The sequence below is a fragment of the Limnoraphis robusta BA-68 BA1 genome (assembly GCF_034932365.1).
Classification (GTDB): Bacteria; Cyanobacteriota; Cyanobacteriia; order Cyanobacteriales; family Microcoleaceae; genus Capilliphycus; species Capilliphycus robustus.
The window spans coordinates 1-40,508 of sequence record NZ_JAYGHR010000100.1; the positions used below are offsets into that span (position 1 = coordinate 1).

38 protein-coding genes, 1 tRNA gene and 2 pseudogenes are annotated in these 40,508 nt (G+C 42.0%); 20 read left to right on the forward strand and 21 right to left on the reverse strand.

All coding sequences use genetic code 11. The annotated features are described in order from the left end of the window. A pseudogene (locus VB836_RS28265) lies at window positions 1-113 on the reverse strand (transposase); the annotation flags it as partial. A gap of 137 nt (window positions 114-250) precedes the next feature. Continuing rightward, window positions 251-520 (reverse strand): FmdB family zinc ribbon protein, encoded by a 270-nt coding sequence (locus tag VB836_RS28270; protein WP_046280519.1) that lies wholly within the window; start codon window positions 518-520, stop codon window positions 251-253. Window positions 521-864: 344 nt separating this feature from the next. Between VB836_RS28270 and VB836_RS28275 the strand changes: the two genes are divergently transcribed. Both VB836_RS28275 and VB836_RS28280 read left to right on the forward strand, forming a co-directional pair. After that, window positions 865-1,524, forward strand: a complete 660-nt coding sequence (locus VB836_RS28275) for a hypothetical protein (RefSeq protein WP_323224606.1) — start codon at window positions 865-867, stop codon at window positions 1,522-1,524. A 152-nt stretch (window positions 1,525-1,676) separates the two neighbouring features. Beyond that, window positions 1,677-2,153, forward strand: coding sequence for a TspO/MBR family protein (locus VB836_RS28280; RefSeq protein ID WP_323224608.1), 477 nt, complete (start codon window positions 1,677-1,679; stop codon window positions 2,151-2,153). On the opposite strand, the gene VB836_RS28285 is transcribed toward VB836_RS28280, so the two are convergent. Together VB836_RS28285 and VB836_RS28290 are read right to left on the reverse strand one after the other, a co-directional pair. Next, window positions 2,129-2,401 (reverse strand): hypothetical protein, encoded by a 273-nt coding sequence (locus VB836_RS28285; RefSeq protein WP_323224610.1) that lies wholly within the window; start codon window positions 2,399-2,401, stop codon window positions 2,129-2,131. The genes VB836_RS28280 and VB836_RS28285 overlap by 25 nt on opposite strands. Window positions 2,402-2,669: 268 nt before the next feature. Further along, window positions 2,670-4,055, reverse strand: coding sequence for an aminopeptidase P family protein (locus VB836_RS28290; protein WP_323224612.1), 1,386 nt, complete (start codon window positions 4,053-4,055; stop codon window positions 2,670-2,672). Window positions 4,056-4,396: 341 nt separating this feature from the next. On the opposite strand from VB836_RS28290, the gene VB836_RS28295 reads away from it, so the two are divergent. Next, complete coding sequence (locus tag VB836_RS28295; RefSeq protein ID WP_323224614.1) at window positions 4,397-5,683, forward strand: S-layer homology domain-containing protein; 1,287 nt, start codon at window positions 4,397-4,399, stop codon at window positions 5,681-5,683. Window positions 5,684-5,895: 212 nt separating this feature from the next. On the opposite strand, the gene VB836_RS28300 is transcribed toward VB836_RS28295, so the two are convergent. From VB836_RS28300 to VB836_RS28310, 3 genes are all read right to left on the reverse strand, one after another. After that, window positions 5,896-6,891 carry a patatin-like phospholipase family protein gene (locus tag VB836_RS28300; RefSeq protein WP_323224616.1) on the reverse strand — a complete coding sequence of 332 codons (996 nt, stop codon included), beginning with the start codon at window positions 6,889-6,891 and terminating at the stop codon, window positions 5,896-5,898. 82 nt (window positions 6,892-6,973) lie between these two features. Continuing rightward, window positions 6,974-7,966, reverse strand: a complete 993-nt coding sequence (locus tag VB836_RS28305; RefSeq protein WP_323224618.1) for a diguanylate cyclase regulator RdcB family protein — start codon at window positions 7,964-7,966, stop codon at window positions 6,974-6,976. Between the two features lie 636 nt (window positions 7,967-8,602). Then, window positions 8,603-10,984, reverse strand: a complete 2,382-nt coding sequence (locus tag VB836_RS28310) for a dynamin family protein (RefSeq protein WP_323224620.1) — start codon at window positions 10,982-10,984, stop codon at window positions 8,603-8,605. Window positions 10,985-11,307: 323 nt separating this feature from the next. On the opposite strand from VB836_RS28310, the gene VB836_RS28315 reads away from it, so the two are divergent. After that, window positions 11,308-11,565 carry a TIGR03643 family protein gene (locus VB836_RS28315; protein ID WP_323224622.1) on the forward strand — a complete coding sequence of 86 codons (258 nt, stop codon included), beginning with the start codon at window positions 11,308-11,310 and terminating at the stop codon, window positions 11,563-11,565. Window positions 11,566-11,926: 361 nt separating this feature from the next. On the opposite strand, the gene VB836_RS28320 is transcribed toward VB836_RS28315, so the two are convergent. Together VB836_RS28320 and VB836_RS28325 are read right to left on the reverse strand one after the other, a co-directional pair. Beyond that, on the reverse strand, window positions 11,927-12,310 hold the full coding sequence (locus VB836_RS28320) for a thioredoxin family protein (RefSeq protein WP_046280368.1): 384 nt from the start codon (window positions 12,308-12,310) through the stop codon (window positions 11,927-11,929). A gap of 48 nt (window positions 12,311-12,358) precedes the next feature. Then, window positions 12,359-13,072: an NnrU family protein gene (locus tag VB836_RS28325; RefSeq protein WP_046280369.1), complete on the reverse strand. Its 714-nt coding sequence runs from the start codon at window positions 13,070-13,072 to the stop codon at window positions 12,359-12,361. A 122-nt stretch (window positions 13,073-13,194) separates the two neighbouring features. Between VB836_RS28325 and VB836_RS28330 the strand changes: the two genes are divergently transcribed. The 6 genes from VB836_RS28330 to VB836_RS28355 all read left to right on the forward strand — a co-directional run bounded on the left by VB836_RS28330 (window position 13,195) and on the right by VB836_RS28355 (window position 19,381). After that, the gene (locus VB836_RS28330; protein ID WP_323224624.1) at window positions 13,195-14,217 is read left to right on the forward strand and encodes a LysR family transcriptional regulator; all 1,023 of its coding nucleotides are present in this window, start codon (window positions 13,195-13,197) and stop codon (window positions 14,215-14,217) included. 174 nt (window positions 14,218-14,391) lie between these two features. Next, window positions 14,392-15,354, forward strand: a complete 963-nt coding sequence (locus tag VB836_RS28335) for a LysR family transcriptional regulator (protein ID WP_323224626.1) — start codon at window positions 14,392-14,394, stop codon at window positions 15,352-15,354. A 206-nt stretch (window positions 15,355-15,560) separates the two neighbouring features. After that, window positions 15,561-16,943 (forward strand): serine/threonine-protein kinase, encoded by a 1,383-nt coding sequence (locus VB836_RS28340; protein WP_323224628.1) that lies wholly within the window; start codon window positions 15,561-15,563, stop codon window positions 16,941-16,943. Between the two features lie 37 nt (window positions 16,944-16,980). Beyond that, on the forward strand, window positions 16,981-18,393 hold the full coding sequence (locus tag VB836_RS28345) for an ABC transporter substrate-binding protein (protein ID WP_323224630.1): 1,413 nt from the start codon (window positions 16,981-16,983) through the stop codon (window positions 18,391-18,393). An 81-nt stretch (window positions 18,394-18,474) separates the two neighbouring features. Next, a tRNA-Leu gene (locus VB836_RS28350) sits at window positions 18,475-18,558 on the forward strand. Window positions 18,559-18,598: 40 nt separating this feature from the next. Continuing rightward, complete coding sequence (locus tag VB836_RS28355) at window positions 18,599-19,381, forward strand: TrmH family RNA methyltransferase (RefSeq protein WP_323224632.1); 783 nt, start codon at window positions 18,599-18,601, stop codon at window positions 19,379-19,381. A gap of 13 nt (window positions 19,382-19,394) precedes the next feature. Here VB836_RS28355 and VB836_RS28360 read toward each other — a convergent pair whose 3' ends face one another. The 6 genes from VB836_RS28360 to glgA form a co-directional block, all read right to left on the reverse strand. Continuing rightward, window positions 19,395-19,652: a hypothetical protein gene (locus VB836_RS28360; RefSeq protein WP_046280375.1), complete on the reverse strand. Its 258-nt coding sequence runs from the start codon at window positions 19,650-19,652 to the stop codon at window positions 19,395-19,397. A 329-nt stretch (window positions 19,653-19,981) separates the two neighbouring features. Next, window positions 19,982-20,761: an amino acid ABC transporter ATP-binding protein gene (locus VB836_RS28365; protein ID WP_323224633.1), complete on the reverse strand. Its 780-nt coding sequence runs from the start codon at window positions 20,759-20,761 to the stop codon at window positions 19,982-19,984. A 518-nt stretch (window positions 20,762-21,279) separates the two neighbouring features. After that, window positions 21,280-21,852 carry a TerD family protein gene (locus VB836_RS28370; RefSeq protein ID WP_323224635.1) on the reverse strand — a complete coding sequence of 191 codons (573 nt, stop codon included), beginning with the start codon at window positions 21,850-21,852 and terminating at the stop codon, window positions 21,280-21,282. A 260-nt stretch (window positions 21,853-22,112) separates the two neighbouring features. Further along, the gene (locus VB836_RS28375; protein WP_323224637.1) at window positions 22,113-23,465 is read right to left on the reverse strand and encodes an FAD-binding oxidoreductase; all 1,353 of its coding nucleotides are present in this window, start codon (window positions 23,463-23,465) and stop codon (window positions 22,113-22,115) included. 66 nt (window positions 23,466-23,531) lie between these two features. Next, entirely contained in the window at window positions 23,532-26,138 is a 2,607-nt protein-coding gene (cphA, locus tag VB836_RS28380; protein ID WP_323224639.1) for a cyanophycin synthetase, read from the reverse strand. A 264-nt stretch (window positions 26,139-26,402) separates the two neighbouring features. Then, complete coding sequence (gene glgA / locus VB836_RS28385) at window positions 26,403-27,827, reverse strand: glycogen synthase GlgA (RefSeq protein ID WP_046278589.1); 1,425 nt, start codon at window positions 27,825-27,827, stop codon at window positions 26,403-26,405. 561 nt (window positions 27,828-28,388) lie between these two features. Between glgA and VB836_RS28390 the strand changes: the two genes are divergently transcribed. Continuing rightward, the gene (locus VB836_RS28390) at window positions 28,389-28,958 is read left to right on the forward strand and encodes a hypothetical protein (protein WP_323224641.1); all 570 of its coding nucleotides are present in this window, start codon (window positions 28,389-28,391) and stop codon (window positions 28,956-28,958) included. Between the two features lie 113 nt (window positions 28,959-29,071). On the opposite strand, the gene VB836_RS28395 is transcribed toward VB836_RS28390, so the two are convergent. Together VB836_RS28395 and tnpA (VB836_RS28400) are read right to left on the reverse strand one after the other, a co-directional pair. Continuing rightward, window positions 29,072-29,764, reverse strand: a complete 693-nt coding sequence (locus VB836_RS28395) for a glycoside hydrolase family 108 protein (protein WP_323224643.1) — start codon at window positions 29,762-29,764, stop codon at window positions 29,072-29,074. Between the two features lie 255 nt (window positions 29,765-30,019). Further along, window positions 30,020-30,423 (reverse strand): annotated as a pseudogene (tnpA, locus tag VB836_RS28400) (IS200/IS605 family transposase). Between the two features lie 46 nt (window positions 30,424-30,469). On the opposite strand from tnpA (VB836_RS28400), the gene VB836_RS28405 reads away from it, so the two are divergent. Further along, complete coding sequence (locus VB836_RS28405; protein ID WP_323224645.1) at window positions 30,470-31,594, forward strand: RNA-guided endonuclease InsQ/TnpB family protein; 1,125 nt, start codon at window positions 30,470-30,472, stop codon at window positions 31,592-31,594. 36 nt (window positions 31,595-31,630) lie between these two features. On the opposite strand, the gene hemC is transcribed toward VB836_RS28405, so the two are convergent. Continuing rightward, the gene (gene hemC / locus VB836_RS28410) at window positions 31,631-32,596 is read right to left on the reverse strand and encodes a hydroxymethylbilane synthase (RefSeq protein WP_323224648.1); all 966 of its coding nucleotides are present in this window, start codon (window positions 32,594-32,596) and stop codon (window positions 31,631-31,633) included. Between the two features lie 182 nt (window positions 32,597-32,778). Between hemC and VB836_RS28415 the strand changes: the two genes are divergently transcribed. The 6 genes from VB836_RS28415 (at window position 32,779) to VB836_RS28435 (ending at window position 36,001) form a co-directional block, all read left to right on the forward strand. Next, window positions 32,779-33,681 carry a hypothetical protein gene (locus VB836_RS28415; RefSeq protein ID WP_046278592.1) on the forward strand — a complete coding sequence of 301 codons (903 nt, stop codon included), beginning with the start codon at window positions 32,779-32,781 and terminating at the stop codon, window positions 33,679-33,681. 93 nt (window positions 33,682-33,774) lie between these two features. Beyond that, complete coding sequence (locus tag VB836_RS28420) at window positions 33,775-34,077, forward strand: hypothetical protein (RefSeq protein ID WP_323224650.1); 303 nt, start codon at window positions 33,775-33,777, stop codon at window positions 34,075-34,077. A 125-nt stretch (window positions 34,078-34,202) separates the two neighbouring features. Next, window positions 34,203-34,352 (forward strand): type II toxin-antitoxin system HicB family antitoxin, encoded by a 150-nt coding sequence (locus tag VB836_RS28425; RefSeq protein WP_323224651.1) that lies wholly within the window; start codon window positions 34,203-34,205, stop codon window positions 34,350-34,352. A 3-nt stretch (window positions 34,353-34,355) separates the two neighbouring features. Beyond that, window positions 34,356-34,469, forward strand: coding sequence for a type II toxin-antitoxin system HicB family antitoxin (locus VB836_RS30445; RefSeq protein WP_407659782.1), 114 nt, complete (start codon window positions 34,356-34,358; stop codon window positions 34,467-34,469). Between the two features lie 570 nt (window positions 34,470-35,039). Next, window positions 35,040-35,606, forward strand: coding sequence for a lysophospholipid acyltransferase family protein (locus VB836_RS28430; protein ID WP_323224653.1), 567 nt, complete (start codon window positions 35,040-35,042; stop codon window positions 35,604-35,606). A gap of 95 nt (window positions 35,607-35,701) precedes the next feature. After that, window positions 35,702-36,001 carry a DUF2288 domain-containing protein gene (locus tag VB836_RS28435; protein ID WP_046277452.1) on the forward strand — a complete coding sequence of 100 codons (300 nt, stop codon included), beginning with the start codon at window positions 35,702-35,704 and terminating at the stop codon, window positions 35,999-36,001. A gap of 66 nt (window positions 36,002-36,067) precedes the next feature. On the opposite strand, the gene VB836_RS28440 is transcribed toward VB836_RS28435, so the two are convergent. Together VB836_RS28440 and tnpA (VB836_RS28445) are read right to left on the reverse strand one after the other, a co-directional pair. Beyond that, window positions 36,068-36,445, reverse strand: coding sequence for a hypothetical protein (locus VB836_RS28440; RefSeq protein ID WP_323224656.1), 378 nt, complete (start codon window positions 36,443-36,445; stop codon window positions 36,068-36,070). Window positions 36,446-36,502: 57 nt separating this feature from the next. Then, the gene (tnpA, locus tag VB836_RS28445) at window positions 36,503-36,937 is read right to left on the reverse strand and encodes an IS200/IS605 family transposase (RefSeq protein WP_323224658.1); all 435 of its coding nucleotides are present in this window, start codon (window positions 36,935-36,937) and stop codon (window positions 36,503-36,505) included. A 52-nt stretch (window positions 36,938-36,989) separates the two neighbouring features. On the opposite strand from tnpA (VB836_RS28445), the gene VB836_RS28450 reads away from it, so the two are divergent. After that, the gene (locus tag VB836_RS28450) at window positions 36,990-38,171 is read left to right on the forward strand and encodes an RNA-guided endonuclease InsQ/TnpB family protein (RefSeq protein WP_323224660.1); all 1,182 of its coding nucleotides are present in this window, start codon (window positions 36,990-36,992) and stop codon (window positions 38,169-38,171) included. A 560-nt stretch (window positions 38,172-38,731) separates the two neighbouring features. Beyond that, window positions 38,732-39,472 carry a DUF1997 domain-containing protein gene (locus tag VB836_RS28455; protein ID WP_323224662.1) on the forward strand — a complete coding sequence of 247 codons (741 nt, stop codon included), beginning with the start codon at window positions 38,732-38,734 and terminating at the stop codon, window positions 39,470-39,472. 133 nt (window positions 39,473-39,605) lie between these two features. Here VB836_RS28455 and VB836_RS28460 read toward each other — a convergent pair whose 3' ends face one another. Next, entirely contained in the window at window positions 39,606-40,076 is a 471-nt protein-coding gene (locus VB836_RS28460) for a DUF4079 domain-containing protein (protein ID WP_323224664.1), read from the reverse strand. Window positions 40,077-40,508 lie beyond the last annotated feature (432 nt).

The window sequence follows — 40,508 nt, forward strand, 5'->3', positions numbered from 1 at the left end:
TCTATCCATGCTTTAATGATGCTGTTGCGAACAAACCTACCAGTACGGATAGCTTCGTCTAACTTTCTGTACTGGTATTGCGTTCCTTGCAGCTTCATTTCATACACAAGCATAGATTATCGGCATCGAGCCACGATAAACTTATGTTAGCATAAAATAATCCGTCGTGAACGACGGGGCTTTAAACCTGCTTCTCTTGGTAAGCCCCACGTCGAGAGTGTTAAGTGTTAACGTGGGGTGAATGAGTTTGTTAATCTGTTGCGGTTACGTTTTCATAGACTCCTTGATCCCGTTTTACCAGTTTAGTAAATCCGGCGTTGCGATAATCGCTATTAGTCGTCGGAACAGACAACATCGGCGCACTCAAGACACGACGCACAGGCGCATCTTCTGGAGTCTGTCCTAACTCACATTGGGCTAACTGACAGACTTCACCCCAGGTTTTGATTTCCTGGTGAATGCTGTGCATCACTTCGACTTTCCGGTTATTGCTTGGACAGAAATAGTCGTAGATCGGCATGGTACGGTTAAGGATAGGGTAATTGAGGTGAACGATGATTGTATGGGCTACATGATTGTTAATTTTAGCTTGAGTTGTCTGAAATTGGCAGCTTTTGCAATTTGATCAACAAGATTTAACGCACATTTAATCGGAAGATCGGGCATAATACAAAAGCTGAAACTTTCCTTTCACATGACAGCTTTTTCAGTGATCCGTTCAGCACAAGGTAATTGGCTTTTTGAGTAAACGATGAACACCCGCGCAGTGACTTCTAACAACGGACAACCCCAACTAGAGAACGGATCACTGATCACTGAGAACTGTGTTTGGGAGCAATCTACTATTGAGATGAGGATGTTCTAATGAGTGATTTTAAACCAACACCTGACACGAATTTAACGATGGCTCAATTGTTGGAACGCTATCGGATTGGTGATGAAGCGACGCTAAGAACTTGGGCGCAACTGCACGGTTTGAATGGAAATCACGGGATTTATTCTCCGAATGAAGTGGAGTTAATTGATCATGTTCATCATCATTTACACAATTTGGGAATGAGCATTGATGAATACAAAAAGCTCGTGAATCGGCGGCTGCATCGTCCTTCCTATGAGTCGTCTGGGTGGAATTCTGCTGCAAACGCTCAACCGATTTCTCAACCGAATCCATCGGTTTCTAACTCGGTTTATAGTTCTTCTGAGAATCATTCATCTGATCAAACAGAAAAAGTGGTTCAAGAAGCATCAGGAGCGATTGAGATGCTGATGGAACAATATTCAGAAGCCATTGATTACATGGGAGAACAAATCGCTGATCAATTTATTGATGAGTTGGATGTTTCTGTGATGCGACATCTCAGTAGAAAGGTACAACAACGGTTAGCCCTTAATGGTCAAGCTAGGTCGAATCGTTTAATGAAAGCTATTCAAGGAGTGTTTCAATCTAAAAACAAGAGCTTGCTGATGGGTTCTCCTTCGGAAGATTCCAGTTTACACATGGAAAATACTCATCGTTTGGGTTAGGTAAATCTGTCTCAAGGAAGAACTAGGGAGAAGTCTAAACCCATTAAAATGAGTCAGTCGGATAATTTGAAATAAACTCTCAATTGAGAACTTACTCCCTAGTTCTGAGTTTACCCGTTCCGGCTCAACTATTCGGCTCGGAGTGATAATGAATGATTAAGTCTTGGATGGTGATTGCAGGGGTTGCTTTCGCGGTTGCTTTAGGCGGAAATCTCTTTCTTCAATCTGATGATCTACGATGGTTTCAACGGTTACGGCGTCCGAGTTGGTTGGTGTTTGAACGGTTAATCCCTCTGATTTGGACGATAGTTTTTATTGGGTTGGGTTGGTCTGCGGTGATTGTTTGGGAACAAGAACCGGGAACGGTTAGAACTTGGTTATTGATGGGGTTATATTTGTTAGTTGAAGTCGTGACGATGGCTTATACTTCGGTCACGTGTAAAACCAGAAGTCTACAAGTCGGGACGATTATTGGCGGTACAGGGGCGATTTTATGTGTGATGCTAGCCATTAGTATTTTACCGATTTCTCAAGCAGCGACTCTTCTTTTACTTCCCTATATTCTCTGGAGTCCTATCGGAACTTTTGTCACTTGGCGGATGGCTCATCTTAATCCCGCAGATGCGTAAATCGGTTTAAAAGATTCCCGGATCACTGACTTTTTAGGACTAATGGGTTTGGGTTCAAAAAAGTTCAACGGAATAAATAGAGATGTTCCTTGTAATCTTGCTGAACCTGCTACATATTGATGGGTTTCTAGCCAATTTTTATCGGCGAAAGATTGCCGTGTAAAACTTTGATAGAGAATTCCCTGACAAAGTGAACCATCAGGGTTAGACTGTCCGTTTGGTTTGAAGGCATAAAATCGATAAGCCACAGATTCAAAGTTGGGGTAGAGGTAGACGCTCGTTTAATAAAAAATTCAACCGTTTTGTTTGAGGGAATCTGTCTGCTTAATCTTACAATCTTTTTGAGAATTTGTAAATCACTATCTTCAACCTTTACAATTTTGTTAGAAGATTCAACCCAAACCCAGGAAACTCACCCCGATTAAAATAGAGAAAAAACCACCAAGACACTAAGAACACCAAGGGAAAATCTTCGTGTCTTTGTATCTTTGTGGTCAATTTTTCTTGGAAAGTTCATCATTGACTCTGAACTAACGCTTCAACTTGACTGGCTTGATTGGGTAAATCAGCCGTTAACACTTCGGTTCCCGTTTCTGTAATTAAGACGTCATCTTCGATGCGAATTCCTCGCACATCTGCAAATTGTTTTAACTTCTCCCAATTTACTACTTCTTGATATTTTTCCCGATTTTCTTCATCCTGCAAAATCGCCGGAACTTGATAAAAACCCGGTTCTATTGTGACTAACATTCCCGCCTGTAAGGGACGATTTAATCGCAAATATCCTAGCCCGAACCGTTCACTTCTAATTCTTCCTTCTGTGTATCCGGCTAAATCTCCTAAATCTTCCATATCATGGACGTCTAAACCCAATAAATGACCAATTCCATGAGGGAAAAATAAGGCATGAGCATCTTGTTCGACTAAATGGCTGGGTTGACCTTTTAATATGCCTAGATTAACTAATCCTTCCGCAATTTTTAAAGCGGCTAACAGATGAATTTCTCGGTATTCTACCCCCGGTTTCATCTTTTCAATACAAGTATCATGGGCGTCTAAAACGATTTCATAAATATCCCGTTGTGTTGAGGAAAATTTACCGGAAACAGGCCAAGTTCGAGTGATATCGGCCGCCCATCCCATTGCCGTCTCCGCACCGACATCTACTAATAGCAAATCCCCCGTTTGTAGAGGGTTAAAATACTTTTCGTGGTGCAGCACTTGACCGTGAACCGTGACAATGCTATTGTAAGAACACACTGTATTGTGGGAAGTTATGACTTTTTCCATCTCGGCTCTGACCTCCCCTTCGGTTTTCGCTTTGGAAGTGACTGCCATACCTGCTTTGTGAGCTTCAACGGTAATTTGGGCGGCTTGGCGAAGTTCAGTTAACGCCGCTTGATCGTGAGACAAGCGTAACGCAATAATCGCTTTTATCAGTTCTAAATCAATGCCTGTTGCGGTTTTGGGAGGATGAACTGCACGGTTAAGGTGTTGAAACTGTTGGGTTTGAGTGATCGGATCTTGAATTAAAATCGTCGCTGCACCTGCCACCCGAGACGCTAACTCAGCCAGGGGAAACGCCGCATCCGCCCCGATAGATTCTGCGATAGTCTCCCGTTTGGGCATTTCTCCGTGCCAGAGGGCGTAACTGGGGGGCGGCTCATCGATGAACAACTCCATTTTACCTCCCTCCAGGCGAATTACAGCATTTTCTAACGGAAGTCCGGCGAAGTAGAGAAAATGACTGCTAGCGCGAAACGGGTAAGTATTGGCGGGAAAATTACGGGAACGATACCCTCCTGACCAGAGAATAGCCGGAAAATCGATGAATTTTGCCAGTTGTTCTCGCCGGGAACGTAAAGCGTCAGGCAGTTGTTGGGAATTAGTGGGCAGTTGCATTATTTTCAAGGGAGAATTTGAGCGTTTAATTGATCATTTTAATCTACCCAAATCATCAATAGTGTGTTATATTAACTTATCTGAAAATTTGGAAAGTGATAATGTTTAAGGTGTATAAGTACAGGATATACCCAATAGCGATCAACAGATAGCGAAGCGCGAAGAACTTGGGCTGCTGTAGATAGTTTTGGAACTCTTCTCTAAAGTTGTGTCAGCAGACTGATATTGAGACGGGGAAAGGATAAGATGTTTTTAGCAGTACCCGAAAAATTCACTCAAACGAGATTGAGACAGCCGGGAACGACTGAAAACCTATTCTTTAGTTTGCTCTAAAATGCAACATGAACCGCAAAAAAGGGGATGAAAAGTTAGCTGTATTGGTGGCGCTGGGAATTACGCTTGTTCATCCAGTCGGGGTGAGTTTCGCTCAAACTCAGCCGGAAACCGCCACCCTGTTTTCTGATATTCAAGGACATTGGGCGCAGGGATGTATTCAAACCTTGGCGCAACGAAAAATCGTTGGGGGAAACCGTGAAGATGATCGATTTCGCCCGGATGAACCGATGAAACGGGTGGAGTTAGCGATTATTTTTAGTCAAGCGTTTCCTGATGCTGAATCCGTTCGCAAACCCACAAATTTTGCCGATATTCCGACGAATTATTGGGCTTATGATGCGATTCGAGATGCTGATCGGAAAGGCTTTCTTTCGGGCTATATTGCAGGTGCTTTTAATCCGATGGTAACGGTATCACGGGTGCAGGTTTTAACCGCATTAACTCAGGGATTAGGTTATCAACCCCGTTTTTTATCGACTGAACAATTAGAGCGGATTTTTACCGATGCAAATCAAATTCCTGAAGCGTCAAAAAATGCGATCGCTGCGGCGACTGAAAATGGCTTAGTGGTGAATTATCCGAATGTTCAAAAATTAAATCCTAATCAACCCGCCACTCGGGCTGAAGTTGCAACATTTATCTGTCAAGTGATTGTTGATTCTCGCCAAACGCCTTTTGTTCCGACTGAATATATCGCTCGAATTCCAGCAGATGAGTTATCAAAGTTAACGCCTCAACCTATTGTTTTAAACGCCAAAGAAGTCGAAGATAAACCCGAAATTGTTCCAGATAAACCCGAGGAAAATCCACCCACACAGACAACATCTGAACCCTCTGAACCCTCTGCGACTTCTTCTGAAGAAATCCCCCCATCTGAGTCTTTACCGCTTATCCCGGAGATTCCTGAGTCTTTAGAAGCCAGCGCTCGTTTAGAAGATGTCGAAGCGTTATTGTTTTATCAACCGGAAGATCAGCCGTCAACGAACAAAATATTACGTTTACAAATTGTTCGCCGAGGACAGTTAAGATTTAGTGAATCAATTTTATTAGTCGCTCGGGGAAATAATCAGCCTTTTGATGAATTTTTAGGGGTGGAAATTGCCGATATTAATGGAGATAAAGAACCGGAAATTATGCTTGACTTCCGAACAAATAGTTCAAATTCTCCGGTTTACTATTCTCTGATTTATCGTTATAATCCGATTCGAGGTCAATATGTTCCGATTCGTCAAGATTGGGGAAATACTCCTCCAGAACGTTTACAAAATCAGAATAATCCTGAAGGGGTTTAATATTAACTTATACCCCGTTAAACTGAAGCCTGAGTGATATCATGTCCGGTTGAACAGTTATAAATAAACGACAGAGGAGTCAGGAGTCAGGAGTCAGGAGTCAGGAGGAAATCAAGAAGAAGAAAGAGGAGGATTATGAGAAAGTTTTTTATCACTAATTATCCGGACATGATATGATTTTCAAAGCGGGATATTTAAGCTCATCTTCTATCCTAGAATAACGGCTCATCCTCTAATAACTCAACTGTCGAACTGATTAAATAATCTTGAGTTTGAGACAACCGAGAAAGACTTCTAAATCCTTTGAAAATCGGTTCAAGCTGAGATTTTGCATCCTCATAACCCTGTTGTTTCAACTCAGAAATTCTGTCAGCATCAAAGTTGAGCAAACTTTGTAAATCTGAATTGAGTAGTTTTTGCGGGCGAATTTCAATAATCGTTTGATGGGGAAAATCATGGCGGTTCCAAACCCGACCACTTCCCAAGTGTATCACAATTACATGAGTACAACCTCTAGCCGCTAATGCACCCAACGGAACGTTATCAACTAAACCGCCATCAACGTAGTTTTTCCCGTTAACACTTCGACAGGGAAAAGCTAGAGGAATAGCGACACTCGCCAACAGTAAATTATAAACAGTTTCGTGATCTCGGCAATCTTGAATGCACAACCATTCTGCACCCGTTCCCATTTTAGCGCGAATAAAATCGATTAACCAATCATAACCCAAACCGGGTATTTTTAACGAAGGAAATACTGTCACCCAGAGTTCAATTCCTCGCCGCAACTCAACGGGATTAATCGTTTCTCGTACCAGATATTCTATCGGTGTTGGATCGTAAAAAGCGGTTCTATCTTTCAAGATTCCACTTTCAACTAAAAAATGTAACATCCACTCTCGAAAAGTGGGGATAAAAGTTTGGGCGGCGTAACTAAGAAGATGATAAATTTGTTCAGTATTGGCTTTAAGAATTTCAACTTCTCCGAGATTTGTCCAGAGTTCATTTAGCTGTTGAACGGCGTTAGAAAACGGGCGATAAGAGGCTAAAACCGCCCCGTTAAGAGCGCCTACACTGGTTCCAGCGATAATTTTGGGTTGAAAGTTCAATTCGGCTAAATAACGCAGTGCGCCCGCTTGATAAGCGCCTTTTGCACCGCCTCCGGTTAATACTAATCCCCATTGAGAATTGAGAAAATTTTCAATCATTTTATTCAAAAAAATAAAGTTTGTAGTAGCGCTTTAGCGCATTCATTAGAATTGGGCTGAAGCCGTACAACGAACTGACTATTCACCGAATTAAATTAACACAATCATTAGCAATTTCTTCGACAATAGCGGTAACAAATTCTCGCGCATCGGTGGTTTGAGAAATTCGATCTATTTGTTGGCGACAAAGGGCGATCGCACATTTTCCAATTTGTTTCGGTTGGGCGTCTGCGGGTAAAATTGCGAGTTCTAAAGTGGTACCCAAGGTAAATAATAATGGTGTGGTTTGTAGCCGCGAAAAAGTCAGCGATCGCACTTCTAATAACGCCGCAGTTAGTTCTCGATCATCTGCGGGTATTTCTTTACAGGTTTGATTGAGTAAATTTGCGAGTCCAAAAAATTGTTTAGAAGGGGGTTGACTGTGGGCTAGTATTTTATTTACCACAAGGGGACGAAATCTTTTAGTGTCGCCCGTTACTCGTTCATAAATTGCAACGGAACTGCTGAATATTTCCCGTGTTAACAATGCTATTTGTATCGCCCAAGGTAAGTTTGTATAGGTTTGTTCCGCCATCCAAGCGGTAAGAATTCGATCCAAATCTTCCGATGCGGCGATTCTAATTTCTAGCTGATAAATTCGGTTTTCTAATTCATTGAGTCGCTGGTTAATTGCGTTGATTGAGTTTTCTAGATGTTCACTCAGAGATAATATTGCTTGTTTTTGACGGCGAATGGCTTCCCGTGCTTCCAATAATGATTGTTGGGTAACTTTTAGGGCGACTTGGCTAATACTTAGAGAATCGGTTAATTCTAATACCCAATTATACAACGCTTCTTGACCTGCGATCAGGTTGCCATCGAGTAATAGTTGACGTTGGCGATCGCTTCCGGTTAAGCTGTCAAAGAGTTGTCCGAAATATCCTCTACTTTTGCGATAACGAATTAAGTCTTTATTGATGTCTATTCCGTTAACCAAATCGACTAATGCTTTATCGCTAACTAGGGGAATTCGTTGTTGGAGTTGTTGAAGGCGATCGCTTAATTCTGTTTGGGGTTGTCGGTGAGTTGAGAACATTTTAACTCGGTAAATGGGATTAAGTTGGTTAGTCAGTTAGTTGGTTGGTTAACCAGGGATTGAAATCCCTGTCTAATAATTGAAGTCCTCTCAAGAGGACTGGGTTTTTCAATTTGATCATTTCAACCCTTAGTCAGTTTTAACTGACTTTATCTATTAGACGGGGAATTAATTCCCTGGCGGAGTGATTGACTATTTTTTAGAGGACTAGGTTTTTTCGTTTGATCATATCAACCCTTAGTCAGTTTTAACTGACTTCATCTATTAGACAGGGAATTAATTCCCTGGCGGAGTGATTGACTATTTGTTAGAAGAATCAGTTGGTTAGTTGGTTAGTTTGTTAGCCTGTTTGTTAGCCTGTTTGTTGGTTTGTTGGTTTGTTGGTTAACCAGGGATTGAAATCCCTGTCTAATAATTGAAGTCCTCTCAAGAGGACTGAGTTTTTTCGTTTGATCATTTCAACCTTTAGTCAGTTAAAACTGACTTCATCTATTAGACAGGGAATTAATTCCCTGGCGGAGTGATTGACTATTTGTTAGAGGACTGGGTTGTTAAATTTGATCATTTCAACCTTTAGTCAGTTAAAACTGACTTGATCTATTAGACAGGGAATTAATTCCCAGGCGGAGTAATTGACTATTTGTTAGGGGACATTAATTGCTCGTTTCGCTCCTTGTATGACTTTACTTTTTCAATGTTTTTGCTTGCCTCTTGATCGATAAATTTAAGCTCATCAATCAGGCGTTTTTGCTGTTCTTTAGAAAGTTTTTGATCTTTCTGAGCTTGTTTCAAACTGTCTCTATAATTCCCAAGATAAGCATCAAGGTTCTCAAAGAAAGTATCAATTCGTTCTTCAAAGTCTTCTTTAAGATATCGAAAAATCTCCTGCTTGATCTTACCAATACCTGCTTCGAGAGAAGAATTAATTTGAGCAACTAAATCTTTCAAAGAAACAACATAGTAGTCTTCTCGGATATCGGGTTTCTTGTAAGTTTCTTCCTCTTCATAAGGGACTATCCAAACCCAATGCCAAAAATTACGCTTTTTAACTGTTCGCGTACCATGTCCTCCGTCTCGCAGGCGAGTTTGAGATTTCACATCAGGCTGTATTGTTATCAAACTATCATCATAGTCTAACGTAGGTAAGGGTAAATCCAAGTCAATATCGAAGGTTTTTTTCAGGTATTCTTTGGCTTTTTCGAGGATCGGCTTTACTTCTTTTTCTAAAAAGTCTGCCAACTTTTTTCGAGCTTGTTTAACCTCTTTTTCAACGTCTTTACGAACACTTGAGATTTTCTCTTCCGCTCTCTGTCTTGACCAAGCAACCGCTTGTTCAGAAAAATATTGTGCTTCTGTCTCAGTTTTGAATTCAATAACTCCCGATGTTTTATATTCTAGAGCCGATTGGATTAATTGTACGGGAATCCGCTTTGAAAATTTATCGATTCCGATCCTTGCTTTTTTTCTGAAATTCCCCCGTTCATACTCTTCTTCAAGGAAAAAATTCTCTATACTGACTTTAGCCTCCTTTTTTAGTTGTTCAAGAATCCGATTCAAATCGTTCTCAAGTGATGTTCTGATCGAATCAACATCTTTTAATTTATTTCGACATTTTTCAAGACTATGTAAATCGTTTTCGAGCGCACCAATTGCTCGTCTCAAGTTGTCCTCATCTTGTGCGATCGCATTACTGCGAAATACAACATCATTTCGTAATTGTAAGAGACAAGAACCAGTGAGACTAAGCGAAGACTTTATACAGCGAGGTGCTGCACTTTCCATCAGTGCATTAATTGCTTGATCAAGAAAGGGTGTAAATCCTGAATTTTCCCAAAGATCATCTGCTTCTTTTTTTAATTCTTCTACACTTGATGTTTGCAGTTTAGATTCCCATCTGTTACCCAACGCTTCTTGAGCCAGTGATTCTGCTGTGACTAATTTTGTTAATTCAGCGTTGGGATTTTGTTGTAACTCCAATAAAAATTTACTCGCACAAAAAGCTCGAATCGCTGCTATTTCAAACACTTGTTCTGTATCGCTGGACTTACCAAGTTCCAAGTCAGAAGCAACAAACTTTTTAACATCTTCAGTCGTCATATCTCCTTGACGACGTTGATCGACTTTATTGACTAGAACATAAAGGTTTTCTTTTCCGAGTAAATCAATAATCGGCTGAACCTGTTTTTTAACACCTTCTGCGGCTTGGTTATTTAGCTGTGTAAAATCGAGAACAATCAACACAATAGAACTTTTTCGTAATTGATCTTCTACTACATCACTCAGCCGAAGGTTTTCTCCCGCTTCATTGGGTCCCGGAGTATCAACAATCACTAAATTACCAAGTTTTTTGGATTGTTCACCTTCCTGAGAATGCCAAAAAGGTGTTTCAATACGAGGAACATCTGGGAGTTTGAACAGTGGATCGTTTATTGGATCTAAAACGCTACACAGACGAACAATATCATTAAGAACACTGAGGATTTTGTGAATTTCTTTTCGTCCTTTATTTTCAGTTTTTAGCAGCGAAACACCATTACTTTGAATATCCTGTACCAAATCATCTAAGTGGGGATATTGAGCAATTCTTTTTTCAGTTTCTTCCGAACCTAATTCGTTAATTTTTCGCTGCAAACTCTCAAGAGTGTCTTGAAAAATAGATAAAACTTCATCATCTAGCGTGAGAATGGGTTCATTTAAGTTGGCGTTGAAAAAAATCTCTGTGGGTAGTGTCGTCATTGCAGCGTTACGACTGGGAAGCAAATCTTGACCGATAATTGCGTTAATAATTGTAGATTTACCTGCTTTCATCGGCGCAACAATTGCCATTCTTAACTCCAAGTTCTCAACCTTTCGAGTCTCGTTTTCAACTTGCTTTTGAAAATCTCCGTATTTTTGACCGAAATCTTCTGAACTCAAAGCAAAATTAGCTCGACCCATTAATTGACTGACTTCTTTTAACAGATCAATCACATCCTGTTGCAGATCTTGAACACTGGGTTTAAATTCGGTCCCATTCATAACGTTAAATCCCTCGAAGGTGAATAAAGGCTTCTCCCGAGAATTTTCTCTAGGCGTTGGCTCTGTTTGTAACGGAAAACTGTTCAACAGAACTTTGAAGGCTTTATATTCAAGAATAAGCGATTAAAACTTAGATATCAATGTGGGAATTACTGAACTTTCAGAACTTTCTATGAATCAAAATGAACCTCGATCTCCGTAGAAACACTGATTCTATGAAAGTCGTTTGTTCAGCAAAACCTATTGCGTTGTATTGTCTACAGTTTCTGAAACTGTTGTAAGATTAGAGAATAGGCGGGTATAGCGAGTAGGAGAAACCCTCAATGACTCAAGAGATTAATCTAGACGAACAGATGATTGATCGCGTTGTCGAAATGGCTTGGGAAGATCGAACTCCTTTTGAGGCGATAGAAATCCAATTTGGTTTAAAAGAAAAAGATGTGATTGCGTTAATGCGACGAGAAATGAAACCCTCTAGCTTTAGGATGTGGCGTAAACGAGTCAGTGGACGCAACACTAAACATTTACAAAAACGCGACTTTGACAAAGGTCGGTTTAAGTCAGCAAATCAAAAAACATAATAACAGGAAATCGGGAAATAAATTTCAGGTGTTGATGTAGGGGCGGGTTCTGTAAAAATGTATGTTTTCCTAGAGATAACTGAGATCAACCCGCCCCGATGTCTGGTGTTGGTGTAGCGACGGGAACAAAATAGATTGATTCATCTGACAGACAACCTGAATGAACCCGCCCCGACTTAACCCTTAACTGATCACTGATGCCGGAGTAACTGTCAAGTTTCAGGGGGCGGGTTTATTAAGTTATTGATCACAGACAGACATCAAGGCTGAACCCGCCCCTACAAGGCTGTTTCCTATTAACTGTAAAAAAAGCACCCTGAATATTTGGGTGCAATTTTATTGGGAATGAAATTTAAGGGAATTAGGCTTCTAAAGTGAGATACTCAGGGGTAGACAGGGAGAGAGAACGACATCGATTTTGGTAATTTTGCATAAACTCATCGAGAGTCCGTCGCAAATCTTCCCGTCCGTGAAACTGTTCCAGCCGATTTAACTCTCGGCCGTTGTCGAATAAAATCAGGGTGGGTAGAGTCTGGAGGCGATAGGTACTGGCTAGTTTGAGACTTTGATCAGCATTGACACCAACGACTTTCACCTGATCTTGCCAGTTAGCTTGAAATTGGTGCAACTGAGGAACAATCAGCCGACACAACCCGCACCAGGGCGCCCAAAAATGAACGAGAACCGGGACAGAGGCACCCAAGACCTCTTTAGCAAAATTTTGCTCACGAATTGAAAGCAGCATAATTTGGAAGTTTTTTATTAATGGACGTTTAATATCACTGGGATCATGCTACCAGGCTATGTTACTTGTGGCACCAATCAAAAGAGGATGAACTTGCCACAAGAGAATGATGAAAACAGCAACACCCAGATAAGACCAACGGACAAACTCTTGCCACTCCAAAGTTTGACGACCCTGAACAATTGCCAAAAAGGGTATCACAGAAGTGCGATCCCGAACAGCATCAAATGCTTCACCATAACGCGCTCTTAAGCGTCTGTCGCCGTGCCAAACCGCAAATAGGTGATGAGCTACCAAACCGATAGAAGTGACCAGCGTGAAGCTTGTACCGAGCCAGAGCGTATGAGCGATGCACCAAATCACCTGTCCAACCATCTGAGGATGACGGGTAATGCGAATGATCCCCGTTTCGTAGAGATGAACTTGGGGTTTTTCAATGGCTGCGATTTCGAGCAGGTTAAACGTGGCAGGATAGAGAAACACAAACGAGAATGCAGAGAGTCCCCAGACAAGCGGAATCACAAAAGGATACTGTTGAACTTGCCACAGTTGTACCCCGTCATAACGATGATTGAAAAAGTAAATAACCAGCACAACCGCCAGAGGTAAACTAACCAAAGCAAACAAAATCCGATAGAGTCGAGCGCCGATTTTTGTTTCACCCCAAGGACGCAAAGCCGCTAAACCACTATGAGCGACAGCAAAGCCCAAGAGCAACCCCAACATCACAAAATGGCTGGGTATTAGCCATTTATCCACCATTGTCACCTCTTCAGTCGATAATAAAGTTAACTTCAATACAAATCATCCCGCAGTATGCTGAAAGAACTTGATCCCCTCCTATTTTGTCTTAAAGCTCCTCTGGCTTGTTGAGGTGAAGTCTTATGTCAGATGTTCCATTCACACTAGACCAATTACGCATTATCAAAGCCATCGCGGCTGAGGGAAGCTTCAAGCGGGCGGCTGATAGCTTGTATGTCTCCCAACCGGCTATCAGTCTTCAGGTGCAGAACTTAGAACGACAGTTAGATGTGCCGTTGTTTGATCGGGCTGGACGTCGCGCTCAACTCACTGAAGCGGGTCATCTCCTCCTGACTTACGGAGAGAAAGTTCTCTCACTGTGTCAGGAAACCTGCCAAGCCATTGAAGATCTCAGAAATCTCAAGGGAGGTACGTTGATTGTCGGCGCTTCTCAAACTACAGGGACTTATCTACTTCCCCGGATGATCGGATTATTTCGGCAGAAATATCCCGATGTTGCGGTGCAGTTACACGTTCATTCGACTCGCCGTACCGCTTGGAGTGTCGTTAATGGACAACTGGATTTAGCGATTGTGGGGGGAGAAGTTTCGGCAGAACTCGCGCAATCTCTGGAAATTGTCCCTTATGCTCAAGATGAACTGGCTTTAGTTGTTCCGATTTCTCATCCTTTTGCTGAACGGGAAACGATTGCTCAAGAAGATTTATATCAGCTTCAGTTCATCAGTCTAGACCATCAATCCACTATTCGTCGTGTGATTGATCAAGTTCTCTCTCGCACGGGAATTGATACGACTCGTTTGAAAATCGAGATGGAGTTAAGTTCAATTGAAGCCATTAAAAATGCAGTTCAGTCTGGCTTAGGTGTGGCGTTTATTTCGACCTCAGCGATTGAAAAGGAACTCAACATGGGGCTGATGCGAACACTGAAGATTGAGCGAGTGATCATTACCCGAGTTCTCACGGCGATTTCTAATCCCCATCGCTATCAATCGAAAGCCGCAGAAGCTTTTGTCAATGAGATTTTACCTGGGTTTTCTACTCCCGGTTTAGGTAAATACAGTTTAGGTTATCAAAAACCGGAAGGGGTAGACATATTACCCAATCGCTCTATCATGCAGTCGGAGTTGAGTGAAGAAACAGTCTAGGTTGACTGTAGTCCTGATTACTGTTCCTATTCACAAAGGCTTACAAGCTATTGGCATGAAATTGAAAAAAATCAACTCCAAACGTGAACTTGCAGTGGTTCGTTTCTCATTGTACATGAGCAGTAATTTGGGTATTGTTGAATTTGAAGATTAAACCATTAGCTCTAAAAAATTATGTCAGATGTTCCGTTCACCTTAGATCAATTACGCATTCTGAAAGCGATCGCGGCTGAGGGAAGCTTTAAGCGGGCGGCTGATAGTTTGTATGTTTCTCAACCTGCTATCAGTTTGCAAATTCAAAACCTAGAACGTCAATTAGATGTACCTCTTTTTGATCGCGGGGGACGTCGGGCAAAATTAACCGAAGCTGGACATCTCCTTCTCAGTTATGGTGAAAAAATCCTCAGTTTGTGCCAAGAAACTTGTCGGGCCATTGAAGATCTGCAAAACTTACAAGGGGGGACGCTCATTGTTGGGGCGTCTCAAACGACGGGAACTTACCTTCTACCCCGAATGATTGGACTGTTTCGTAAACAATATCCCGATGTGGCGGTGCAGTTACACGTTCATTCGACTCGACGCACGGCTTGGAGTGTTGCTAATGGTCAAATTGATTTGGCAATTATTGGGGGCGAGGTACCAACAGAACTTCATGATTCTTTGATGATTCAGCCCTATATTGAAGATGAACTGGCTTTGATTTTACCTGTTTTTCATCGGTTTTCTAAACAAGAAACGATTTACAAAGAAGATCTTTACAAGTTGCAGTTTATTGCCCTAGACTCTCAATCAACGATTCGGAAAGTGATTGATCAAGTTCTAACTCGCTCTAATATTGATCCCCGTCGTCTGCAAGTTGAGATGGAACTTAACTCTATAGAAGCGATTAAAAATACGGTTCAGGCTGGCTTGGGTGCGGCGTTTGTCTCGACGTCTGCGATTGAAAAGGAATTGCAAATGGGGGTTCTTCATCAAGCTAAAATAGAAGATGTGGTTGTTCGACGAATGCTTTCGGTTATTATCAATCCTAATCGCTATCAATCGAAGGCAGCAGAAGCTTTTATTCGAGATATTTTACCTCGGTTTTCAACTCATGACTTGAATTTCACCCCAAAAGAATCGGTCTCGACAGAGTAAATATCCCAAGGACTCTTACAACATTTTAGACATCGGTAAAGTTAAATTTTTCTTAAAAATGATTGAGAAATGGATACTCCAAACGCTCCTCAAAACCATGATTTCCAAGCTTCCATCGTAAAATGTCAGGTTAACATGGAGATGAAATTGTAGATGTTACTGTTAAAAGTGACAATGAGCGATGCTCAAAAAGCATCATTACCTCTATGAAAATTCATTGTACTCGTCCAGGTTGTCCCCGTCCCGAAAATATTTTTGCTGACCTTGATGAGAAGACTACTCTCAAAACTGTACAACAAAAATATTGTACAACTTGCGGAATGCCTTTGATTTTAGATGGTCGCTATCTCCCTCAATCCTTACTCGGTAAAGGTGGATTTGGAGCCGCTTTTTTAGCCTATGATCGCCGTTCTCCCGCCTTAAGAAGCTGTGTCGTTAAACAATTTCAACCTCCAAGTGATTTTACTCCCCCTCAACTCGAATTAGCACAGCAACTCTTTGAACGAGAAGCGATTGTTTTGGATCGTTTGGGTAATCAACATCCGCAAATTCCGAATCTTCTTGCCTATTTTCCCCTAGAAGCCCCGATTTGGCAATCCTTAAAATCTCAGCAATTTTTCTATATTGTTCAAGACTATATCAAGGGTCAAGATTTAGAAGCTGAACTGGTCAATAAAGGTTCATTTTCTGAGGAAAATGTGCGAGAAATTTTACAAGAAATTTTGAACGTTCTGCAATTTATTCACGAACAAGATGTCATTCATCGAGATATTAAACCTTCTAATATTATCCGCGATTTCAATGGTCGTCTTTATTTAATCGATTTTGGTGCGGTTAAACAAGTGACTCAGCAAGCTAATAATTTGGGGAAATCGACTGGAATTTATTCGATGGGATATGCTCCCCCCGAACAGATGCGGGGTCATAATGTTTTCCCTTCAACGGATTTATATGCTTTGGCGGTGACTTGTATTGTACTGTTAACGGGAAAAGACCCTCAAGAACTTTATGATAGTCATAATGATCGCTGGAATTGGAAAAATCAGGTTCAAGTTTCTGACTCTCTTGCGGATATTTTAGATCGAATGTTACAATCTACGCCAAGCGATCGCTATGCTTCGGCTGAACAAGTTCTCAAAGCGTTAAATCCTTCACTAACAACAACTTCCGTTTCTTCTATTCCTCAAACACCGCCCATTCAACCCTCAACTCAACTTCAATCTACGGCTTCTCCCCCTAAGTTTTCAACGATAAAATTGCTAACAGGAGCGGCTTTTACAGGATTTGAAATCGCTTTGTTACGAATTGCGGTGAATGGTTTATTAGGTGGCTCACTTCATCTTCTGGTTTTAATTCTTGGCGGTACATTTTCCGGATTGATTTTTGCTCAATATCGCCGTTGGATCGAAACAAAAGAGAAAATTATTTTAGCAGTCATCTCACTAGCATTGGTTCTATTTATTCCCACGCTTGGAAAAGGTATTCCCTTATCAGCTATCATTATTTTTCCTACGTTAACTGCTTTCGCTTGTGTCGCTGTTACTGCTTTATTTCGGTTAATATATCTGATTCTTTATCGTTTCTTCTAACTCTAACTCCCGAAAATACTATTTTGGTGATGATCTTATGTCTCAGAAAAATGAAACCGCTATTTTAATTCTAGCTTTATTAATTACAGGAGGTTTACTGGGTGCGGGTTATTGGGTATTCCTTCGACCTCAATCTCCTTCGGAAAACCTCAGTCCTTCTCCAAATTCTGTTGATAATTCCTCTCAAAATTCTACCTCTAGTCAATCCGTTCAGAATTTAATCAGTCAGGGTGAACGAAGTTTGATGACTAATTCTTCCCCAGAAAAACAAGCGGGATTAACAGCTTTTTCGAGTGGAAAATATGATGATGCGATTGCACAGTTAGAAGCCTCACTTCAAAAAAATTATAACGATCCAGAAACATTAATTTATTTGAATAATGCTCGGATTGGTAATGAAAAAGCGCATACAATTGCAGTAGCGGTTCCCATCGAAAATGTAGAGAATGTTGCTCAAGAGATTTTGCGAGGTGTCGCTCAAGTCCAAAATAAAGTTAATCAAACAGGAGGAATCAATGGAGTTCCTCTCAAGGTGATTATAGCCGATGATAAAAACAACTCAGAAACCGCTCAAAAAATAGCTGAAAAATTGGTTCAAAATAATGATATTCTAGGCGTTGTAGGTCACTTTTCGAGTGGTGTTACTTTAGCAACAGCACCAATTTATGAACAGGGTAAATTGGTTTTGATCTCGCCAACGAGTACCTCGGTTCGCCTGTCAACGGCTGGAGATTATCTATTTCGTACCGTACCCAGTGATCGCTTTGCAGGAAATCGATTAGCTCAATATTTGCGACAAAAACTTAACCGTCAAAAAGCAGTGGTTTTTGATAACAGTCAGAGTGAATATAGTCAGTCATTGAAAGAAGAATTTACAACAGCTCTTTATGGCGATGGCGGAGAAGTTCTGGATGTATTTGACCTCTCTGATTCTAACTTTAATGCGTTCAAAAGTATAGATGCAGCTTCTCAACAGGGAGTAGAAGTCATTGTACTCTTTCCTGATTCTGCTACCGTGGAAAAAGCATTACAAGTCGTGCGAGTCAACCGTAAACAACTGCCAATTTTAGCGGGAGATGCTCTTTATCAACTTGACACCTTGAAAGTTGGAGGCGATAGTGAAGGGGTAATCGTTGCAGTAGCTTGGCATATTCTTGCTAATCCCGATTCGGCTTTTAGACAAGAAGCGACTCAGCTTTGGAGAGGCGATGTCAACTGGCGGACAGCAATGGCTTATGATGCGACACAAGCGTTAATTGTGGCTATCCAACAGCAACCGGACCGTACAGGAGTAAAACTTGCGCTGTCGGAGTCAGGGTTCTCCGCAGAAGGCGCAACGGGTACGATCAAGTTCTTGCCTTCTGGCGATCGCAATCAAGCGGTACAATTAATCCAGGTGCAACCCGGAACTCGTTCAGGAGTTGGCTACGATTTTGTACCTCTGCCTTGAGGGATTGAGAAAATTCTTCGCTCAGGGGGTTGACAAAACAAGAAAATCATATAACAATAGAACATTGTGCAATTGAATAAAGCGGAACTGGCGGAATTGGTAGACGCGCTAGATTCAGGTTCTAGTGTTCGCAAGGACTTCCGGGTTCAAGTCCCGGGTTCCGCATTTAACTGTATTTTTTGTTCTGAGTCAGAAAATTGCTGATATGTTAAGCAGTGTTCAAAATCCTTTGATCAAAGCGCTTCGTCAATTGCAGCGAACAAAGGGACGACGAGAGCAACAATTATTTTTGTTAGAAGGAACGCATTTAATCGAAGAAGCGGTAGCGACGCAATATCCCCTAGAAACGGTTTGTTATACTCCCCAATGGCAAGATCGCTATCCTCTTCTATTGGAGAGTGTTTGTAAAATAGCAACTCGCATCGAACAAGTCAACGAACGAGTCTTACAAGCGATCGCCACAACTGTTAACCCTGATGGGATTATTGCCAGCGCTCCTCGCCTTCAACCCCGTTCTGTAGGGATTCAGCAGATTGGACTCGCACTAGAAACAGTACAAGATCCGGGTAATTTGGGAACAATGATTCGCACGGCGGCGGCGGCGGGAGCAGATGGGTTGTGGTTGAGTGATGATAGTGTTGATCTCGATCATCCGAAGGTGTTACGAGCCTCAGCAGGTGCCTGGTTTCGACTACCGATGGCAGTTTGTTCAGATTTAAGCACTCAACTGTCTAGCGCTCAACAACAGGGCGTTCAGATCGTCGCGACTTTACCCGATGCAGATTTAAGCTACTGGGAACTCGACTTTCAACAACCCACTTTGATTGTACTGGGAAACGAAGGCGCAGGTTTATCAGAAGCTTTGATTGCACAGGCGGATCAGCACGTTCAAATTCCTTTATCTCGAGGAGTCGAATCATTAAACGTGGGGATTTGTGCGGCTTTGATGTTGTACGAAGCTCAACGACAGCACAACAACCGAACTTGAGATCCGCTTGTTGTTAAGAATCTGGGGATTGAGGAGATTTGTTTTGCAAATACTGATCAATATCTGCGATCGCATCCTCTAATGCAGACAGATCAATGGGTTCAGACGGTTGAGGTTGAGCTTTTTTCAACTTCTCTAAACGGGAGACAGGCGGGGGAGCGGGAGGTTCAGGAACAGGCTCTTTAAAGGCTTCTAGCAGTTGTTGTTCCAGCGAGTTCAAAAAGTTCTCAGCCGCATGACGGCGTAAATCTCGCTGCTTTTTCTCATCCATAATGGGGTGACTCCTATTCAACAAGGGTTAATTGACTGTGAGCTTAGGGATAACAATGTACAACTCAACCGAAAATTAGAGTTGAATGTACGCCTGTCAATGGTACGATGACATGAGCCATCAGATTTCAGCTTCACCTGGGTTAAGGTATCCCCATACACTAACACTTACACCCCATTGATGATAGACGAACCATGCCGCCATTTTGTGCAGTTTGACACATCAAAACTCTCAACTCTTTCAAGATGTCGCTAGAATTAACTTCCCTTTTTTACAAGCTTGAACGCCACTTTTCCGCATCCAGACCTTGTATTCTCAGTTTCTAGCTTTTAGAGAATTTGAGATAAGAATTTTTTCGTGCGTTCCTCTTTCGGATTGCTGAAAAAGGCTTCAGGAGTTCCTTCTTCAACCAACACCCCATCTGACATTAACACAACTCGATCGGCAACTTCCCGCGCAAACCCAACTTCATGGGTGACACAAACCATCGTCATTCCCTCACTCGCTAGGGTTCGCATGACATCCAAAACTTCTCGCACCATTTCCGGATCTAAAGCGGATGTCGGTTCATCAAATAACATAATTTTCGGCTGCATCGCTAACGCTCGTGCGATCGCCACCCGTTGCTGTTGACCGCCTGATAACTGTCCGGGAAACTTTTTCGCCTGTTCTAGAATACCTACCCGTTCTAATAATTGTAAAGCAACTTCTTCGGCTTTTGCTTTCGGCCAGCGACGCACCCAGATCGGTGCAAGGGTGACATTTTGTAAAATACTCAGATGGGGAAATAAGTTAAACTGTTGAAACACCATCCCCACTTCTCGACGAATTTCTTCTATATTTTTCAAGTCGTGGGAGAGACTAATTCCATCGATGATAATACTTCCCTGCTGAAATTCTTCGAGGGCGTTAAACGTGCGAATAAAGGTTGATTTCCCTGAACCACTTGGCCCCATGATCACGACGACTTCCCCCCGTTTAACGGTGAGACTGACTCCTCGTAACGCATGAAAATGGTTTCCATACCATTTGTGAACGTCTGTTGCTACGATGGCGACTTCATCAAGGGAGGATGGAGTAGAAGTTGTGTTTGTATAGGTTTTTGTCATGTCTAGTTTGGTTGATTTTTCAGAGTTGACGTTCAGTTGTTAATATTATCAAGGGTCTGTCCTGATCGGTCACAAACGACGAACAACCGCGTTGATCAAAATCTTTTTAACATTTTGGATAGTCAAATTAGGTTCTGCTTTCTCCTTTTAATTGTATGCGCTTTTTTGTCTTTTCTGTCTAACGGATCACTCAGCCGGATCGATCATCTCAAACGGGGAAAGAGAATCAGAAGCCACAAGATATAATATCACTGTAGCCGAGTCGATGAACAGTCAACAGTCACCCTTCGGGTTCACTGGTCACTGGTTACTGTTAACTGTTCACTGTCTAAACCCGCCCCTACATTTAATACTGATAACTGATAACTGTATAACTGTAAACTGTAAAAACCAGCCCCTACGAAGAGGATTATTGATGAGTCGGATATCATATAAATTCCCGTCTGTTTAGGTAAAAGAGAAGCTCATTCGTTTTTATAAGCTCCTCTTTTATGCAAGTTTATTTTCTTAGATAAAATCTAAGAAGCGTATTTATCTACAAAGCTTTGTAAGCCGGAGTTATAGCCTTCTCCTACGGCTTGAAATCTCCACTCTCCATCTTTTTTATAAAGCCTCCCAAACTCAATCGCAGTCTCTCTGGAAAAATCTTCTTCTAGTTCATATTTGGCAATTTCTTGTTGGGTAGTTTCATCGTAAATTCTGATAAAAGAATTGCGAACTTGTCCAAAGTTTTGACGTCGGGTGTCGGCTTCGTGTATCGTCACAATAAAGATGATTTCTTGAACCGCAGCTTCGACTTTTGTTAAATCAATTTGAACGGTTTCGTCATCGCCTGCGCCCTCTCCTGTTCGACTATCTCCGAGATGTTTGACTGAACCATCGGGGGACTCTAAGTTATTGTAGAAGACAAAGTATTTTTCGTTGGGAATTTTCCCATTTCCTCCTAACATAAAGACGGAAGTATCCAAGTCAAAGGCTGCACCTGTGTCGGTGGCGTTTGTATCCCATCCTAAACCAATCCCGGCTGTTTTTAATCCGGGCGCTTCTTTGGAGAGATTGATTCTTTCACCCTTGCTTAAATTAATCGCCATAATTGGATGTTAACTCTACTTGTTCATATTGTGACATATTGAATGACTTAATAGAGCAATTATTAATTTTTCTAATCAGATTTTTGACTGAAATAGGTTTTGAATAATCAACAGAAGTATCACAGGTTGGATTCCTCCAATATATTGAATTAATTTGATTTCATAAAATTCACTCCATTGTAGGATGTGTTACCTGGAACTAACCCATCCTACTGTTTAAAAATTGATGCGTTACGCGATCGCAATAACGTATTTTACGTTTAATGTTCAAGCCACGCTTTCATTTTTCCGGGGTTTAATAAACCGTGCGGATCGACTTGTTTTTTAAACTCTAATTGTTCAATATTAATCGTTTTCATTCCCCCATCTTCTAAAATATAGGTGTGAGGATTAAAAATCAAAATTCCTTTTTCTTCGTGATAGCGAATAATCTCATTTAACCGTTCTTCTGTTGTAAACCGAACCACTTGTAATGCAGCCGGAAGCATTTGTCCTTGAGTTCTTAAATACTCTAAATGCAGCATCACTTCATCCCCAAAATGATGATAACAATGTTCGATGAGTTTTAACTCAGGATCGAAGGGAAATAACGCCTGTAAATAGCTTAAAGACGGGTCCGCACTACGAGCGTGTAATGTGGTATGATTCCAAGTATATTCGATAACGGTTGTGCCTTTATTGGCTTCTTGGGCTGATTTTTGATAGCAGATTTCACCGTTAAATTCTCTTACTAAATCTAGAAAGGCTTCTAAACTGGGTTCAGCAACGATTAATAATGCACAATGTTTTCCTTGAGGAATTTCTTCTCGAAAGGCTGCAAAATAAGAGGGAATGGGAGACGCACAAATACAGATTAATTTTTTGATAATTCCATCCGAATATCCTAACGCTTGACCAAAACGTGCCGAGTTCATAAAATCATCAAAAATCACAATGAATTCAGCCCAAGGATAAGCAGGGGCGAGGGGAATTTCTAAGGCGGTAATAATCCCATTGGTGCCATAAGCATGATTAACTTTTTGTACATCATCCCCTCTTAATTCTAGCACACGGGGTTCATTTTCCATCGTAACAACCCGCACCGCTTGCAGATTTCCGCGATCGCGTAATTGTCCATAATTAATCGAACCAATTCCACCACTTCCACCCCCAATAAACCCGCCTATTGTTGCGGTTCGATAAGTTGAAGGAACCATGCGTAATTCCCAACCTTGTTCACGGGCTTGTTTATCAAAGGCGGCTAATTTTACTCCCGGTTCAACGGAAGCTAACCCCGGTTTTATCCAGTTAATTTGATTCATTTTGGATAAGTCTAAAACAATTCCGCCTTCTAGGGGAATACATTGCCCATAATTTCCTGTTCCCGCCCCTCGAACCGTGAGGGGAATTTGGTATTGAACGCAAATTTTAGCGACTTTTAAGACTTCGGTTTCGTTGAGGGGACGAACAACTAAATCAGCGATTTTATCCTGTAATAAGGGCTGTAAAATCGGGCTAAAGTGATAATAATCTTGGGAGAGTTTAGTCAGTTGGTTGCGATCGCGAATGATCTCTAGTCCCGAGAGTTCGTTACAAATTCCATCCCAGTTAATCGTTTGATTGGTTGGACTCATTGTATTTTGTCTAAAATTTTAATTCTTTGAAAAAATCATTGAGGGTAAAAACCCCCATTAAACAGATTACTGCAACAACGCGATCGCTCGTTTAACACTCTCTGGAAAAATCACGACTAAACTACCTTCTGAAGCTTCTGCTAAAGCGGCTTGAATGGCTTCCGTTTCATCCAAAATTTCCTCATATTTAAACTGAGGTTTTTCTTGGCAAATTCCCTCCCGAATTAAACGGGCTGCTTCTCCGCGAGGGCGATCGCGGGTATCATCATCTTCTTTGATAATCACCCAATCAAACATCTGGGTAGCTAACCGTCCTAATTCTTTTAAATCTTGATCACGGCGATTGCCAGGACCTCCAATCACCCCAATTCGTTCACCCTCTGACCACTGACGAATAAATTCACCAATCGCTTGATAACCCGCCGGATTGTGAGCATAATCAATTAAAACATGAAACTTGCCCAATTCAATCAAATTCATCCGCCCAGGAGTTTGGTCTAAAGAGACTTGAAACGTTCGTAATCCTGTACTAATATTTTCAACACTCACCCCCTGAACATAAGCCGCCAAACTCGCCGCTAACACATTGGAAATCATAAAAGAAACCAAACCCCGCAAAGTTGAAGGAACATTCACCATTTGTTCAACTTGGATGGTATCTTGTCCGTTGCAAAACGTTAGAAAACCCCCGTCATAAATCGCCGCAATTACTCCTTTTCGCAGATGTTCTTGAATGATTGGATTTTCAGGATTCATGGAAAAATAAGCCACCTTTCCTTTGACCCATTTTGCCATATTTGCGACTAAGGGATCATCAGCATTCAACACCGCATAACCGTTTTCATCGGTGGCTTCAGCGACGACACTTTTCACCAGTGCCATCTCTTCGAGGGTGTTAATATCTTCTAACCCCAAATGATCGGCTGCCACATTTAAAACCACGCCCACATCCGAGCGATCAAACCCTAACCCCGACCTTAAAATTCCGCCTCTTGCTGTTTCTAATACTGCCACTTCAACGGTTGGATCATTGAGAATAATTTGAGCGCTTTGACGTCCGGTATTATCACCGGAATCTAACAAATATTCTCCGATATAAGTCCCGTCTGTTGTCGTATAACCAATCACTTTTTTAGTCTGTTTAAAAATATGAGCAATTAGACGAGTAGTGGTGGTTTTTCCATTGGTTCCGGTGATCGCAATAATGGGAATTCGATAAGCAGATCCCGGCGGATAAAGCATCTCTAAAATCGGAGACGTGACATCACGCGGTTTTCCTTGACTGGGTTGTAAGTGCATTCGCAAACCCGGTGCAGCATTCACCTCAATAATCACCCCATCAACCTCTTTAAGAGGGCGACTAATATCTGTACAAGTGATATCAATTCCGGCAATATCTAACCCCACAATTTTAGCCGCTCGTTCAGCCATCCAAACGGTTTCCGGGTGAATTTCATCAGTGCGATCAATGGCAATTCCACCTGTACTGAGGTTCGCTGTCGCTTTGAGATAACAGATTTCATCTTCTTCTAAAATGCTATCAAGAACATAGCCTTGTTGGGCAAGAACATCATCGGTATGACCATCTATTTCAATGCGAGTTAGAATATTTTCGTGACCATTTCCCCGATGAGGATGACGGTTTATGTCTTCGACTAATTCCTGAATCGTTGAGTGACCATCGCCAATTACATGAGCCGGAACTCGTTCAGCAACCGCTTCTACTTTACCATTAATCACTAAAACCCGATAATCTTGACCGCGATAAAATCGTTCAACTAAAATCCCGCCTGCTTTTGATTCTTCTTTGGCTAAATCATAGGCATTTTCTGCATCTTCCCAACTGTTAATATTTAAAGTAATTCCCCGTCCATGATTTCCATCAAGGGGTTTAATCACAATCGGAAAACCCCCAACCCGATCAATGGCATCTTCGAGTTCATCAAAATAATAAATCACTTCTCCGAGAGGTGTGGGTAAACAAGCTTCTCGCAGCAGGATTTTGGTGGCTTGTTTATCTCCTGCAAATTCAATTCCGAGAATGTGAGTTTGGTCAGTTTGAGCGGCTTGAATGCGACGCTGATATTTACCATAACCCAGTTGTACAACATGACGAACGGGTAATTCTTGCCAAGGAATCCCACGTTTTTGGGCTTGATTAACAATCGCTTCTGTTGTCGGGCCGAGGGCATCTTCGACTTGAATTTCTTGTAAATCTTCGAGATCAATTTCCAGTTCAACTTGCGGATAATAGCTTTGATCGATTAAACTCTGACACAGACGCAAAGCCGCCCTAGCCGCATAGCGTCCCGCCCGAGGATTTTTATACTCAAAAGCCACCCGATAAATTTCAGGCGTAGCGCTGGGGCGAGTCCGACCAAAAGAAACAGGCATTTGTGCTAAAATTTGCAACTCAAGGGCAACGTGTTGAATCACCTGTGCGATGGAGATTCCCTCTTGCATCTGTTGCAAAAAGCCGCCCCGATACCCCCGAGATCCGTGATGTTCGATCAAACCGGGAAGCGTCTTAACGAGTTGATTGTAGAAGTCGGGGATCTGGTTGGAGAGGCGATCGCTGAGGTCTTCTACATCGAGTTGAATGACGATCAGATGAGGATGATTGATACTCCAGAAGTTTGGGCCGTAAAGGGTTTGTGTTTTGAGGATTTTCATAGTTGCCGCCTGCTATGCCTTGAAATGAATATAAGCTATTGTTATTTTTGCTAATGCTTCTACTGTCTCACACTTAGAGGATCTTCTACTTCCACTCTGAGAAACATAAAACAATCAATAGGGTGATCTGATTATCTGTTCGGCTTGGTGCGAGCGAGGGTGGAAGTATCGGCACTTTCGAGTTCACAGACACTTTACGGGCAAAGCGTTCAAAATTCAAGTTAAATCATCGACTTAAAAGCTTGAACTTTGAACGCTTGAAAACTAAACCGTTACACTAGAAGTTGGGCTTTGTTCGGCGGGTTGTCCATCGTATTGAGTTCCCAGAACTCGGTTATAGATTTTGATGTACTCGTAAGCTGACTTTTCCCAACTAAAGTTTTGCCACATTCCCCGTTGTTGCAGCTTTTTCCATTGGTCTTTATGACGATAGGCTTCTAACGCACGAATCATCGCTGTGAGGAAGTCCATCGGTTCATAACGATCAAAACAGTAACCCGTACCCGTATCATTCGTAGGGTCATTGTAGGAAACCGTATCAACGAGTCCACCTGTACGCCGGACAATGGGAACACAGCCATAACGCATCGCTAACATTTGGCTAATTCCGCAAGGTTCAAAGCGACTGGGCATGATCAAGGCATCGCAACCCGAATAAATCCGCCGAGATAAGGCTTCATTAAACAGAATATGACTCGCCATCCGACCCGGATAACGAGACGCCATCTGCCACATTTGGGTTTCATAATAGCGATCGCCTGTTCCCAAAACCACAAGCTGGGCATCGGTATAAGACAAGAACTGATCCATAATTTGAATCACCAGATCAAGTCCTTTTTGTTCAACCAGTCGGCTGACCATCCCGATCAAAAATACGCCGGAGTCTACGACTAACCCCAGTTCTTCTTGCAATGCGATCTTATTGGCTTTACGTCGATCAATGGTATCGGCGTTATAGTTTTCGACAATAAAGCGATCGGTTTCCGGGTTATAGGTTTCGACATCGATACCGTTGAGAACACCTGAGAGTTTACCACTGACAAAAGAGAGTAAACCTTCAAGAGTTTCACCGTAAGCAGCCGTTTGAATTTGTTCGGCATAGGTGGGAGAAACGGTTGTCACTTCATCAGCAAACTGTACCGCCGCCGCCATGACGTTATGACCTTCCATGTACCAAGGACACCAGGTAATCCGTTCCAGGAACCACCGCCAAGGCCCTTGATAGGCTAAATTGTGAATGGTGAAAATGGTTTTAACGTCTGGGGTTTCGTTCATCCAGACTGGAATCATGGCTGTGTGCCAGTCGTGGCAGTGAATAATCTCCGGTTTCCAGTAATTCCAGGTAAATTCAGCCGCACCATTGGCAAATAAGGTGAAACGCCACTCTTCGTCTTCTCCGTAGTAGACACGACGAGGCATAAAGGAAGGATGCCCAAACAGGTAGAGTGGTACGTCTGATTTTGGCAGTCTCGTTTCATAGACTGCAAATTTTTGATACATGGCATTTCCCCACCAAATGGGTTCGGTGGGAATTTCCAGTTTATCGGGGAGGAAACCGTAATAGGGCATGAATACCCTGACATCGTGTCCCATTGCCCGCAGCACTTTTGGTAAAGCGCCGACGACATCTCCCATGCCACCCACTTTAGCCAAAGGTGAGGCTTCAGCAGCTACAAATAGAATTCGCATGATTGACTTTGCGTTCCGGTACTATGCTTCGTAAGTCACCATAGTTCCAAGTTTGATCAACAAGTGAGACAAAGACTTGGTTTGGATAGAGTTTTGATTTCTATCTGGGCGAACTACACACCCTAATCATCTCCTGACACAAGCGGTTTGCTTCTTCGTGTGTCGGCTAACTCTATTGAGTTTATCGCCTACTCACGGTTGTCTTTCAACAGCAGCAGTCAAACTGAGAGGCTAGATCAAAATTTGGCCCTAACAGCAGTCACCTGTGAGAAGACAGACTCTACCCCTCAATCGACGATTGGTCGGTTTGAGATTCTCAACGATTCTACCGTATTTCTTAACATTTCTATTGATGGGTTTTGATCTCGTCAGAAAGCCGACTGTTTGAATATTTTGATACAGTAGAGGCCTATTCAACTCAGTTAGGCTAGACGGATTATAGCAGCCCTCTATTTCTTATTGTATGTTGGAAATAGGGTCGATTACTTTTGGGTCAAGACAAACTCACACCAATCTTGTTTCTTTTGCCCTATTTACCATCATGTTTGAGGATTATCAAAAATGCAACGAGATCAATTGCTTGATTCTGGGTGTCAAGGGGAGCCTCATAGCAATTTCTTAAATCACTGCAATCCTATCACTTTTTTCTTTGTCTTAATAATTAGCCTATTTAATACTCCCTTGCAGGTGCAGATGGCGCTCGCTCATCCCATCAATCAGTCCAAATCTGATGAGGTTATTGCTCAGTCTTTTCAACCGGGAACACCTTTTCTGGCCAATGGCACTTATCTCTATGGCCAATCTCCCCAACGGGATCAACTGGGTCAGGCTTACATGGTGTTTGAGGTTAACCAGGGTCGGATGGTGGGTGCTTTCTATATGCCGCATTCTTCGTTTGATTGTTTTTGGGGTACGCCTCAAGGCAATGGGTTAGCTTTAACCGTGATCGATAGTTACACTCAAGAAACGCACCCCTACGCGATTGGTTTTAATCCCTCATTTGTGGCAGCCTCCACTTCAGGGGGCGCAGATCAGAGCGTTTCTCTAGAGGGATTTTACCCGATTGAGTCTATAAGTCAAGCGGATCGCAAAATTTTGGAGGTTTGTAAGTCGGATTTGAATCAAAGATAAGCGGGAAGCAAAAGGCTAGATTCATTACTAGACAAGGGTTGTGCTAATTGGGAACCCTTTTTAATCAAGCCGCAGAATTTTTAAAGATTTCTGACATTTGCTGCTTTTTCTCCTCAATTCTCTGATTTCCCTTCTACGACTTTGGACTGCTTGAGTTCATCTAAGACGTCTTGGAGTAAGTTGATCGCTTGCTCTAATTTGTCTACAATATTTGGGGAATTGCGATCGCCTGAAATGGTTTCCATCGGAGCCGGAGTTTGAGTTTGTGAATCTTCTTGCAGTTGCGAGAGATAACGCAATAAATCCCGATCCCGTTTTAGCCATCCTTCGAGAAAAATTTCCTGAGAAGCGTTCACTTGAACTCGTTGATAGCGATAATTAATCCGCGCTTGACAATAGCGTTGAGCCGTTTCAAAGGTGTTATTCTGTTCTAAAGCGGCTTGGGTTTTCGGGCCGAAACTCCCATCTATTGTTAATCCCCCAATGGCTTCTTGTAGAAATTCAACACTTCCTTTAACGTTAAAATTCACAGCCGTATCAAAATGAGCAACAGCCAAAGGTAACACCATCAAGTCTGCTTTTGAGGGTTTCCAATACATCTCTAAGTAAACTTGTTCAACTTCTGAGGGAGTAATATCAACCACTGATTTTAACGGTAAACCTTGACGACGGCGATAAGTGTCAAACGTCGCCTGTGTAATGCCATATTGAATCACACCGCCTAAATCTTGGGGATGTCCGCCGCCGCCTTCCCATTTGAGGGTAAACTTCAAAGCCGTTAGAAAAGGATCAAGTTTTTCAGTCATAGGGGTGAGGAGTTAGAAAAGATATTGTTATCGTTCTTTCTAATTCCTCATTTCTCACACCTAATCCTTATAAAAACAGTTGACTGTAAGGGGCGGGTTTATCAAAGTTTTCCAGGGGAAGATCTAGATTTGTTCGGAACCCGCCCCTACATCAGTGATCCGGTGTTCACTGAATTACGGGGGCGAAGCGTAAAGCCCCCGCGATTTATCCGGGGGATATAAGCGAGGGAGACGAATTTATTCGTCGGTGAAATGTTATCCATGATGAGGAGCATTGATGTATTCAAGTATTTTTTTTTCTACTTATTTTTCCGGTAGTATCAAACAGATAAGAATGCGTCCACAAGCTAGGAAGTTTTAACAATTCTGGAAACTCTTTCCTGAGAAATCGAGACGTTCTACCTTGAAAAGCTTTAACAACTTGAGCAATAGAATGATGCGGGTCATATTCCACTAAAAGATGAACATGATCTGAGGCGACCTCCATTGCTTTAATTATCCACTTGTTGTCATTAGCTACCGACTGAAAAACCTCTATACATCTTAGCTTTAAGGCTTCGTTTCGATCAAACAACCTTTTCCGACGACAAGAAATCGCGCGCTAGGTGTACAGTAGCGTTTCCGACAGCATAATTCAAGTGCCTGTATGTTGATTTCATGTTGACAGGTTGCAATAGCCTACAGTTTAGGGTATCATAATCAACCATGAAAACACTAAAGTTTAAGTTCTATCAACACAAGCGAAATAGATATCTCAAGCTCACTATCAACGCCGCAGGAGTGATCTATAATCACTGTATCGCCTTGCATAAACGGTACTACCGGATGTGGGGCAAACACTTAAACTGTGCCAAACTTCAGAAACATATTGCCAAGTTAAGAAAAGGTCACAAGTTCTGGCAATTAGTAGGCTCTCAATCTGCTCAAGATATCTGTCAACGCATTGAAAAAGCCTACCAATTATTTTTTAAACACAACAAGAAAGGAGTTAGACCCCCGAATTTCAAGAAAGTTAAAAAGTACAAGTCATTCACATTAAAGCAAGCGGGATACAAATTCCTCGGTGGCAATAGAATCAAGATAGGCAGCAAGGTCTATCAGTTTTGGAATTCACAAAACATCAAAGGGAAGGTTAAAACTGTAACGGTCAAGAGAACACCTTTGGGTGAGATGTTTTTAGTGATTGTTGTTGATACTGGCAGCAAACTAGAAGTCAAATCAAAGACGGGTAAAATCGCTGGATTTGACTTTGGACTGAAGACTTTTTTAACCGGTTCTGAAGGTTTCTCTATTCAGTCGCCACAGTTTTTAAAACAAGCTCTCAACGATGTTAAAAAAGCTTCTCGAAGCTTATCTAAAAAGCGAAAAGGTTCTAATAACTGGGAGAAAGCGAGGAAACATTTGGTTAGACAGCACGAAAAAGTTGTCAACCGTCGCCGGGACTGGTTCTGGAAAATTGCTCACAATCTCACCGAACAGTTTGATGTTCTCTGTTTTGAGACTTTAAACCTCAAAGGAATGCAACGGCTTTGGGGTCGAAAAATAGGGGACTTAGCTTTTGGTGAATTCATCGAAATACTCGAATGGGTTGCCACAAAAAAAGGGAAACTATTAGTCTTTATTGACCAATGGTATCCCTCGAGTAAGACCTGTTTTCACTGCGGTCACGTTTTAGAAAAACTGGAATTGAAAACCAGAGAATGGCGTTGTCCGTGCTGTTCAAATATCAACGGACGCGATGAGAATGCTTCTCTGAATATCAAGAGAGTCGGGGCATCGACTCTTGGATTAGACGGTGTAAGACAGGATTTTCCTGCTACTGTTGTTTGAATCCAGAATCCCCGCTAATTTATTGCGGGGAGTATGTCAATGCCGTTGAATTTCCGCAAAGATTTGATCTAAAATTTCCTTAGCGCCTTGTTCTCTTAAACGATGAGCCAGATCAATTCCCAATTGTTCGGCGTTGCTTGCTTCTCCAATAACGGTATCTCGAATGAGGCGTTTTCCGTCTAAACTGGCAACCATTCCAATTAACGTCAATTGGTTATTTTCCACTTGGCTATTTACACCAATGGGAACCTGACAACCGCCTTCTAATTCTCGTAAAAAAGCCCGTTCAGCGTGACAACGTTGGGCGGTGGGAGTATGTTCTAAGACTTTGATCACTTCTAAAATATTCTCATCTCCATCCCGACATTCTATCCCTAAAGCCCCTTGTCCAACAGCGTGTAGGGAAACATCAGAGGAAATAATTTGATGAATGCGATCGCCCATTCCTAAACGTGTCAGTCCTGCCACTGCTAAAATAATCGCATCATAGCCGCCTTCGTCGAGTTTTTCTAGGCGAGTGTTGAGGTTGCCGCGAATATCTTTAAATTCAAAATGGGGGAAGTGGTGACGCAGTTGGGCGAGTCTCCGCAGAGAAGAAGTCCCGATAACGGCACCTTCGGGGAGGGTTTCCAGTTGTTTGTCTTTGTGTTTTTCGTGAACAACTAACGCATCTGCGGGATCTTCCCGTTCCGTGACGCATCCTAACATTAATCCTTCGGGGAGGTTTGTGGGAAGATCTTTGAGGGAGTGAACGGCGATGTCGGTTTCATGGTTGATCATCCCAACTTCGAGTTCTTTGGTAAAGAGTCCTTTATCCCCAATTTTAGCAAGAGCCACATCAAGGATTTTATCACCCTGGGTAGACATGGTATGCACTTCAAATTCGATATCGGGGAAGTGCTTCTGAAGTTCGGCTTGCACCCAATAGGTTTGGACGAGTGCGAGTTGACTTTTGCGTGAACCGATCCGAACGGTTCGACTGGGGGCAGATACGGTTGTCATGCTGTGTGCGATCGCTTGTTATCGTTGCTTTTTTGTCCATTCTTTAGCGTACCGCAACGGGGGACGTCGGTTGGTGTTTGGCAAAAAATTAGTAACTATCCTTAACACTTGTCTGTTATCAGCCTCTATAGTGTAAGAAGGCTGTATTTAAAGTTTTCAATTGACATTTAGAGGAATTTAACATGGTTAAAACAGATAATGAGACAGTAGAGAAAATTGCTCAACTGATAGAAAATTTGCCTAGTGATTCCTTTCTCAGCTTGGATTTAACTGAAGATCAAAAACAGTATTGGGATGAATTGAGAGATAGTAATGCTCTTGTTGCCAAAGCTTGGAGAACTCTGTTTAGTAGTAAAGCATCTCTACAAGCGTCTAAATTTGAACAGTATTGTGAAGATCAAGGTATTGCTCCCATGAAAACAAAAGCAGCCTTTCAAGTTGCAAAATCTTATAAACTTTTATGGGAAGTCGTTATCCTCGGAGAAAAGTATACTTACCAAGTTCATTCAGCACTTCCTATGTTTCTATCTAACTTCAACCAAGATCAATCTGAAGAAAGTAAGTTTCTTCAAAAGATTTTCTCGGGTTTAGCCAAAGAAAAATATAGATTCCAGTCTGATCAAGATTTATTCGAGCAAATTTTAATAGAAGACACAGACCTAGTATTTATGGAGTGCTTGACTGATTATTCTGTCGCCTCAATTCCCAAGTCAAAGAAAGTTTTAAAGACCGTTGAAAAATTATGTATTAACTACAATCCTCGTCATCTTAATCTTATAGAGTCAAAGCTTGAACTTAAAAACTTTCTTCATTACATCAGTGTACAGAAAATTAAATATTCATGGAAAGAGCTTTTATTATTTTCATGTGCTGTATTCATAATAGCTGAATCATCTACAAAAAATCAATTACTTAGTGATAAACTGACTGAATACTACAATACGACATCCGAACTTATCACTTTAAGTTTTACGGCTTTTCGCAAACGTAAATCACAGAATGGGAAAAAGCCTAACTCCTATCAATGGATTAATGGAGAAAGACTTTCTGGTTGTGAGGAAGGTGGAACTTATCGCAAGCCTTAACAAAACTTCATATCTGGATCACACTTACTCTGTCGTCTGGAAGTCCGTACTAAGTTAGAAGAATCAACCCTACTGTTATTGGAAAAGAGTATTATGACTCAATCTTCCCTACCTGTTCAGTTGCTTAGTCTTGCGGCGAACCAGCCAAACCCGCTTGAATTCCTCGAAAAATGCGATCAAGTGTTAGAGAAGATGTTGAAGCTAATGGTAGTTGAGGAACACGTTAAATCTCGTCAGTTTGAACAATTACACCGAGTTGAGGATAAAGAATCTAAAGAACAGATTCAACAATTGGAAATGGTTGTCCGAACTCAGGCGGAGAGGATTCAAGAATTAGAATGTTTGCAAAATCCTTATTCAAATGATGGGGATGCAATTTGTAACTTTGACTTCTAGAAATTGGAACTAATTTATTTGTAGGTTGGTGTCGAGTTCACGAGACCCAACATTCTCAGAGGATTTTTGGGTTTCACTTTGTTCAACCCAACCTACTACTGTTTATAGGATCTTCTAGAAATGGTATGCAGAACATCAAGACGAAACGTGAATCACTCGATTATTATTTCAATTTACTCTATCCAATTACCCTTTATCCCGAACCAGAGGGAGGATATGTAGCAGAAATTAAAGACCTTTCAGGATGTCTAACTCAAGGCGAAACGATTGAGTAAATTATGGAAAATATTGAGGATGCGAAGCGTTTATGGATAGAAACAGCTTATGAATTGGGCGATGAGATTCCCCTTCCTTCGACTCTCTCGCATCAGAGTTCTAAAAATCGGAACTAATTAATTTGTAGGTTGGGTTTAACTTTTGAAGCCTGACCTACTGTTTTTATTGTCTGACAATGGCTACAGTAGACAAATACTGAGCTAAACTTTCAGAAGCAATCGCTTGAGTGCGATTATCCAAAGCGCTAGTTGCTTCATCCATTAACATGATTATGGATTTTTTAACCGACTAAAATCTTCAGATTCCGCCGGAGAATGGATGATAATTCCCATTGATCGACCGACTGCACCTGATGCAATGAGCAGAGGTGTTCCTTCTAGAAAAACTTCGGTCCATCAACCCCGACAATTTCTTGCTTAGAATTGCGCCAGCCCTGGGGCGAGTAAGGCTGAGGTGACTAGCTCGACAACGGGCCTTTTTTTTTCAAAGGAAAACCGCCCTAACAGCCTCTGGACAAGGCTTTTGAGTACCTTGTCGCCCCCTGAAGGTTTTAAGTCATCAAACGGGGTCAAAAACCTGATAGTCTAATATCAATTCTGATCAAAAGTTCATCAGCAGTGGCGAATCGAGAACCCCTCAAGAGTTTATTTTTCTACCAACTGTTCAGGCAGTCAGTTGTCAGACCGATGTTTCATCTGTACTTTCGAGGACGGATTCATGGATTGGAACGGATGCCTCAGCAGGGACGAGTGATTATCGTTAGTAATCATGCGAGTGATTTCGATCCCCCTATCGTTGCTAGCTCTATGGCAAGGCCGGTGGCATTCATGGCAAAAGAAGAACTCTTCAAAGTTCCCATTTTGAAGGATGCCATCCGCTTGTATGGGGCTTATCCGGTGAAACGGGGAGCCTCAGACCGCAGCGCCATTCGGGCCGCTCTTGATTATCTAGAACAAGGTTGGGCGGCAGGTTTATTTATGGAAGGGACGCGCACTCCAGATGGTCGCATTCACAACCCGAAACTGGGTGCAGCTTTAATTGCAGCTAAAGCAGAAGCACCTTTATTACCCGTCTGTGTATGGGGAACTCATGCCATACTTCAAGAAGGCTCTGGGATGCCTCGACCTGTTCCTGTAACGGTGCGTGTGGGTGAGCTGATTGATCCGCCTCGTTCAACTCAACGCCAAGAACTCGAAGCAATCACCCAAAAATGTGCTGATATTCTTAACGGGTTGCATGACTTAGGGCGGTGAGCGAGTCTAATTTGAAACGACAAAACCTGTAGATCTAGCGTTAGACTAACAGAATGTCTTTCTAGAAGGCTGTAGCGAAGAACACAGGAAATATTATGCAGGAATTGAGAGAACAACTTGCAGAAAATTTAGATGAAGCGACATGGGAATGGTTGATTCCCCATAATGATCGCGATGCGGTTGTGGTTGTCAACGAGACAATGGATTTACTTGATGTCGGCGAAGCGATCGCGAACGATAATACATCTTCTGTACAGCATTGGATCAGTGAACAACTGATTGCCAAACCCTCTGCTCAACAGGTGAGCGCTTGGAATGATAACCGGGCTAAACGGTTTAATGCTTTGATTGTCCAGCCTTTTATCTTAGTCCAGGAACTCTCCGCTTCCAGTTGAAGAATGGGGGAGGAGAAGATTGAGTTGTAGAGCGAGTTGATCCTCCCCGATCTTCTTTTCAAGATTTTAGTCCTCGATCACCTCAAGTCCACAAATCTCAGCGACTTGTTGGGCTAGACTTTTGTATCTTCTGAGTGAGGATGGAGGTGTATTCATCTGTAGACCAAATCCTTCGATCACCCGTTCAACCAGTTTATGGCGCCATTGAGCTTCTATTTCATAATCCGAACTCAAACTCCCTTCTGACAAAGCCGCCATTAATTGATCGAGCATTTGATATTGTCCGATCAAACGAGCCGCTCTCGATACATCACCTGAGTCTATATCCAGGGAATCGAGTTCTCGCAACACCCGTCGCCATTCGGTTTCAATCAGTTGAGTTAAAACAAATCCAGCCCGTGCGTAACGTTGCTCGACTAAAACCTGGTATTTATCGACTGTCATCGCTTCTATTGCTCCTCATTTGAGACTTTATCTGCCGTCCGGAGAAGACCCTCACTTTTAGTGATGGGATGAATCCGGACAATCTTGATTTTGGACATAGACTTTAAGTTGTTCAATTGTAACGCCACCACAACTCGCAACAAAATAAGAACCTGTCCATAGAACTCGTTTCCCGTAAGTTTGAGCAAGTTCAGTTTCAAACTCTCGCCACAGTGTTTTAGATGCTGTGGCTTTTAGATTAGCGATTAAGTTGCTTAATAGTTTGTGTGGAGGATAGCTAAGTAGTAAATGAACATGGTCTGATTCCCCATTAAATTCTATAAGCTGAGAATCCCATTTTTCTGCGACAGATCTAAAAACTTCGCCTAACCTCCGTATCATGGCTTCATTAAGGATTTTGCGTCGATACTTCGTCACAAAGACCAGGTGAACAGTGATACTGTATACAGCCCTGCGACTACTGTTATATATTTTCTCTGGCTTGCTTGTCATCTGTACAGCTAAAATGTTATCATCATCGTAGCAGTTGTGAAAGGTCGATGCAATGTTGGTTTGCGAGTTGAAACTTAAAGCACACAAACATCAGTTTGCAGCAGTAGATGAAGCGATACGGACAGGACAATTCATCAGAAATAAATGTTTACGTTATTGGATGGATGCACCTAAAGAGGAAAAAGTTAATCGATTCTCTCTCAATAAGTATTGCAAAATTTTAGCTGCTCATCCTGAATACCCTTTTGTTGCTAAGTTAAACTCAATGGCTCGACAGTCTATGGCTGAAAGGGCTTGGCTTAGTATCAGTAGATTCTTTAACAACTGCAAAGGGAAAGTTTTGGGTAAGAAAGGATACCCAAAATTTAAAAAGTTTAGTCGTTCAGTTGAGTATAAAACTTCGGGATGGAAACTTTCTGAAGACCGAAAAACTTTAACTATTACTGACCAAACAGGAATAGGTAAACTTAAGCTTGTAGGCTCAAGAGATTTAAACTCTTATCAAAAAGAACAAATTAAGCGGATTCGTTTAGTTCGTAGAGCCGATGGTTATTACGCTCAGTTCTGTATTGATGTTGAGCGGAAAGAATCTGTTGAGTTTACAGGAAGACAAATTGGGTTAGATGTAGGTCTTAATCATTTTTACACAGATTCCGAAGGGAATCAAATAGAGAACCCTAGATATCTCAGAAAAAGTGAGAAAGGCTTAAAACGTCTACAAAAAAGACTTTCTAGAAAGCACAAAAGAGGTCAAACACAGTCAAAACGATATCATAAAAACCGAGCTAAACTTGGACGCAAACATTTAAAAATTTCTAGGCAGCGTAAAGACTTTGTTGTTAAACTGGCAAGGTGCGTAGTTCAATCTAACGATTTGATAGCTTACGAAGATTTAAGTGTTAAAAACATGGTTAAAAACCATTGTTTAGCAAAGTCGATATCTGATGCTGGTTGGACTCAGTTTCGAGAAGGGTTAGAATATTTTGCTCAACTCTTTGAAAAGCAAGTAGTAGCTGTTGCCCCTAATTATACTTCTCAAGACTGTTCTAATTGTGGTCAAAGAGTCAAAAAATCGCTATCAGTTAGAACTCATGTTTGTAGTTGTGGAACAGTGTTAGATAGAGATGAGAACGCAGCCAGAAATATTCTCAACTTAGCACTAAAAATACTGTCGGGCGGACAGGAATCAACGCTCAGGGAGAGAAGAACCGAGGCTATTGATAAGGAAACTTAGATTTAGTAAGTTCACTCAAAGAACTGAGAATCCTCGCTTGAGCGCGATGGGAGCGTCAAACAATCCAACTTAATTGAGCTTCCGCCCATTGGAGGTTTTTTTCGGTCAATTTTAGCAATTGAGAGGAGGTCAGCATAGGATCTACCGTAAAGACTCCCGTAGTCGTAAGGTTTCTCGCAGATGAGAAAAATAAACCTCGAAAACGTTTAATCCGCGACGATGAGCTGAATATCGGTATTTCACAGGCGGGGGTTGGGAAAAAAATCTAAAAATTAGAAATAGGGAATTAGGGCGGGAGTCACCAACAGTCCTTCCCGGACAGCCTGCATTTTCCCTAGCTCCAAAACCTTGCACCGAACACCTAGTCTACCTTTCAAGTTACTTGTCACCCCTTGAGGGGATGATTTTTTTCCTCTAGTTAGTAGCGATTATCAGGTCAACTCTAGATGAATATGCTGAGTATAGACGTTAAACTGTATCAGGGTAAATTTCAAAAGTTCAGTATATTCATTGTAGCCATCAGACCTTAAGAAAAGGCATTCTGGAGTTAGGCAGATCATATGGCAGGAGAACCCATGATGCACCAAAATTCGGTTAACCTACAATCGGCAGCGATTTCTGAAGAGTTTTTAACTGACGCTTTGAGTTTTCCTCAAGCGGAACAGACCGATAGAGTGGGATTAGATCAGGTTGAACCCACTTGGTTCTACACTCGGTTTGAGGATTGCATGGAAATGTATGCTGACTTAGATCGGGTTGGGGAATATCTCAGCAACCATCAAGGTTGGTTTTGTCGGTGTGCGGAACCCATGCAAACTCAGCCTATCGGCGAGAACTCCTATGATCTGTTAATTGGTCGTTTTGGTTCCTTTGGCTATCAGGTTGAGGCTCGGATTGGCTTAGAGTTAGTCCCACCCGATGAACAAGGAATCTACCGCATTCGTAGTGTTCCCATTCCCGGTTATACTCCTCCGGGATATGAAATTGATTTTCAAGCGACGATGAAATTAGTGGAATTGCCCATTGATGAATTTTGTCAAGAACAGGGGATCAAGCCCGCTCAACGTCCAATCGCCATTACTGGGGCGCAATGGACATTAGATTTGTATGTTGGGGTGAAGTTTCCTAAGTTTATTCTGGCAATGTCTGAGTCGATCATTCAAAAAACAGGCGATCGCCTTTTGGCTCAAATTGTCAAGCAAGTGTCTCGACGCTTAAGTTACAAAACTCAGATGGATTTTCATACGACAGAGAATCTTGCCTTTCTGACTCAGGGAAAGCGCAAAAAAGCCATGAGTTGAGACGAAATGAAGCTCACAGCAAGAAGGCAAAAGGTTAAAGGCTCTGGAAACGGAGATGGTTTTTTCGGCTTCCTTTCCCTTTTGCCTCTTACTGATGATCAGTCCCAGTTTCAGCACAAAGTCTACATTGGGTTTACATTTTGCTGATAATACGCTGGAGAATTTCAATTCCGCTTAAGGCTTGCCAGCTAAATAATCCCAGCAAGGTGACATTGAGGGCAATGTGAGTGTATCTGGCCCAATCAAATCCTTTTTGCATCCAGGGCGTTAAAGAGGCTGAAATAGCAATCATCCCGGTCATTCCTAGTCCTGCGAGTAGGTGTGGGCCGACAAATAATTTATTGTTGTTAATATAGGTGACTGCCATTCCTCCCAAAGTTCCTAACACCATAAAAGCCAGCAACAGAGAGCCAACTTGATGGTGTTTGAGGTTAAACTTCCCTTTGATTAATTCTTTTTTGACCTCACCTTCAGCACTGCGGGTTCGGCGAATTTGAATCCCTAAATACAGGGCATAAACGGTTAGAGCAAGCAAAACAAACATTAAAGCAGGATGAAAAAAGTTGAGCCAGGGTTTAACAGACTCAGGAATAGGCAGCTCCATAGTGTTCTCCGGTTGGATTAAGAAACTTCATAAAACTTAGCATAACAGCTTTTACAGTGATCAGTTATCAGTAACCAGTCATCAGTGAATAGGGGAGAGGAAGGCAAGAGGGAATAGGGAATAGGGAATAGGCAAAAGGCAAAAGGCAACAGGCAATAGGCAATAGGCAATAGGCAATAGGCAATAGGGAAGATTGGTCACTGTTGACTGGTAACAGGTCACTGTTGACTGGTAACTGGTAACTGTTTACTGGTCACTGTTCACTGGTCACTGTTTACTGGTCACTGATCACTGGTCACTGGTCAAGGGAATAGGGAATAGGGAATAGGCAAAAGGCAAAAGGCAACAGGCAATAGGCAATAGGCAATAGGCAATAGGCAATAGGGAAGATTGGTCACTGTTGACTGGTAACAGGTCACTGTTGACTGGTAA

Excerpts from the sequence above, each read along its gene's own strand:
- VB836_RS28460 (WP_323224664.1), bottom strand. The coding sequence starts at position 40,076 with ATGGAGCTGCCTATTCCTGAGTCTGTTAAACCCTGGCTCAACTTTTTT.
- VB836_RS28310 (WP_323224620.1), bottom strand. The coding sequence starts at position 10,984 with ATGAATGGGACCGAATTTAAACCCAGTGTTCAAGATCTGCAACAGGAT.
- VB836_RS28290 (WP_323224612.1), bottom strand. The coding sequence starts at position 4,055 with ATGCAACTGCCCACTAATTCCCAACAACTGCCTGACGCTTTACGTTCC.
- glgA (WP_046278589.1), bottom strand. The coding sequence starts at position 27,827 with ATGCGAATTCTATTTGTAGCTGCTGAAGCCTCACCTTTGGCTAAAGTG.
- VB836_RS28325 (WP_046280369.1), bottom strand. The coding sequence starts at position 13,072 with ATGGTGGATAAATGGCTAATACCCAGCCATTTTGTGATGTTGGGGTTG.
- VB836_RS28440 (WP_323224656.1), bottom strand. The coding sequence starts at position 36,445 with ATGACAGTCGATAAATACCAGGTTTTAGTCGAGCAACGTTACGCACGG.
- VB836_RS28450 (WP_323224660.1), top strand. The coding sequence starts at position 36,990 with ATGTTGGTTTGCGAGTTGAAACTTAAAGCACACAAACATCAGTTTGCA.
- VB836_RS28300 (WP_323224616.1), bottom strand. The coding sequence starts at position 6,891 with ATGATTGAAAATTTTCTCAATTCTCAATGGGGATTAGTATTAACCGGA.
- VB836_RS28360 (WP_046280375.1), bottom strand. The coding sequence starts at position 19,652 with ATGGATGAGAAAAAGCAGCGAGATTTACGCCGTCATGCGGCTGAGAAC.
- VB836_RS28340 (WP_323224628.1), top strand. The coding sequence starts at position 15,561 with ATGAAAATTCATTGTACTCGTCCAGGTTGTCCCCGTCCCGAAAATATT.
- VB836_RS30445 (WP_407659782.1), top strand. The coding sequence starts at position 34,356 with ATGGAAAATATTGAGGATGCGAAGCGTTTATGGATAGAAACAGCTTAT.
- VB836_RS28420 (WP_323224650.1), top strand. The coding sequence starts at position 33,775 with ATGACTCAATCTTCCCTACCTGTTCAGTTGCTTAGTCTTGCGGCGAAC.
- VB836_RS28430 (WP_323224653.1), top strand. The coding sequence starts at position 35,040 with ATGTTTCATCTGTACTTTCGAGGACGGATTCATGGATTGGAACGGATG.
- VB836_RS28335 (WP_323224626.1), top strand. The coding sequence starts at position 14,392 with ATGTCAGATGTTCCGTTCACCTTAGATCAATTACGCATTCTGAAAGCG.
- VB836_RS28330 (WP_323224624.1), top strand. The coding sequence starts at position 13,195 with ATGTCAGATGTTCCATTCACACTAGACCAATTACGCATTATCAAAGCC.
- VB836_RS28455 (WP_323224662.1), top strand. The coding sequence starts at position 38,732 with ATGGCAGGAGAACCCATGATGCACCAAAATTCGGTTAACCTACAATCG.
- cphA (WP_323224639.1), bottom strand. The coding sequence starts at position 26,138 with ATGAAAATCCTCAAAACACAAACCCTTTACGGCCCAAACTTCTGGAGT.
- VB836_RS28415 (WP_046278592.1), top strand. The coding sequence starts at position 32,779 with ATGGTTAAAACAGATAATGAGACAGTAGAGAAAATTGCTCAACTGATA.
- VB836_RS28425 (WP_323224651.1), top strand. The coding sequence starts at position 34,203 with ATGCAGAACATCAAGACGAAACGTGAATCACTCGATTATTATTTCAAT.
- VB836_RS28355 (WP_323224632.1), top strand. The coding sequence starts at position 18,599 with ATGTTAAGCAGTGTTCAAAATCCTTTGATCAAAGCGCTTCGTCAATTG.
- VB836_RS28375 (WP_323224637.1), bottom strand. The coding sequence starts at position 23,465 with ATGAGTCCAACCAATCAAACGATTAACTGGGATGGAATTTGTAACGAA.
- VB836_RS28370 (WP_323224635.1), bottom strand. The coding sequence starts at position 21,852 with ATGGCGATTAATTTAAGCAAGGGTGAAAGAATCAATCTCTCCAAAGAA.
- VB836_RS28395 (WP_323224643.1), bottom strand. The coding sequence starts at position 29,764 with ATGACTGAAAAACTTGATCCTTTTCTAACGGCTTTGAAGTTTACCCTC.
- VB836_RS28280 (WP_323224608.1), top strand. The coding sequence starts at position 1,677 with ATGATTAAGTCTTGGATGGTGATTGCAGGGGTTGCTTTCGCGGTTGCT.
- tnpA (WP_323224658.1), bottom strand. The coding sequence starts at position 36,937 with ATGACAAGCAAGCCAGAGAAAATATATAACAGTAGTCGCAGGGCTGTA.
- VB836_RS28275 (WP_323224606.1), top strand. The coding sequence starts at position 865 with ATGAGTGATTTTAAACCAACACCTGACACGAATTTAACGATGGCTCAA.
- VB836_RS28365 (WP_323224633.1), bottom strand. The coding sequence starts at position 20,761 with ATGACAAAAACCTATACAAACACAACTTCTACTCCATCCTCCCTTGAT.
- VB836_RS28435 (WP_046277452.1), top strand. The coding sequence starts at position 35,702 with ATGCAGGAATTGAGAGAACAACTTGCAGAAAATTTAGATGAAGCGACA.
- VB836_RS28305 (WP_323224618.1), bottom strand. The coding sequence starts at position 7,966 with ATGTTCTCAACTCACCGACAACCCCAAACAGAATTAAGCGATCGCCTT.
- VB836_RS28270 (WP_046280519.1), bottom strand. The coding sequence starts at position 520 with ATGCCGATCTACGACTATTTCTGTCCAAGCAATAACCGGAAAGTCGAA.
- VB836_RS28295 (WP_323224614.1), top strand. The coding sequence starts at position 4,397 with ATGAACCGCAAAAAAGGGGATGAAAAGTTAGCTGTATTGGTGGCGCTG.
- VB836_RS28320 (WP_046280368.1), bottom strand. The coding sequence starts at position 12,310 with ATGCTGCTTTCAATTCGTGAGCAAAATTTTGCTAAAGAGGTCTTGGGT.
- VB836_RS28390 (WP_323224641.1), top strand. The coding sequence starts at position 28,389 with ATGCAACGAGATCAATTGCTTGATTCTGGGTGTCAAGGGGAGCCTCAT.
- hemC (WP_323224648.1), bottom strand. The coding sequence starts at position 32,596 with ATGACAACCGTATCTGCCCCCAGTCGAACCGTTCGGATCGGTTCACGC.
- VB836_RS28345 (WP_323224630.1), top strand. The coding sequence starts at position 16,981 with ATGTCTCAGAAAAATGAAACCGCTATTTTAATTCTAGCTTTATTAATT.
- VB836_RS28315 (WP_323224622.1), top strand. The coding sequence starts at position 11,308 with ATGACTCAAGAGATTAATCTAGACGAACAGATGATTGATCGCGTTGTC.
- VB836_RS28405 (WP_323224645.1), top strand. The coding sequence starts at position 30,470 with ATGAAAACACTAAAGTTTAAGTTCTATCAACACAAGCGAAATAGATAT.